This is a genomic window from Leeuwenhoekiella aestuarii (genome assembly GCF_004104055.1).
GTDB classification, from domain to species: domain Bacteria; phylum Bacteroidota; class Bacteroidia; order Flavobacteriales; family Flavobacteriaceae; genus Leeuwenhoekiella; species Leeuwenhoekiella aestuarii.
In genome coordinates, this window is the sequence record NZ_QOVJ01000007.1 from 1 (window position 1) to 57,671 (window position 57,671).

The window sequence follows — 57,671 nt, forward strand, 5'->3', positions numbered from 1 at the left end:
TTGGTCAAAATAGTTTTCCAAACTGATTGAGGTTTCTTCGTGTAAGTACATACGTGATATTTTAAATAGAACCTTTGATCCTAAAAATGCAGCTGTATTGAGTTGATTAAAAAAAGAGAGCCCAAATCTGATGATTCAAGCTCACTTCAAATTAAAGTCAACATACATTAAAAGTCTTTATTTAAAGACTAATTCTAATAAATAAACCTATTCAAATGCTGCTTTTACGAGAATGAATGGGGTTAATTTCATCTCGTTTTTCTCCAGATATTTAATTTGAAACTTCATAAATGATAAGATTCTATTTATTTTAATTTGAACTATTTGTTTTGTTGGGTTTCTGGAGCTAAAATTCCCTCTACAATACGAGGGTTATCATTTATTTTTTTCGCAACTTTTATAATATCTGCTGCCGTAAGACTTTCAACTCTATCAATATCATTCTCATAACTAGAAATTGCAGTATTCGTTTCTATACTGCTGATGATCTTTTCAAGATGATTCATACTATTATCTTTTCTATCTCCCATTTCTTTGATAAGATTGGTCTTGACTTCCAGAAGTTTCGCGCTGTCTACCTCATTGGAAAGCGCATGAAGTTCTTCATAAACGATTTCCACTAATCGATCAGTCTTTGAGGGATTACAATTGAAATTCACAGAAAGGGTGAAATGATCCTCGGGGATGTAAAGGAGGTTTCCCTTAACTCTCACACCATAGGTACCGCCTTCTTCCTCTCGTATTCTTTCCATATAACGTTTCTCCAGTAATTCAGCGATAATAGCAATCGCCAGTTTATTTTCTTGATTATATGGAAGACCATCAGTAATATAAAGGCTTACTGTGGTTTGGGGTGTTTCCATTGCCTGTGAAATATGAACTTTTGTGATTCCCTTTGTGGGTTTCATTCCATGATCTACGATATGTTCAGTAGCTGTAGTATCTCCAGGAAGGCTTCCTATGTATTCTTCTATAAGTGGAATAAAAACCTCTTTTTCAATATCTCCCATAAAAATGAAACGGAAATCTGCTGCATTTTTTATTCGGTCCTTATAAACAGTTTCCATCTTTTCCATCGAAAGGGAATTAAGCAATTTTTCACCTAAATACACCTCACGTGGATTACCATTAGCAATCGCGAGTTTTAAAGAATCTGAAAAATCACCCCGATTATTGGCATGCAGCATTTTGTTCAGGTTTTTGAGGTTTTGTCTGGCCCCATCAAACGCTGATTCATCAAATCTGGGCTCGGTAAAAGCCAGAAAAATTCCTTTTAATACATTTTCCAGATTACTGGCATAAGAATACCGGTCCATCGTTTCTTCATATTCACCTATTTTTACGGAAGGGACAATAACCTCATTAGATTTAGCCAGTTCTTTCTTGGTAAGATTTGCAATTCCGGAAGCTTCAGCAAACATATAGGCAAAAAGGGAATTATCGAGCAATTCTTTATCCAACTGCGAACGGCCGCCAGGACTAATCGCCCTGAAATAAACCATTTTATCATCCTTATCTAATATGGGATAAAGAAAAACTTCTGCTCCATTAGAAAGAAGGAATTTTGTTCCTTCGGAATCTTTTAGGTGTTCTTCAAGGATTACTTTGCCACCTCTAAGCTCAAGATCCATCAACTTTTTAGCCTTAACTTCTACTTCCTTATAAGGCTCAAGTTTTGCATTGTTCGCATCCTTTATGGTGTTGAAAATCTCTTTTTTTGAAGGATATTTAATTTCATCAGAACCCAAAATCGCTACGACATTACCTTTAACAGTATAATATTGTTTGAAGAAATTCAATATATCTTCCTTCTTTAAGCCTTCTAAATAATCGAGTTCATACTGGTGCAAACTTGTATAATCTATAACCGGAAAATTTCTGAAAAAAGCTTCTGAAATTTCTATAGCGTGATAAATATTGCTGCTTCCACCGCGGCCAATTTTACTTTTCAGTCCGCCTGCTATATAGGATTTCACGCGATCAAATTCGTCCTGGTTAGCACCATGAAGCCAGAATCTTTGCAATTCTGTACCTGCCATTTTCAATGCCGGCAGTAGACTGTCTTTTTTAGGCTGAAGGCTGGACTTTAGAATACCAATATTTTTTGGAAGCGTATAATCGCGATCTGTAAACCTTGCGGAATATACCGGACTTGACGGCAGATCTGCTGTCTTGATAAAGCGACGGTCAATAATCGAAGTAAGTAAATCTAATTTCACCTCATTCTGGATCATTTCTATTTCGGTAAGTGTGGGATCCACTTCATATCTTAAAAAATACTCTATAGAAGTGGTACCGAGTTCCTTATTTTTGAGATTGAGATACGTGAAGTCATCTCCCACCTTAACGCTGTATTTTTTACGTTTTGGCCGGTCTTTTTCCAGGGGAATGCCTGAAAACAGTTTTTTTACCTTTTCTTCCATCTTCTTCTCATCAATATCCCCAACGATAATTACAGCCTGCAGATCTGGGCGATACCATTTCTGGTAATAATCTCGAAGTTCTTCATATTTAAAATTATCAATCACATCCATGGTTCCTATCACTCCTCTTTTGGCATACCTCGAATCTTTAAGCAAACCCCGATTTAGAATGCTGTCGGCAGCGCGGCGTTGTGCAGTATACCTGGAGCGCCATTCTTCCCTAACCACCCCTCTTTCATTATCAATTTCGGCTGCCGTAAGTGTTAAACCGTCAGACCAGTCATGAAGTATGAGTAATATGGAATCGAGCAAATGTTCATTTTCCACTGGAACATTCTGAATTCTATAGATAGTTTCATCATAGTGTGTTGCTGCATTTATTTCATTCCCGAACTTTATACTGTTTTTCTCCAAATACTCCAGCATTCTTTTATTCGGAAAATGCTCGGTCCCATTGAATGCCATATGTTCCAAAAAATGTGCAAGTCCTCGCTGACTTTCTTCTTCCAAAATAGAACCCACCTTTTGCGCAAAATAGAAGGATACCCGATCTTTAGGTTCTTTATTGTGCATAATATAATAATGCAACCCGTTGTCCATCTGGCCTGTAGTTATATCCGCTGGTTTGAGTTCTGGGTTATCTTTATGTTGCCCCATACTCATCTGAAAGCAACCAATCAATAACAGGATTAAAAAAATTTTAATGTGAACTTTCATTTTCTATTAATTATAATTTTCAATTCCATCTTTCAACCAGTACAGATAAGAGTCAATATCGGGATCATAGGCTGTGGGATCATTTAGGTTTTTTCCTTCAGTATCGATTATTACGTAATAAGGCTGTGCATTAGCTTTATAGTGGGTTATCTGAAAATCACTCCATTTATTGCCGATAGTCCTGATTTTCTTACCGGTGGTTTTTGAAACGTACTGCTCTGTTTCCGGTAGTTCTTTCTTGTCATCTACGTAAAGAGAGATCAGAACAACATCATTTTGCAAAAGCTGTAATACCTGAGGATCAGACCATACACGTTCTTCCATTTTGCGGCAGTTTACGCAGGCATATCCGGTAAAATCAAGCAGTACTGGTTTGTTTATTTTTTCAGCGTATGCCATACCGGTTTCATAGTCCTTAAAAGCGGGAATGTCATGAGGGCCAAGTTCGGCTCCTTCAGGAAGGATAACTTCAGAAGCCATGCCCCCTTTCGTACTGCCAACACCATAAGGCGATTCGCTATATTGTTGTGGGGGTGGAAAACCGCTAATCCACTGCAGGGGTGCTCCCCATAGTCCAGGAATCAGGTAAACGGTAAACGCTAAGGTAAGCATTGCCAAAGACAGTCGTCCTACTGAAATAGAAGGTAGTGGACTATCGTGCGGGAGCTTTATTTTTCCGAAGAGATATAAGGTAAGCGATCCTAAAATTGCAATCCAAATTGCCAAGAACGTCTCGCGTTCGAGTAGATGCAATTGTAAAACAAGGTCTGCATTGCTTAAAAACTTAAAGGCCAAGGCCAGTTCCAAAAATCCGAGTACTGCCTTTACTGTATTGAGCCAGCCACCAGACTTAGGAAGCGAATTCAACCAACCTGGAAAGGCCGCAAACAGGGCAAACGGAATCGCGATTGCTGCAGAAAAACCTAGCATCCCAAAAATTGGTGCCAAACCTCCCTTGGAGGCAGCTTGAACCAACAAGGTTCCAACTATTGGACCCGTACATGAGAAAGATACAATGGCCAGCGCTAAAGCCATAAAAAATATCCCAATCATACCTCCTTTATCAGCCCGAGCATCCATTTTTGTGCCCCAGCTGCTGGGAAGCACAATATCGAAAGCGCCAAGAAAAGAAACTGCAAAAATAACAAGAATGACAAAAAATATGAGATTAAACCAGATATTGGTAGAAAGTGCATTGAGTGCATCAGCTCCAAATATGAGGGTTACTAAGCTGCCTAGCAGTACATAAATAACGATGATACTGAGTCCATAAATAATCGCATTGCGAATGCCTACGCCCCTATTCTTACTTTGTTTGGTAAAGAAACTTACCGTTAGCGGGATCATAGGGAAAACACATGGCGTCAATAACGCGGCAAAACCGGATAGAAAAGACACTATAAAAATTCCCCAGAGACTCTTATTATCTGTATCCGAAACGTTATTGCTATCTTTGTTTTCTTGAGAACTCTTTATTTCTCGTTTCGAACTATTCTTTTTATACGTTTTTTCATCAATTTCTAAACCGATTTCCTTTTGGTCATTTGTGTTTTCTTCAAGATCACGTTTCTCTTCTATAGCATCTTGTTCATCAACTGAAGCCTTAGATTTAACGTTATGCTCTTTGGATTCTGAGGTTTCAGGTTTTGAAGAAATTGGGATTTTAAAATGAAGCTCTTCCGTAGTTGGCGGCAAACATTGGCTATCGTCGCATACCATAAAGGTGACTTCCGCATTAATATTTTTTAAGGAAGTCTCTTTTACTTGAATAATTTGCGAAAACGTTGCACGATTTTCGTAATAGGAAGTTTCCATTTCAAAAATATCATCAAAAAAAGTATGCGGCTTACTCTGCTCTACCTTCCCCATAATTTTATAAGAACTTTCAAAAGGAAATGAAAAAGAGGTTGGCACCGGTCCTCCTTCAGGTAGATTCTGAGCATATAGATGCCAGCCCGGTTCAATAGTTGCCAAGATCTGGAGTTCATAGTTATTTTCTCCAAGTTCCTTTACCGAAGTTTCCCAAGTTACCGGATCATAAATTTGAGAAAATACAGTATTCCCCGTAAAAAAAAGGCTGCTGGCTAAAAAGAGTTTTAAAAAAAATGTTCGTAAGGTATTTTCTTGCACTTTATATGATCTTAAAAGAGTTAAATGATGATTATCAGCTTAAAATTTAGCTGTCAACACCATGTAAAAAGACACTCCGGACATAAACATATCCGGAAGGTCTGTTTCAAAAAATAGTAGAAAGATCTATTCTTTCTATAGTAGTTATGAGTAGCTTAACTGGGGTTTTAAGTCTTTTAAAACAGTTGAGAAAGATATTCGTTCAAAGCTTCACCTCTTAGGTTTTTGGCAATAATAATTCCTTGAGGATCAATAAGAATATTTGCTGGTACCGAATTGATATCATACTGTATGGCTACTTCATTTTTCCAGTATTGAAGGTCGCTCACGTGTATCCAGGGAAGCCCGTCTTTTTCAATTGCATTCTTCCATTGTTCTTTACTCGCATCAAGCGATACACCAACAATTTCAAAGTTCTGATCTTTATATGTATTATAGGCCTTAACCAAATTTGGATTCTCTGCTCGACATGGTTTACACCAAGCCGCCCAGAAGTCGATAAGAACATATTTACCCCGTAACGAACTCAGTTTAAAATCTTCTCCATCCAAATTTTTCTGAGTAAAATCCATTGCTTCCTGACCAATCGCAGTTTTTTTACCTATCGCTATCTTATCTAAGATAAATTTACCGGTTGCAGTATTCTGAAGATCTTCATCAAATTTATAGAAAAGCACTTCGGCCTCCCTTGCATCAAATCCTTTTCGCAATTCAACAGACGTAAATTCCTCTAAGGCCTTATAAGAATGCGGATGCGCCACAATAAAGTCGTGCCTTATTTTTCTGATACTATCCACATAAATTTGAATGGTATCATAGGTGACCATTATCTGCTCTTTAGTTCTTCCTTTCATACGATTTTGCAGCGCGATAATTTCATCTGTTAACGGCGAAACTTGTTGAGATAACTTAAAGGATTCTTCGTTGAGCATGGAACCTTCAATGTTAGCATGTTTTATTGAATCTGTGGCAACCATCCTTATATCACTATTTTCAATATAGAAATGAAAGATATCCCCCTTCCATTCCGGTTCTGGAGAGCTATCCCCATGGCGCAAGAAGATCATGGCATTTACCGGGTGCTCTACTTTACCCTGAAAGCTAAATTTACCCTGATTTACAACCGAAGAGTCTCTGAACGTTGAATCGTTTTGTTTATAGGAAAGTATGGCCAGGGTAGCATCAGGAGATTCTTGTAGGGTTCCAGTTATTGAGTAACCATCAAGATTTGCGTCTTCTTTTTTCTCTTCCTTGCAAGCCCCTATCGTCATCAGGATTATAGCAAGAAGCAAAAAAGGTCTGGGAAATGCCCCTTGGGCATTTAAAATTTCTGATAAGTTATGATCTATTCTTTTCATCGTAGAATTTTTAATACTTGAACTCTTCATAAAGCGTTCTTTAATGTATGTTTAGAGCTTCTGTAAACCCGTAATTAGGATTGATCGTATCAATTAATACTTCTTTCTATATATCCCTTGACGTCTTCATTAGATACCAGAGTTAATAGGTATTGCGTATCGCTTTCTGAAAGTAGTTTCTTAAGACCTGGAATAATTTGGTAGAGCATAATATCCTTTTCATTATCGGTAAGGCTTGGAATCGTTTGATCTACCGTTTTGAGAAACTGTTCCTTTCCTTCTTGCGTGAGTTGTACTTTTGCTCCTGCAACCATAACTGGCAAGCTTTTCAACTCCTTTATTCCTAAACTATAGACGTGTTTTTCTGTTTGTTGAATTTCATCTATAGTCACGTCTTGAGAATAGCCTTTTGTTATAGTACCTAAATAGTTTTCATATTTGCTCCTAAGAATAGAATCTACTTTTTGGGTGTTTGAAATCTGGCGGAATTGAGCTCGATTTTCTTCAAAAAATTTCGCTTTTTCAGAGCCAAAAGGAGCAAAAAATTCATAGATAAATAAGGTTTGATCACTTATTTTTTCTTCCTTACTCAACGAATTATAAAATGACTCTACCTGTGGTTCTGGATTTTCGGTGTGCGTATTCATCAAAGCCTGCAAGTAATTAGCTTGTAAAGCTATACTCTTCTCCCCACCCTCTATACGTCGCTTTAAGCTCCCAAAGGCCTTTTGGGGATCAAAGGTATTTTCTACCTTACCAATAAATTTATCTCCATCAAGAATACCACCTGCAAACATATGTTTCAAATCCCCGCTTTTATCGAGAACTACAAAAGTGGGATAGGCTTTAATCCCGTACTTTTTAGCAAGTTCAATTCCCTCTTTTTCGGCATTTATTTTTAGGCTTATAAATTTTGAATTAAAATATTCTCCTACGTTTTGTTGGGGAAATACCTGTTTATCCATCATCTTACAGGGCGCACACCAGTTGGTATAAAAATCGATGAATACGTATTTGTTTTGCTCCTGGGCCTGTACCAAAGCTCCTTCTAAATCCGTTTCAGCAAATTGCACCCCCTGACCAAAGCTTATAATACCGGTGTGTACAATGAGTATTAATAAAATTATTTTTTTCATATTTTTTTATTTGAAAAAAGGAGGTTCTACTAAGAATTTTACTTCATTTCAAAGCTCATTTTTAAATCACTTAATCATTATTTATTAGGCTAGGATTTTGATCCATAACAGTTGGGGAAAATTTAACTACTAAACGATCTTGTGTGAGTTGGTACTCGTCTTGTAGCGAACCATCTGCATTATAAATCTTGTGGGTATAGCTTGAAACAGGCGTTGGAATGTCAGGATCTACTGTTAATCTTCTCATATCGAACCAGTGGTAACCTTCTAGCGCAAACTCGCGTAAACGTTCATCAAATATAAAGCGTAGTAACTCCTCCCGATTGGATGCAATCTCGGCAGGGACATCAGAAAAACCAGGCATCAACCTTTTTTCACGTAAGAACTCAAGATCATCCACAGCACCCGAAAGATCATTGAGGCGACATTTTACCTCTGCACTAAGTAAATATAACTCTGGGACGCGCACACCAATCTGACTTTGAGAAGTTCCAACATTCTTTTTGTAAGCACCGTCTATAGGTATGGGATCACCAGATTGGAGTGAAGGTGTATACAGCAATTGAAAACGTAAATCATTATCATTATATAATGCCATTACTTCAGGTTTAACCACCATTTCATATTGTCTATTAGCTATAGCAGCGATAACAACTTGCTTTCCATAAAGATTTTGAGGATCAAGTTGTGCATTCGGTCTTTCATACTGCTCGTTATAATCAATTAGTCCAACTTCTATACCTATATTGTATTGTTCTACTAATGCTTCATCTAGTAACGGGCGTGCCTCGGCAAATTTTCCCATAAACGTATAAACCTTTCCTAACAGTCCCTTGGCAGCTGCCCTAGTAAATCTAAACCTACTGTCTGTACGGGTAGGCAAAGCTGATATGGCCTCTGTGAGATCCTTTATTATCAGATCGTAATTTTCCTGAACCGTTGCTCTCTTAAAATCAGTAGCAGCCAGATCGGCTACAGTAACTATTGGAAAGCCAAGATCAGTTGAAGATGTCTGGGCATTGTATGGCATACCAAAATAGTTTACCATGAGAAAATAGACCCAGGCACGCCCTGCCTTCGCCTCGGCTTGCAGGACACGTTTTTGCTCTTCAGTACCATCTGTAGCGATCAGTATCTCGTTAATAATCTTATTGTAGATATACAGATTCTCCATGGTAACCTCCAGCTCGCCCATATTCTCATCATTGTCATAGACGTCAGCCTCCCACTTGAAAAATCGCTGTCTGCGAAGTTCACTATTGCTAAAATCAGGTTCAAAAGCAGTTGATTCTGCACCCAAATATGCTTGACCATTAGCAGATCTAAGATTTACCAGATCAAGATTGTAAAACAGCTTATCATAGTCTACCACTTTTTCACCAATGAGCTGTCCTTTAGGAACTATTTCCAGAAATTCATTTGAGCACGAACCAAATACCAGGATACTTAAACAAATAAGTATTTTATAATATGTTTTATATATATTCTTCATTATGCGATTTTTTAGAATTTTACGTTTAGACCTAAAGTCACTCTTTGTCCCCTGCTGAGCACTCTGGAACCTTCATAAAAATGGTATTCAGGATCGATGCCATAATCATTATCTGCCCATAATAATATATTAGAAACCTGACCTCTTAAGGTAACTTGATCAATACCCGAATTTCCAAATATGTTATTGGGTAAGCGATAGAGCAAGTTGATATCCCTTATTTTGATATAGGAAGCACTTATAATATTACTGTCCCCATCAACGTAGTAATCAGTATCTCTATTTACAGTACTTTCTCTATCTACAAACCTAGGGATGTCAGTAAACTCTTCATCTCCAGGCTCCATCCAACGATCTAAGAAATCTTCATTAATATTTCCTGAGGTAAAGTTGTAATTAGCTGCATCCAATCGTGTACCTGAATAGCGGTTATTCACATCTCTGCGCATTACATGACCCAAACTAAACACCGTGTTTACATTTAAGGAAAGATTTTTATAACTGAATGTATTTCCAAAACCACCATTCCATTTCGGTTGTGTGGTTCCCATGTGTTTGATATCTTCTGGAGTAGTTACGTTAGGTTCAGTGGTAATGGTTCCATCTGCCAATCGTACCTGAGGATCTCCATTTTCATCCAGACCGGCATAATCAAATGCAAAAAGAGAAAATGCAGGATATCCTACTACAAACTGTTCATCGACTCTTACATCACCTGTAGTGGTCTCTGTGATGAATCTTAAATTTGTAATTTTATTTTCATTAAAAGCCATATTCAACTGGGAAGACCAGGTAAAATCTTTTAATGCAATATTTATCGTATTCAATCCTATTTCGAAACCATCGTTTTCTAAATCACCGAGGTTTCCCCGTACAGAACTGTATCCGGTAAATACATTTGTAGGTATAGTTCCCAATAGATCTGAGGTCTTTCTTTTATAATAATCGAGTGAACCTGTAATGCGACCGTTGATATTATAATCGATACCTAAGTTTGTAGTAGCTGTTCTTTCCCAACTTAATTTACGGTTACCTGGTGTAGATATGCGAAGACCGGTTTCAGGAAAAAAGGCCGATGATATAGGAACTAAAATATCAAATGATGCTGCATCTCCCGGTTTAGGGGCATTCCCTGTGATACCATATGTTGTTCTTAATGCCAAAGAATTTAACCAATCTGCACTTTGAAAGAAAGATTCCCTTCCTATATTCCATTTACCACCAACACTCCATACGGGTCTATTTTGAGCAGATTTGTCTAGCCCGAAAAGATTACTTTGGTCAGCTCTTATACTTGCATTTAAGGTGTATTTACGATTAAATGTATATGCCGCATTTCCATAATAGGAAATGAATCGCGTTGTGGTTTCACTTCTACCGAAATAGCGCTCGGCGATCAAAGGTTGAAGATTACTCAGGCCACCATAACCAGGGAAGAACTCAAAGAAATTAGGTTTTACTACATTGCCCAGGAAATTCCCTATGGGAATTGCGTAGGTTCCATATTCTCTTTGTTCATAGCTTTGTAGCCTATCATCATACCCCCTTACTTGACTAAGTTTGGTAGTACTCATCTGCTGTTGTGCTTCGTGTCCAGCAATTATGTTTAGCTGATGCATTCTATCGTTCCAATCTTTTCCGAAGGACAACTGATTTCTTACGGTCCAGGCTTCTACATCTGAACTTCTCGCGGCATATTTCCCTCCTGTATTGGGTATTATATATTGTGGTGTCGCTCCCGGGGAAGAAACGACAGTGTATTCAACGAGTTCTTGTCTTTCTGCAATGGCTAAATGATCAGTGTACTCTTCATTATCCACTGCATTGAGCGTGTAGCTGTATGTCCCCTGAAACTTTAAACCCTCAAAGATATCTAAATCAACACCCAGAATATTTCTCATGGATTTTGTTATGTTTTTGGTATATGCCAAATCCAATTCATCCAAAGGGGTATAACTCAAGTCTACAAGACTTGCCTGCTCAAATTCACTCCTTACCTCATCATTTAACTCGGTCATATAAGACGTTTCAATATTATTCCCGTTAGCATCTCTAAAAAGCTGATAGGGTAAAAAGCGACTGTTAATATTAATGTTATTCGGGCTGAATCTATTCTGATATGTGAGATCAGTAATGATGTCAATATTGATACGATTACCAACATCAAAATTCTGTCTAAGGTTTAATTTATACCTGTTATCTTTCTCACCAGGTGTGTTACTCTGCCTTCCGGTATAATTACCAGAGGCATAAAAAGAATATCCTTTTTTTCCTCCAGATGCAGAAAGGGTGTGGGTGGTAAGGATGGAAGGTCTATAAAATAAATTATTGATTTGACTCCTATTGTTTATAGCAGCTAAACTATCTAATCTTTGTCTTGCAATCCCTTCAGATATTACGCCTCTATTGCGGTCGTATAAAATTTGTTCATGAGGAGAGATGCCATTTCCTGATGTACCGTAACCTACCACATTTTCATAGGGATATATTTCAGGATTGAAAATCTGCTCAGCAACCGCTATAAAGTCGGCACTTTTAAGCGTACGCAAATAATCCTGATCTGGTCTGCCATCCATAGTAATGAACGTGTCATACTGAAAACTTACAGTTCCGCTGGAAGATCCTCTTTTTGTATTGATCACAATAACACCGTTAGCGGCTCGTGAGCCCCATATAGAAGCTGCTGTAGCATCCTTTAATACGGTAATATCTCTAATATCCTGTGGATTAATATTAGCAAGACCAGAAATTGCTGCCGAACTATTAGTTTGAGTAGAAATATCTGGAATAGGAACACCATCTACAACAATTAAAGGACTGCTGTTTAAAAGTTGAACTGTGGCCAACCCTCTAACCAATAATGGATTAAATAGTTCTGCTCCAGGACTACTATTTACCGTAAGCCCAGGGATTAGACCATCAAGACGTTCTGCAACATTCATCGTGCTGCTTCGATTTTGAAAAACTTCCATATCTGGTTTAGCAAAAGAACCTGCGCTGCGTTCTTTAGCTATAGTCTGATATCCGGTAGAAACAAGTACTACTTCATCTAAAGAACTCACGTCTTCTTTTAAAACCACTATCAGGTTCTTTGCGTTATCTGCCGTAATGATAATCTCCTGATCCAGAAACCCGATGTAGGTGATTAACAGCGTCGTTCCTGTAGCCGCATTGGCAAATTTAAATTCACCTTCCATATTTGTTGAAACAGCACGTGTGCTATCTTTTAATTGTACAGTAGCACCAGCGAGGGGTACGCCCAATGAGTCTCTAACCACACCGCTTACGGTAACTTGTTGCTGAGCGTTTAAGATGGGTGTTTGTGCTTTTTTTCTACTTACAATAACCACATTGTTTTCAAAAGAATACTGATAGCCGATGCGATCAAGACCCTCATTAAGCAATTCTGAAGTCTTATAAATTCCACTACTAACTTCAAAAGTAGGTGCTTTAGTAAGTTCATTGGACCGGTATACAAAATTGTAATCGGTTTGTGCTTTGATTAAGTTAAAGACCTCTTCTAAGGACAATGTTTGATCTTTTGAAATTGCAATAGAAGCATCTTGTGAGAATCCGCTGTTGGGGCTCAGTGCAAATGTAGTTGCGCAGAGCATAAAAATAAGTGTTCTCATGATGATGTGTTGAGCTACACGGCTTAAAAAACCATGGTTGGGAGTCAAATTAATTTTCATAAATTTGTTGAGGATTATTTAAACATTAAGTTGTTTTAGGTAATTAAACTAGAGGAATTTTAGTCTGATGCTGTGGAAGGTGCTGACTTCAATTCCTTTTTTCTTGCCATTATTTTATCATAATTTTCTTATCTTTTATTTCGAAGGTTACTTCTCCGGTTTTTTCTAAATTTTGAAGAAGCGTTTGAATATCATCTTCCCGTTTTAAAGTACCTGAAAACAAATAATTCTTCTTTACATCATTTTCAAAATCCACTTCAGCATCATACCATCTGGAAAGTTGATGCATCATGGCTTGCAACGGCTCATCGCGAAATAGGAATATTCCATCTTTCCAAGCTATAGCATAATTCACATCGACCTTTGTAATAACCAGATCATTATCAGAACCCATATTAACTGCCTGTTCACCCGGCTTTAAAACTTTACTAGAGTGTTTATTATGAATAGCAACACTACCTTCAACCAATGTGGTATAAAGGGCCTTATCATTTTTATAGGCACTTATATTAAATTCGGTTCCTAAAACTTCAAGCTCCTGTTCTTTTTGTTTTACGATGAAAGAATCTCCATCATGTTGTGTACTGTGTGAGACATTAAAATAGGCTTCCCCATAAACCAATTCAACTGTTCTGGGCTGACCCGCAATAAACTGTACCGGATATTTTAATTTTGATTCTGAATTGAGCCAAACTTGAGTACCATCTGAAAGTTCTACAAAAAATTTCCCCCCTCTAGGTATTGTTAAGTAATTATAAACAAGCTCTCCAGTATTTTTATCCTTAGTATATAAAAGGTGATTGCTTACAAAGCTTGAATTTTTGCCTTTATAAACGGTTTCTTTAGAAAGTTCGATTTCTTCTCCATTTTCAAGGCCTAAAATAGCCTTATCTGAACCGGAAACTATATTATTTCCTAATGCTGAAGGATCCTCAGTAGTTTTAAAAGTATCAGGTAAATTATAAAAAACGCCCAATCCAAAACCTATTAAAAGAATGGCGGCAGCAGCATATTTTAAAAAATTTTGCTTTTTAGATTTTGAAAAATAAATCTTGCTTTTCAAAGCTTTCCAGTCTTCTACAACATCAATATCCCCCAAAATCTTCTCTCGTTCAGCCCAATAGTTGCGATCGTTAAAATCTCTAAAGAGTTTATCCTGATCCTCTTTAGTTATCAAATCGGTATGAGGATTAGCTGTATTTTCTTTACCCTTCAAAATAAAATTTGAAAGGCTTTTACAATACGCTATTATCTCTTTAAAATCTAACATACTTGACAGTTCTACTGTTAAGACGATCAAATATTAAAGTAGGGTTAAAAAAAAGTTATTTTTTTTTTAAAATTAAAAACATATAAATAAAACTACCCGAAAATAATTTAAGAAAATATGGATTACATTGATTAGAAATTGCTACTTGCCATAACTAAGAGAAGGAAGTGATAGTGCTCTTTTAATAAGGGGCGCATTTTTTTATAAGCAATCTTTTTCTGAGCTTTAACGGTATTTATGGAAAGTGATAGACTGTCTGCAATTTCTTGATTAGAATAATTTTTAAGGCTCAATTTTATTATTTGTGCACATCTATATGGTAAACTATTCGTTGCTTTTTCAATAAGAGTACTTGTTTCTACATGTATGATTTCCTTATAAAAAAAACGGTCTGATTCCAACCATTCAAATTCTTCAATGGTAGATTGCGAATCCATTACACGAACATACTTAGACTTTAAGACATCTAAACATTTATTTTTCACAGCTGTGTACAGGTAGCTTTTTGCAGCATTCATTTCTATGAAATGAATTTCTTTTTCCCAGACTTTAACAAAAACCTCCTGCACAGCATCTTTAGATGCTTGTAGATCAGATAAATAACTTTTTGCAAAAAGACATAAAGATGGATAAAGTGCCTTATAAAGCAACTTGAATTCGTTTATATCCAAATTTGAGTCATTCAAAACATAAAATTTTGCTAAATATATAATCTTTAAAATAAAGATATTACATAGTCTAAATAATTATGGATTTACTATTATTTAATTCTAAAATTTCTAATCTTGAAATTTAAAAAACAATTTTTCAGATTATCTCATTTTATACGAAATAAAACTGACCTCCTCACATATTTAGGTACTGGTCGTAACTAGAGAATCTGGGCTATTTTTATTGATTTCAATGTACTCATCTCTGAAGGATTCATTGAAGCTTTCTATAAATGGGTTTTCCGGGTCATAAGAAGTCTAATTCCACCTTGTTTTTATAAGCCCATTTATCCAATACTTTACTGATAAATTCACTTCCATTATCGACTTTTATGCGTTTAGGATAAAGTCTTGTGCCAGTAACTAAATTATCTATCACCCCAACAACATCACTTTCTTTAGGGGTATAATAAAACACACTTTTCTGTAGCTATATTAGGCGTACACAACGGTTGATGGAACTATTATATTCCATACGAATATTGCTGACCATCTCCCGTTTTCGAGATGGCCTCAGAACTTTTTTTTAAGTAAGTCATGAAGAATCTGTTTGTCAAGACTTAAATCAGCTACAAGCTTTTTAAGCTGAGCATTCTCCTCTTCCATGTTCTTGAGTCTTTTCAGTTCGGAGACACCTAGACCCCGTATTTTTTCTTCCAATTGTAAAAGGTAGCCTCGCTGATTCCCATCTAGCTACAGACCTCAGAAAGACGCGTTCCCGTCTCAACCTTCTTGATCGCAAATACTATCTGTGACGCGGTAAATTTGATCGTTTCATAAGCAAATAATCTATTTGAAGTTAAACATTTATTTGCCCAGAATCCTCTAGTTTTTATCAGTCCGATTTAATGGGAGGAGGTCACATTAAAATATCCCCATAAACAGGGAGTAAATAAAGCCATAAGCTAGGTATCTTGCAGAAAATTAAACGCGATTCTAAAGATCATCGATTATGATACCTACCGAACAAGCTCATAAATACATTTCCAGATTTAAAAAAGCTGATCTAAAAAAAGAAGATTTCCATCAATTTTCAGCACCGTATCAAAAACTGGGTTGGGTACTTACTCAACTCAAAAAAGACCAATACAATTACTATACGGCTTCTGATTTAACAGCCAGTTTTGCGGCACCAGAAACGATGAATCCTTGGTCTAGCAAAGAAGGAATGCAATTGGGTGTGTTTTTGTTTGGAGAAATTCAAGCACCCTATTTAGGTATGATGTGGCAGCTTATCGACTCCCTTCCCTATCAGGAAGGTTATGCTAGAAAAGCATTTAGGTCGAAAGCCAGCTTCCAGCTGCTCACTAAAAAAATCAACATCTTTAGACGCTTTTTAAGCCTGAGCCGTTTAGGAATGGGCAGCTTACCACTTCAAGAGCAATTGCAATACAGCACCTATTACGATCGCGGAAACAGCTACTTCTTTGCTTCTATCTTCACCCAAAAACCAGAACTGGTAGCTGAAGTGGTAGTTGATATCATTCAGGGCGAAGACGAGATAGGTGGTGTTAGTCACGATCTTATCAAGGGCCTATTGCTTACCCCAGCACAAAAAAACTGGGAACTGGTAGGCAACTTACTCCTTGCAGCGCAACGGCAAGAAGGCTTGCGACAAACTATTTTAGAAAGCTTAGATGAGACCCATTTAGGAGCGCTTAAATACATTATCAATCTTATTTTAGAAAATGACCTGGCCCGTTTTAGTAGTGTGGTAAGAGCTGTAAATGTATGGTTTGGTTTTAATTGGGAAGCACCTAAAAAAGCTACGGTGAATCGAATCCTACAGCTTGCCCAAAGCTTAATTCATAATAGCGATAAAGTTGACGAACTCCTTAACAGCAGAGATAATATAGAAGTGTATGTAGCACTTTGGGCTGTAGGGATTATAGATGTAGATTTGGCCAATCAAAAAGCTTTAAATCGGGTATATCAAACAGAAAATAGAGACACCAAACTAGCAGCGCTTTATTTTGTATCGCAAACCGGCAGGACCAACACCTCTATTGTTGACTATTTTAAAAAAGAGCTGGGTAAAGATCCGGCTATCGATCATTGGGTGATTTTAAATTTACCCCAAATCGAATTGGATACCGACCTTTTTCAACGCGTATATGAAGTCGCTCAAGCTATTGAAAACGGAAAAGCACAAAAATCAGGAAAAATATTTTCGTGGTTTGACTTTCAGCCTACTTCAGAATCGTTTTTCAATTTTCTTATCAATCAGGCTAACCAAGAACAATTAGCCCTGCTCGCTGATGATATTGATCAACTTCCCTCGGTATATAGAGAAAATTACATTCGTAAAGTGTTTCCCAACAGTCATCGCTATTATTGGGGCAAAAAAAGTGCACCACAACCGCAAGCCGATTACGATTACGAACGCGGTTCCTGGAAACGAAACTTAGCGCATCAAGCCATTAAAAACCGAAATGAAACCGTAATGGCTACCGGTATTCAACTCTTTTATGTGATGCCGCTCTATGAAGAAGACCTACTGCTTGCTGAAGAATTACTAAGTCGTAAAAGTAAAACCTTACGTTCGGCTTTAATAGAATTGGTGGTCCATCAACCTGAACCCATTTTACAGACCACTACCCTTCATTTAATAGAAGCTAAAAATGTAAATCAGCGTTTAGCGGGACTCGAAATTTTATCGATTTTAGATAACGAGGATCAATATCCCGAGTTTATCAACCAACAAATAGAACGCTACAAAGCCCGTCCCAAACACTCCAAAAATGAACAAGTCTTCCTGGACAAATTCACCAAGTCTGAACACGCAAATACCTTTAGTACTGGTTTTGGAGCTGTAGACTACAGCAATCTGAGTCCGCTGTATATACCCCAACCCAAATTTCAAACCAAGACCAACTTTTTCGATAAGCTGGGTATTGTAAGTTCCGCAGGAAAAAGCAATAAGTTAAGCGCTTTTATCAACCCTAAAAAAATTAGTGAAGCCGTAAATAATTTGATTAAACGCATCCATGAGCAGCGCAATTATGAATACGAGCGAGAAGGCTATCAGGGAGAAACCACTACCCAATTATTAGGACAGGGCATTCACGATATTAAAGAATTAGAAGACCCTACCCCTTTAGAAGAATTGCATAACCTCCCCTTAGCCAAGCTTTGGATAGAATGGTATGAACATAGCCAACTAAACGATTATGAAATGTATATGGCTATTCGTTTTATAGCCAATGCCAATAACCCGTACAGTTACTACAGCACGCTTATTCCGTTTGGCAAACAATACATTCCCAATCTCGAAGCATTAGCCATAGAGCATAATCCACGTTCGTATTATGGAAAAAATCAAGTGTACTTAAAAGTTCTAAAAAGGCTCTTCAAAGTTTACCAAGACCAGGCTAATTTCATCAATTTCAAATTAGATCTCTTAGAAGATATAATTGCTAATTTTCCCGAAAAGCATAAAAAAACAGGCTTTAAGCAAAATGACTATTCCATACAATCTTCCAATTGGACGAGTATAGCTTCGCAATTTATAGGAGGCCTGGATGAAGATGAACTAGAGAATGCCAGCCTGGATCAACTAAAAAAGCTTTGGGATTTGCACCTGTACTTAACCGCTCAATACCTGGGGCATCCTAACCCGGTTTCGCAACTTCAGGAAGTCGCAGCAGAAAAAGTTAAAAATGCCAGGGACATGCCTGCTCCCAAGATCGAGGTAACCATTAAGTTGTATCAAAACAAGCTGATCAATGAGGATGATCTCTTGTTTCAGGCGCTATATTCCGGAGAATTGATGTCCATTATAGACGGTGGCTTCAATTACCGCATCCGCAGCGGTAGAATTCCTAAAAATCCAATTCCGCCACACGTATTTGCTCCCCTTAAAACCAATCTCCTGCAAATCGAATTGGAACGCGGTGATTTAGCCACAGAAGCTTCAGATTATATCGGGCATATACAAACAGTACCGGGCACCCATTACGTATTTGAAATTTTACAACGCTTAGGCAAAGAATCTTTTGAACGCGGGTATAGCTATTATAACGACAGTAAAAAATCAAAATTCAGTGCCATACTTAGAAAAAGCATTCCCGGTGAATCAGAGAGTTATGCCGATTTTGTAGCGCTTGCTGACGAAGCCAAAATTCCCAAAAAACGCTTAATCGAACTGGCGTGCTATGCCACACAATGGGCAGGTTATGTAGGTGCATATCTGGGGTTAGAAAAGTTAGAAGATGCCGTTTGGTGGTTTCAGGCGCACGTTTCAGACTATATGAGCAGTGAAAAAGAAACCCTCATTTCCCGGTATTCCAACATTCCAAAATCAGATTTTGCCATCGGCGCTATTGATATCGATTGGTTCAATAAAGTCTATAAAAATCTAGGAAAATCAAATTGGAAAATTTTACACGATGCGGCCAAATATATTTCTGATGGAAACGGTCACCGTCAGGTAAAATTATATTCCAGTGTGATGTTGGGCGAAGTAAAAATCACCGAAACCCTTAAAAAAATCAAAGAAAAACGCGATAAAGATTACGTTCGGGCTCTGGGCTTAATTCCGCTTAGTAAAACCGTCCCCGAAAAAGATTTATTAAAGCGCTACAACCTCTTGCAGCAGTTTTTAAAAGAAAGCAAACAATTTGGAGCCCAGCGTCAAGAAAGTGAAAATCTAGCTGTGACAATTGCTTTAGACAACCTATCCAGAAACGCAGGCTATCAAGACCGCGTACGTTTCAGTTGGGCGATGGAAGCCAAAGCAACCCAGGAAATTATGGAAAATGCTACCCTAACCCTTGATGAAACCCAATTAAAACTGGTCATTAACACCTTAGGTAAAGCAAGTATTCAGGTAACCAAAGCCGGAAAACCCTTAAAATCAATCCCAGTAAAGTACCGCAAAGAAAAATCGGTTATTCAACTAAAAGAGCATAAAGCGTATTTAACGCAACAATACAAAAGAACGCGTTTGTCCTTAGAAAACGCGATGCTTAATGAAGACCCGTTTACCGCTGCAGAAATACAGAAGCTTATGCTGCATCCTATTGTAAAAGCAATGCTTCACCAATTGGTCTTGTTTGCTCCAGAAAAAGAAATCAGCGGTTTTTATAAAAACGGCACCTTAACCAACGTAGCCGGAAAAACACACCCGTTAGCCAAAGAAGAGGTCTTGGTTATTGCCCACCCTGCTCATCTTTTTCAAACTGTAGCATGGGATTTATACCAGAAACACCTTTTTGCCGAGCGCATCGTACAGCCTTTTAAACAAGTATTTAGGGAGTTGTATGTGATCACCCAAGAAGAACGGGAAACCGGATACCGATCTAAACGCTACGAAGGGCATCAAATACAGCCTAACAAAACCGCAGCTTTATTGCGCAGCCGGGGCTGGACGGTTAACCGAGACGAAGGCTTGCAAAAAGTCTATCATCAACGCGGATTTATGGCTACGATGTATGCTATGGCCGATTGGTTTTCTCCTTCAGATGTAGAAGCACCTACACTAGAAGAAGTGTGTTTTCATACGTTAACCGACTATAAGCCCATTCCGCTTAGCGAAATCCCACCGGTAGTCTTTAGCGAAATTATGCGCGATATAGACTTAGTGGTGAGCGTCGCCCACGTAGGTGGTGTAGATCCTGAAGCCAGCCACAGTACGATGCAAATGCGTGCAGCACTGGCCCAAGAATCTGCGAGACTCTTTAAGCTTGACAATATTGAAGTTAAAAACCGCCATATTTTAATCCAGGGAAAACTCGGTGAATACAGCATTCACTTAGGCAGTGCACAGGTAAGTAAAAACGGATTGGCACTTTCTATCCTGCCCGTACACAGTCAGCATCGGGGCCGTCTATTTTTACCCTTTGTAGATGATGATCCTAAAACCGCCGAGCTTATTTCTAAAATGAAACTCCTGGCCGAAGATCATAAAATACAAGACCCTACCATTTTGGCACAAATCAATAATTAACAGTAACATGAGGGCGTTCCCCACTCCCGTGGGGCGCGCTTTCTGTTACAAGTCCGCGTGCTCGCGCACTGTGGGCTTTTCACGACAATCGCTAACGCAAAAGTCACGTTCACTATGCAACTCACGTTACATTTAAAAAGATTGGGGAAGAAAAAGGTAAAAAAGGTACCCTTCACCCTGGCAGAACCCCCACAAACCTTAGAAGACCTACTTATCGCTTGTGTAAAAAATCAAGTAGCAGCCTTTAATAACAAACGCTTAGCAGTAAATGTAATTGGCTTTTTAAGTCCGTCAGAAATTCAAGACCAGGCTACAAGCGGAAAAGTAGATTTTGGCGTCTTAGGCAATAAAAATTTAGCTAACGAGCAAGAAGCCATCGATAATGTACGCATTGCCTTTAAAGACGGTTTATTCCTGGTGTTTATCGATGATGAAGAAGTTACCCAGCTGCAAGCACCGCTACAGCTTACTTCCCAAAGTGTTGTGACCTTTATACGAATGACCTTTTTGGTAGGTACCTATTGGTAAACTACAACGTGTTGAATCCCTAAAAATTCCTGATCATAAAGATTGATGATGCCAAGCACAACTAAAACTTTTAGATCAAATCTATCTTCCACTAAAATGCAAAAAGAATTAGCTCACTTAATATGCAATATGCACAGCTGCTGGTCTAAATTGCTCGTAGAAAAAGAGCTGGGGAATTATGCGCCAAGTATTTGGCAAGTAAAACTGGCTGCGGAAGCGATTACCATCAATGCGGCGAACAAAACCTTTGCGTTTAAAAATGCCGAATTCTCTTTTGATGTACATCTGGAAGAACCCCATAATACCGGAATAAATTATATAAATACCATTCCGGTTTATGGGAAAGGAACCTATGCTTTAGATGAAAAAAATCAAGTACTGAGAATTTTGAATTTGGTGTTGGATCACTAGTAAACTACTTCGGGGCAAGCCCGCGAAGCATTAAGCTGAACAATATATTTTTAGAACGAGACAAGTCTCGGAGCATTTAAATCTCGATTATCGAGTAAATACATTCCAAATCTGTAACTAACTTTATTCTTTCGGGAGTTTAAAAAGCTGTTCCCGATTTATTGGGAAGTAGCGGGTTCCTTTAAATCGAGGATTAGAAGGTATCATGGGTAGCGATGGATACATACGCGCTCGTGCAGCGCGTTTTAAACGCATTCCCCCATCAAAAAGTGAATGGATTTCATCTTCATCGTTGATGTAAATCGGTTTTTCAACCCAAGTTATTACCTGACCATAATTGGGTTGTACTAATAGCTGATTGTAAGGGGTATCCTGAAGCGAAAAGCTATAGCTATGCCCTTCTTGTTCACCAATAGCTATAGCTATCCACAAAGTATCACCTTTCTTTACCTGCAAAGAATAAACACTATCGCTTTCTGTTTTAAACTTTTCAGAGGCAATAAAAGTAGAGGCATCAAAATCTTTACCCGTTTTTACGCATATGCGTTTAGGGTCAAGCTTTCTAAAGTAAATCAACAGCTGTTCATCAGCAACAGCATCAGCATGGCTTCCGTAAAGCTTTATTGCATCCTGATCTGCAGTTGTGGTTGCATAAGCCGTATCGTTTTTCACCGTAAATGTTCCCTGAAAATAATTGACCGCGTCTGTTTCAGCAGCTGGCTTTTTAACTACAAATTGCTTTCTTTTAGCATTCATTCCTAAGATCACAGGAGCATCTGTATCAGCACTCTTAAAGAAACCGTGGTATTTATCTAATTGGTTATCCTCTGTAGTTTGCGCATGAGTAAAGCCACTGTAGCAAATTAGAGAAATGAGTATGGTACGTTTAAGCTGTTTAACTAGCATGTTTTAGTCGTTTTAGTTTAGGGTAATTGATACGGCCAAAGAACTCAATTTTTGGCCTAAAAAACCACCCTGTTTTCAGTGATTTTAGGTCTTTTAAGGTGAAAATCTTTAGAAACGGCAAGCTTCTTTGTGGGTATAGAACATTCAAAACAAGCAGCGTTTTAAGCAGTATTTCTATTGAAACAATATCAAATCCTGGGCTTTTATAGGTACTTTGGTTCCGTCTTCCCTCATAAACTGCCAGACGCCTTCGCGTTCAAAAGGTACCGGAAACTTAAAGCTCATTTCTTGGGTACGACTATTGAAACGGTCGTAAATCCCAATGACATACAAGGGCTTTAATAGCTCTCTTCCATCAGCAGTAATAACGCCGTAGCGGTTATTCTTGATGGTTAAAAAGCCATTTCCGCTTTCTTCAGGATACACCTTATCAAAATGAGGAGGAACTAGAATTTTTCCTTCAAGAGATGCAAACCCCTCTAGCATTTTTCCGGTAGCTTTATCTTCTTTTAACAACAGGAGATAGCGCTCAAATTCAAGAATTGGGTAAAACAGGGTTGCTTTGGTATCGTAAATTACCGGAACCATAAGTTCTCCTGCTGCATTGGCATACCCAAATTTCAATTGATCGGTGCTGTCTTTTTGAAATAGGATAAAATTTCCATTTTTCAATTGTTGAATTTCCGAATATCCCTCGTTAAGCAAAAGCTGTTTTCGCTTATAATCATAAAGATACATTTTCCCGTTTTTTTGAACGCTCAATAAAGAAGTGCTGTCATTTAAAAGCACGTTTGTAAACGGAAGTTTTTCTTTTTTATGAGCTTTTACCGAATAGCTGTAATACAAGCTGTCTCTCTCGTGCAGTAAAAACGTAGCGGCATCCAATGCTTCGATTTCCGCATAATGTACCGGAAGTATTTCTTTACCTTCCTCATGCATAAGACCTGCCTGGGTTTGATAATTCCCTACTTCTTTTACCACTTTTATAAGCTGGGGTTGCGCTTCAAAAACCTGAATAGATTTATAGTTTATCGGTAGGATTAACGTATCTTCTTTTAAATCATAAAGGCCTTGATCACCATAATCCTCTTTACTTACAAGCATTTTTTGATGTGGCAGAAATTTAAGATCAACATAATTATCAGCAATCATAGTATGGGTATTTAGATTGTAAAGTTTAGTCTTTCCGTCTTTCTCTAAGCTGATTAACCCTTTACTTTCTGCTCTGGAAACATAAGGCGTACGCTGCCCATTGCTTAAAAAATAGATCTTATCATAGGTTGGGCGAATACGTTTACCAGTTTTTGGAATGTAAAACCCATATTTTTCATTGGCGGTTAGTTTAAAAATAGATTCCGTTTTATTCTCGGCAGTTTTCATTTCAGTCATGATAATCTCATCATAACCAGGAGGCAATACTTCTGTATTCTCCCGATCAAGCACGCCAACTTTTCGGTTTTTTCTACTGATAAAATAATCACCTTGCACGCGTAATTGGCTTTTATAACTTGGCGGAATTATAGCCTTGCCCAACGTATCTATAATTCCAAATTTTTCATCTTTTTTAATCGAAAAATAAGGCCCCGATTGAAAGCTTGAATACGAATTATAAATTCCTGAATATTCAAAAGGAATGACTTCTTCTCCCTTGCGGTTAATCACCCCATAATAACGGTGATCATCTATGGTTTTTGCGGCGATTAAATGTCCGTTTTCAATCTGAAAGCTATCATACTCAGGGGCGGCAAATTCTTTTTGCTGCGGAATATTTATAATAACGTTTTTCCCTTCTTTTCTAAATGCGGCAACCCACTCATCATTTCGCATATTTGAATGGATGTGTTGATAGTTAAAAGGTACCAACACTTCATTCTTGAGATTGATAACGCCCCATTTTCCATTTTTTTCAGCATAAAAATAATCGGGCTTTTTGCCACAACCGCTGCAGTAATCAAAATCATCGTATTCAAAAGGGATGATCACCTTGTTGTGTTCAGCATCATAAACACCCCATTTTTCATCCTTTTTTACATTAAAATAGCGGGGACCTAGTATTTGAACACGATCAAATTCAAAGGGAACTATTAGGTTGCCCCAGGTATCGGCATAGGTTGTTTTTCCTTCTTTTTCCAGTTTTAAATAACGATCATACAGCAATGCGATGGTATCATACTCCGGTTGCAATACCCATTCAGCTGAATCATTCAGCATGCCATAGTTTCCGTTATCAAGCTGTACAATGCGCATGAGTTTTTTCTCATTCTTATATACGCTTAGCATTCCGTTATTCGTAGGAGAAACGCTGTCTATTGGCTGAAATTCGTGTATCAAATTTTTAAACACGCGTTTTCCATTGGTGTTGATAAAAAAGGTGCTGCTGTCTTTTTCTACCCGTGCTATGCCTTGAAAAAAACGAGAGCTTTTATCGAAGCTTACCGTATCAATAGGCGTTTTAGCAGCACTCATCGATTGACGGGGTACGCTTTTGGCACTATCACACGCATTTAAAAACAATAGGGCAGCAAGTCCTAAAATGGAGTAATTAAGATTGGGGATGATTTTCATTTGTTTATTCTTTTTCTTTCTAGCATGGGTACTACAATTCGTACACAAAACAAGCAATCAAGCGTTTAGCATCATCGCGATGGTACCTTGTTGCTTTTGGTCGATTTTAATAGTTACGGCCAACACAGTGTTTTTTTTTCAAGTGCAACTCGAGCCCAAAAGAACTGATTTTCTAAAACTAAATGCACCCGGTTTTCAGGGTTTGTGAATTTTTTAAGAAGCGCGTGTATTCAAAAATCCCCAAGCGTGAATCTTAAATTTCACGGAATACAGGTATAAAATCCTGCTCATTAACCTCCAAATTTGTAATCAAATTAAAACGATAAAATGATGAATTTTAAGACCATGTTGCAGTTACCTGTTTTAGAGACGAATGAAGTTTTAAAAATACTTCAGGAAGTTGCAGACCATGAGCGCAAACAGGAGAACCCAAATATGCCAAAGATTAGCTTTAGCAATACAGAGGGTACCATTTCGGGTTACTTTATAAATTACGATCGCGATAAAGGGGTGGTGTTAATTGGAAATTGGTACGACAATGAGGCCGATTTGCAATATGTAAGTTTTCATAGTATTTCGTGTATTATGTTGCAAAACGTAAAAGATTACGTACATCTGCTATCTGATGGGAAAATACCGTTTACGCCCAGACCAGAAGAGGTGCCCACACAGCTTCAGCTTAAAAAAGAACTAAAAGCTGCTGGTGTAGCACTTCAGGAACCGCTGGGAAAAGCATTGAGCATCGTGTTTAATGCGGGAGAAAACCCAAGCGATACCCAAAAATACTACGCTAAAAAAGCGATTGATTTACTACAAGAAACGCTCGTTATCCTTGCCGAAAACAACCTGGCAAAAGAAGCCTTCTCTGAAACTGTTGATGCTATTGAGTTTGAATTTGCAAAGGCTAATACGATTGAATTAAGCGATAGCGTGCTTCGCATTTCTTTCAATCTGGAAAAAGGATGGAAAAGCGTGTTGAGTAAAACCGAACTTCAAAACGCAATCGAAAAGAATTTATAACCTTAACCCTACTGATGATGTCACCTAATACCGTTATAGACCGTATCGAACTTCTTTTAAACAAAGATGAACATACCCAACATCAATACCTCTTGCAGCAATTTGATTATAGCATTTCTGCTGCTTACCCTATAGCTGATGAATCTGAAAAACGAATAGATGTGCACGCCTCGGGCTGCAATCGGGAAGAACCAGACGAACTGTTTTTAGAATGGATCGCCAACCACCCCGGTACATGGTCTGGTGTGGTACACATTTTCTTTAAAAATGAAAAAGCTCCCGGTTTAAGCATTCATTTTAAACAGTCTATTCTAAATAGCTATAGCCAATCGTTTACCGAAAATAGTGGCTATCAACAAAACGGCTATTTTGCCGCACAGCTAAAAGAGGTTACCATCAATCAATTACAGATGAACTAGTTACTTCTCTATACTTCCAAAAAACCAACAGAGACTGGCTAAAAAGTGACTAAACCGTCATTCTGAATTTAATTCAGAATCTCATCAAACTCATTATATCAGTAGGAGAACCTGGAACCTGCCGTCTCCTAGTCGGGCTTGTTTCAGGTTCGCATCCTCAAGACTTTGTTTTTTATCACAGTATAATATTCCAGATCAAGCCTTACTCACCAGCTCTCGCCCGGACTGACCCGCATAGCAATTATTACAAATTAGAGGTCACGAATCTTACTTTTAATCATAAAAAAACGGAAAGCTGGATGCAGCTTTCCGTTTTTTATATAAACTCCTAACTTCAGGCGATTATAGATTATTTTCTAAGTATTCTTTAATAGCAATATCAGGAAAATAACCGCTGTGGTGACCACCCCAACAGGCAGTAAGCGAAAATACACCGTCTGCTATTTTCAATTCTTTCTTCTCTTCTGCGCCTTCATTAGGTATACAATAAACCGCAACAGAATTGATGGTTTCCTGCACCGCTTCTTTCCCCATATCATCTGCACACACTTCTTTAAAAGCATCGGTAAGACGTTGCAAACACACGCTAGGTACAAACTTCATAAAGTCCAGTTCAAAAGTGTCCCAGTTGATCGTTACCGGAACTTCTTTCCCTACAATCTCGTTAATTTCTTTTTGGTACTCTGCTACATATTGATCTTCAATTGCTTTCGCAGTTTTCTTTTCTTGTAATCCCATAATTTTTTAATTGTAATTAATACTTCAAATGTATAGGTTAAGCTAATGGGAAAAATGACCTGTTTTAATGAATGTAAAATCTCACGGAATTCCGTGATGGTGTTCCCTGAATTATGCTTTAGATTAGTTTATCTAAACATGATTTGATACACTGTCTATTACCGGAAGTTGCAAGCCAACCGATAGGATGATTTAGACAATGCCTACCTGCACTAGGCTTAGTCGAAGTGTAGCTTATACAATCAAAAACGAGTAACAGATGAAAACGATTATCTATATCGGTATGCTAATCCTTGTGATCCTGGGTGGTCTCAGCTCGTGTGCGCGCCTGTTTGGCGGGATGAGTAAAGACAAAGCTGCAAAAACACTTGACCGCTATTTAAAAAAACATACCCAACAAGCATTAGGCTTTTCCAATCTAACCCGGTTTTGGAATGAAGGGAATATGAATCCCAATATGTTTAGTGTGGAAATTTTTGATGAGCAAACGCCCGAAATTCGGTTTGGTTTGCATTTTGACGCTAAATTGATGAACGAAAAAGATTCGCTTAAGCAGGGGGGCTTTCAAACACAATCCATTCAGGAACAGTACAACGAAGTGGAAGCCGATTTCCGCATCAAACAACGTATGATTGCTGCTTTAAAAAAGCAAGGCATAGCATTAGACTTTGACTACTATAACGCGCAACTTCAGTTTAAAAACACGCCTACTCCAGAGCTTCTTAAAGAAACGCTTACCGCCTTAATCGCAAGGATGAACACCAACAAAAGTGATTTATTGAGTTCTCATTATTTTGAATTCAACCTACAAACACCTCCCTACTCTACTGCTGTTTTACAAGCCAAAACCACTTCTGAAGAACATGAGGATTGGAAACTGACTTCTTTTAGTCTGAATACGCAAGCAGAAGATTATAAATTGATCGAAAAAAGCATTGAACAAGAAACGACCCATTATTTAAAGCAACTCGATCATCAATACCAAATGCACCCGGCAAGTAAGGTGTATGTAAATACAGACACTTTTAAAGAAGCTGTTTGGATTCAGTTTTTAAGTGATGCATCTGAAGCCGATGATACGCTTGTTAAGCGTTCGATGGCACCGGTAACAGCAGTTATTTTTCAGTATTTCAATCCTGAAACGCATCACATTATCCTTACTGAACTGACTCCTATACCCCATCCAGACTCTTTTGAGGCCTATTGGGAAGGTATAGAAACGCAGCTGCCGTTTCCTACCCATTGGTAGTTCAATTAACCAACTTAAACGTCTGATGCAGCACGTACAACGCCTACTAAAAACTAAACAGTACTAGATAATACTGGAAATTAATAGAGTAACTAATCATCAAACAAGCCCGATTCGATAGCATATTTTACCGCTCCGGTGGTGGTTTTTGCGCCCGTTTTTAAAAGGATGTTTTTACGGTGTGTTTCTACCGTGTTGACAGAAATAAAAAGCTGTTCTGAAATTTCTTTAGAAGTGAGCTCCTCTCCCAACAGCTTTAATACTTCTTTTTCCCGCGGAGAAAGCTCGATGTTTTTATACTTTTTACGTTCAAAAACACTCTCCATATACCGTTGTTTAATGAGGTCTGAAAAGTATTGCTCCCCACCCAGCACCTTGCGCACCGCTTTTTGCAGTTCTTCTTTACTGGTAAACTTGGGTACAAATCCGTGTGCACCTTTTTGAATCACTTTATGCACCGTACGGTGATTGTCGAGCATACTCAACATAATTATTTTGATCTCGCTATGGTTCTTTTTAATTGCTTTAAGCAGTTCTATACCATCCATTTTGGGCATACTGATGTCACTGATAATCAAATCAATTTCAAACTGCTTCAGCAAACGCAAGACTTGTTTACCCTCTGTAGCCAAATGTATTTCATCAATTTCAGGCATATCCTGTAAAATGGTATTGATGCCTTCTAAAAACATGAGGTGATCGTCTGCGATAATGATGTTTATCTTTTTCAATAGTTTTAATTTAGAGGTATATCAAGGGTTATAGACGTTCCGCTTCCCGAGCCGCTGTCTATATCTAAACTTCCGTTTACTTTTTGTAAGCGCTCGCGGATGTTGCGGAGTCCAATTCCTTGTTTTTTGGTTTTCTGAAAGCCTTTCCCGTTATCGTTAATCACAATATTAAGATGGTCTTCGTGTTTGGTGAGCTGTACTTCTGCCTGGGTAGCTTCGGCGTGTTTCAGGATATTGTTGATCAATTCCTGTACAATACGATACGCATCGGCCAGTAGCGCATCGGGCAATTCATCAATTTCTTCTTCCGGAAATAAAAAAGTTTGGATAGTCAATTCGGTTTTTTGAGTGATCTGTTCAATAAAATCATTGAGAAAACTACTAAAGCCTATTTTTGAAAACGGCAACGGATGCAGTTGATGCGACAGTCCGCGTACATCCATACAGGCATTGCTAATCGCTTCTAATAAACGTTTTGCCTTGGGTTGTTCTGCAGCTCCTTCTAAATAATGCTCCAAGGCGATTTTTATACCGGCCAGATCGCTACCTATACCGTCGTGGATCTCACGTGCCAACCGGGCACGTTCTTCCTCCTGCCCTTCCTGGTACCGCTCTATCACAGATAGCTTATGATCTTTGATCATTTGGTTGATGCGCTGTCTCGCATTTTCTTCCTGCTGTGAGTTCAACTCTTTTTGAACTCGCAGCCGCTGGATGTAAAAGAGGCGCAACAGGATCAAGGTAATCAAGACCAAAACAAAACCGGCAATAAATGCATTACGTACAATACGCTGGCGTTTTAACTTCAGTGCGGTCTTTTGTAATTCGGCCTCGCTAAGCTTCTGCTCATTTTCCAGAAGTTTAATGCGGGTTTCTTTTAACTGCGTTTCGTAGCGTTCCTGCAGTTTGGCCACGTACTTTTCCTTATCCAGTGAGTTTTGTGTTGTGGTAAGTTGTACCCCTTTGTCGTAATTCTCAAGGGCTTGTTTATAAGCACCCTGATCCTGATACAGCTGGGACAGGTTTTTATAAATTTCAGCATTATACTGAAGTAATGATTGCGCTTCCCCGATTTTTAATGCCTGCTCAAAATAATCAATGGCTTCCTGCGTGTTGCCCAGTTTGCTTTCAGAAAGTCCCAAGTCGTTCAATACGATAGCGGTATCTGACTGAAATTGAAGTTCTTTTAAAAGCCGCAGTGTTTTTTTTAAGGAAACCACCGCTTCGGCATAGCGTTTTTCTTCCACAAGCATCTGCGAAAGGTTCATATGAACATAGGCTATAACCGCTTTATTTCCCTCCTGCTCCCGGTAATTTAATACCGTCTGGTAATGCTTTCTGGCTTCTTCAAATTTCCCTTTTTCTTTTAAAATATTGGCAAAATTGAACAAAGTGGTAAGCACCCCATCATCGTCCTTTAATTCCCGATACAAATGAGCTGCCCGGTCTAAACTTTCTGAAGCTTTTATATAATCGTTTTGCAATACGTAAAGGGTAGCTATATTTTGGTATGCGTTGGCTTCCTGTTGCTCATCGTTTTGAGCTTCAGCATAGCTTAAGCATTTGACAAAGCCATCCATGGCCTTAGGGTAGTCACCCAGGTTTTTATACCCCAAAGCCAGCAGGTTGTAACACGCTGCGAGTCCATTTTCTACCTTATTCTTCGTTAAGAGCTTAATAGTTTGCTGTGCGTGAAATACCGTGCTCTTGTAATCTCCCGTGATGTTTCCCAGGTTCCCCAATGCATAATGTGCCCGTGCCTCTTGAAGGCTTAACTGCTTGGCCTGAGCAAGCTTAAGCCATTGGGTAGCGGCTTTTTGGGCCCGCTCGGGTTGGGTATTTAAATGTTCCCGATAAAGAGTAGCCAGGGAATCTATTTTAGGAGTAGGGACTTCTTGCCCTAAAATTCCCTGAGTGAGTACCAGACAACCAAGCACAAGGACAAACCGGTATGTTAGAATTTTTAGCATTACAACAGGTTGGGCATCAGGAGAAATAGGTGGCTATTAAACGGGATTTTAAATGCGCTAAATCCTGAGCCTCTACTGCTTCTAAAGGCTGTTCAAAACGAGAGGCAGCTTCCAGAAGGTTGTGTCTTAAAAAGAGTTCGTCTTTATAAAAGTCTTTCACCATTTGATGCTGCTCTTTTAAATGGTTTTCCTCTGGATTTTCTGTGCTTAAGAGCATCGCACTATATCTTATAAAATCGGTCATATTTTCTGCTCCTTGGGCACTTTTTTTAAGAGCTTGCGCAAGGTAATTAATATCTCGAGGATAATCGAAAAAAGCGCGGTAAGGATAAGAAGCTATTAAATTTAAACAGGCTTCTGTTGCTTGTTTATGATGCGTGGCGGCACTCAGTAACGCGGGATAGGGATGATCTACTTCCCAGATTCGGGCTTCGGGAACCTGTGCTTTTATTTCCTCATAAATGTCCAGACTCAGTTGGTGATCATCTAAAGCTTCTCGTGAAGCGCTAAACGCCAACTTATAATAGACGCTTGCATCGGGTGAATTTTGCGCTGCAGCTACCAGAGACTTTGCTGCTGCAGTCTCGTTTCCTATGATCCAATACACCAAGCCATTGTTTCGGTAATCAATATACGTCTCGGGATCGGGAACCAAATCACCTTCTGAGGCGGGACGAAGCCCCTCGGGATTTTCTTTAAAATCATAAAAACACAACCACTGAAATACGGGATAAAGTTCTGGATCTAATCGACCTTGCTCGTGGCAATAACAGGCATACTGGTAGCATTTTTCATAATCGCCCATTTCAAAAAGCACTTCCATACTCAGGTTCATGGAATTGCAGTAATCGCTGCTTCCCAATTCGTAAAATTGCACTTCGCGTTCGATGTCCTGAAAGAAAAGCTCGTAGTTCTTATTTTTACGATGAATCACCGCACGCCAGTAGTACATCCAGGCGTGAAATGCTGACTGCTGATAATCTTCAATCCCTTCATTAAAAACGCTTAAGGCTTCTGCTACCAGCCCCATTTTGAGCAATGCTATTCCTCTAAAACACGTGCTTTTAGCATTGGGAAAATGCCGCTGATGAAATTGATTGACCACGTGTAAAATACCCTTAGGGTCATTTACCCGATCATTCAAATCCATTAAAGTTTGTAAATAATCGGTGGCCGAAAGGCCTTGTCTAAAGGCCTCATTAAAGGCTTCTGCCGCTTGTGGATATTCGGCTTGAAAGAAGAAGAATTTTCCCTTCAATTCTAACAGTAACGGATTTTTAGGATGCAGTTCTAAGCCTTGTTGCAGGCAATATGCCATTTTCTTCAAGTCTTTAGAATAGAAATAACAGGACTTCCCTATGAGTAAATAGTGGTGCTGTGCCCGTTGCCAACCTGCATGGGTAAGGGCTTGCATATAGGCGCTATAGTCTGAAAAGTCGTTAAAATCTTCGGCCGGAAACTCGGGAGCTTCCGGAAATGACAACACTTCTGCAACCATATCATACATCATAAAGGCTTTGGCATAATCGGCCAGTAGGTTGCGGGTTTTAGTTGCCAATTCTACAAACTTCCACTCCGCTCGCCATTGGTCCCGAACCGCTACCGATCTGTTTTGCCAGATCGCCAATTGAATTTGAACGTGGTAGCCTTCGGCTTTTGATAATCGTGGGTCCAGCTCCAAGCCTTTTAATACCGATGTATTGTGTGTCGCTGAAGCCAAATCAAGTAGCGCTGTTGCGTCAACCTCTTGTTCAGTATGGCATAATTCATCTAAATATTCCTGTTCGATTTCCCATAACAAGAAACGCAATTCGGTAGCGCCCGGATAACATTCTAAAACGTATTTAAGCACTTGTACAGCTTCATCATAACGCTGCTCGTGCTTCAATTTTAAGGCATAATGAAGGTGTAAGGTTTCGTTATACGAATACGCCATCAGTGCTTTTTCATACAATTCTTGCGGACATTTATGGTAAAAACTGCAGATCAGTTCATAATCTGAAGCTTCTACCACGCCTTCATTTTCCAAGGCTTCCAGGTAGGTTTGCATCGTGGCTACATCTACCGCTTCAAAAAGCGTTAGAAAGCGCATATACAACCGATAAAACCGAATACAAACTTCTTGATCCTGTGCTCCTAACGCATCAAAATTCTCTTGAATCACCACAATGTGCGATTCTAATTGATGATGGAGTCGCTGGGTATAGGCTTCTTCGGCCGCTGTAATATGTTTAAGTACTTCTTCTCGTGTCAATTCCATAATTACCATTCTTTAAACCAGTGGGGATAGTTGATGTGCATACGCTGGTAACATTCCCAAAGGGTTAATATTCCGGGATAGGAGCTTAAGTCCTGCTCGCCGCGTCCGTTCATAAATTCATCTCCAATACACACATTGCGGTGAAAAGCTCCCCAGCTATCAAATGTGTTTTTAAGAAGCACTTCTACATCACTTAAGCGTAAAGTAATCTCCTCGAATTCCATATAATTTAAAATCCCTCCTAAACGCATCAAGAACACGTATTTCGCAAGTTCGTAGCCTTTTAGTTTTTGATCTTTTAGGCTGAATCTATATTTCCATGCGAGCGTGTATTGATGCTCTTGGGTTACATTGTTCAGTGCGTTGTATTTGGTTTCAAAACTGCTGGTGGTATCCAGACGCAAGCTCGCTGCTAACTTTTCAAAAGGAGCAGAAACTCTCATCCCCGTTTCATATTCAAACAGTGCACTGCGCAGGTGCAAGCCTGAATGGATGCCGTAATACTTGAGCAGGCGTTTTGCAGATTTAATGTGCCACTCGTTAATCAGGTTGAAGCCAAACCAACTTTCAAGATCTACTTCATCGGAATGTTTTTTTAAAAGCAAAGCCGAAAAGTTCAATTGCTTCTGGATTTGGGTTGTGATTTCTTCTGTATTCATCGGTTATGCGTTTAAATCGGTCACTACGTGTTGTAAAGCCTGGGTGAGTTTTTCGGGATATGCGCCAGAGGCCGCCATCATTTCCAGCCCTTGTGTATAGCTTAACGCCATAGAAGAACCTTTGACCAGCGTCACAAAAAGGCTTCTACCCAGATTTCCATAAGCTTCATAAGTACTACCGGGAGCGGCTTCCAGGTCGATAATCAATAGGTACAATACCTGATGCATGTTCATTTTAAGTGCGGTATCTTCTTCTAACAAGGCTTTTAGTTCAGCCTCATTTTTCGCTAGAAATGTCTGGTAAACACTGCTCGCTATTCCGGAGTTTTGGTAGTTGGAAAGCCCTATAATCACCTGCTCTAAAATCTCTTTACTCAGTGGCGCTTCAGAATCGAATGCTATAGCTGCTGGTTCTATTGCCGCTTCTTCTTCTTCGCCGTCATCATCAATTCGTTCTTCTTCTATTGCTGCGTCCTCCTCCTCACTTAGTGTTTTGGTGGTTTTTTCTTTTTGAAAATAATAGGCGTAGAACGGAAGAATCTCATTTTCTAATTGCATTTGATGGAAGGCATTAATCTCTGGACCGTTGATGTAGTCGTATAAAATTGTCACTACATTTTTAGATAACTTCTCGGGTTTTAAGTCGTGTAGCACATGACTGATATGCGTCGCGATGGCTGAACCTATGCTGCCCAATTCAGAATAAGAATCAGAACCTTTACTGCACATTTTTAAAAATTTATACAGTCTATACAGTATCTCATCAGGAAAACTTCCCTTCTCTTCTGCATTAAAATAAGCTGCTAAACGCGCTCCCTGAGATTTCAATACCGCATCTACCCATAAAAACTCTTTCCCCAGGCTGTAGTAATACTCATTTAAAAACAAATACCAATTTTGGATGATTTGTGGCGTCAAGTCGGTTTTTTCATTTACGTAGTGAAATTTTGCAAAATCCTCGCATTGGGCTACAACGCTGCTTTGAAGATTCTTTAATGATGCAATCTCATTCACTTGGGCAAAGGTTTGGGTATGCCTGTAAACTGTCGTTAAAATTTCAACACAAAGCTGTACTCCGGTTTCTCGTAAATAGGGTTTTGTTTCTCTTGCAGAATAAGCTATGCTTATTAGATAATCGTATAAAACAGCGTTACGTTCTTCACTGATCTGTTCTTTTAAATTGCTGCGGAAATCGTAAAGACAAAGCAGTAAAAACTGATTTAATGGATCTGCCAAGCCTGAAGCTTGATAGGCAGGCAACCCATCTTTAAGGGAAGTAAGCTCACCCAACACATGAGTAAGCACATACATCCCGGTGACTTGAAACGCATTCCCGTCTTTGCTCATTACGGGCAATTTTTTGGCTTGCCAGTCTGTAAGCAAATGCGAAAACACCTCATTGAAATAGGCTTTTTGTCGCAAATTCTTTTGAGCAGCATTACACATCTCAAACCAGAGTGAAATTGACTTTACCGGCAATTCACGGGCACTATTTACTGCGAAAACGGCTTTCCCGTAATTATCAAAAGCCTCCCGGTTAAAATTGGTTCCCTTATTGGCCAATAACCAATCTTGCAGTTTGTAAAAGCCCGCTTCTGTTTGTGCTAAAGGAATGTTTTTATCTTTTAAACTGAACAGCAACACGTCACTCTCGTCCCATTCTTTCTCGGCAAATGCAGTAATCAAGGGGTATTTCCCCGCTGCGGTGTGAAGATTCAGGTACTCAAGACTTTCATCTTCTGTAAAAAGTACGCGCTCTACCAAGCGTTGATGGGCGTGTATGGCCCAATCCTCATTTGCTGCATAAAACGACGCCAACTCTTCGCTTAACCAAGGTTTTAAAACTTCGAAAGCTCCCGGTTTACCTGGTATACTTACCGGTAAAACCTGATGCATACTTTCCAGGAGCAACTCCCAACTGCCTTTATAAAAATGTTCAACAAAAATGGCGTTTAATCTAAATGGGAATTCCTGTAAAACCTCGTTCTCGTCTTTGGCAAAATAGGTTTCGGCTAATAATTTGAAGCTTAAACACTGCTGCACCAAAAAATGCGACGTCTGGTAATCGCGAAGATCAAAAGCGCGATGGAGTAAAAAACGCGCTACCAGTAAGGAAGCTTCAGATTGACTATGAATCAATACCGACAAGACTTCAAAAACCTGTGCTTGCCTTTCTTCTGAGATTTTTTCTGACTGTAAAAATGCTAATCCAAAATAAAGAAATTCAAGGAGTTTTTCGGTATGCTGTTCATCCGGAAAAAATCCGTTTTTCAGTAAAGGAAGCCAAGAAGCTACCCAATCAAATCCCTGAGCTTCATCGGCATAAATTTCAGGATGCTGATAAATCTGTTGGGATAAAGCTGCTGAAAAGTCAGGAGTCACAGCTTGATTTCCCAGATTTTCTTTTAGTTCTAAATAAGAAGGGGAATCTTCAGCATTCATCAATTGCAGCACCTGCAGCAAAGCTTGCTGCTCGGCAGTTTCTAAATCTGAAAGATCCAGCTTGGGTAAAAGTCGATCGTTAAAGAGTGCTGAAGCACTCGCGTTATTCAAATTATCATCCACGATTTTAAGTTTGTTTTATTTAGAGTTCACACCGGCTAAGTTGCGAAAGTCGATACCTGTTTTTTATTGAATTTGATCGGTTAAGCAAGCTTAGTACTCGTCTTCAAACTCTTCAAATTCCTCAGAATGCAATAGTTCTTCTAAAAAAGCATTTAAACTTTCGGCTTCCTGATATCCAATTTCCTGATCGGCACCAAAACGTATGACCTGTCCAGGAATTCCCTTTTCTGTAGGTGCAAAATCTAAAGCGATAAAATTACCGTTGTACAAATCGAAAAACGGAATCCAATAAGGTGTGGTGTACATCAACAAGGTCTTCCCTTCATTGGTGCTGTAGGTATCTAACAATTCTTCTTGCGTCCATTCGGTATATACGCTTTGCCAGTCTCTCCACTCTTTTAGCATAGATGCTGCGCTTAAAAAACGGGTGTTTTCAATGCCGTTGTGCAGGCTTAAAAAATCTTTAAGCAGCTGCGGAACTGCAAAACCCGCTTCTGCTTCAAATTCGGCATAAAGCTTTTGATTATCGGTTGGGGGAATCACCTTCCACGCATTTTTGGCTACCAGTTTTTCAAAATTTGCTTTTATCGCTTCAAAATCATAATCGGCCGCTAACTGAATAAAAGGTTGTATAAAATCGGCTTTTTCTTGGGCTAATTGTTCTGCAATAAATGCATTCGGAATCGCATCGGCGATAAATTCTCCCGTAGCTTCAAAAATCTGCCCGTGCTTTTGAGTAGTAATTGGGCTGTAACTGTAGCTATTGCTTGAAAAGTTGAATAATTTTGGCTTGGCCAGATCTTCCTCATCATCGTTGATACAAGCATACCACTGCTTAAAAATTGCCGTCTTCTGAATGGTTGCGGTGTGTATTTCTTTACCTTCTAAATAAGCAACACCGTAAAAATGAGCATTGGTGTTCAGATCGGGCGTAATTAGCAACAGTTTTAAAACTTTTTTGCCGGAGAGCTTTTCAAAGGCCGTTAACAGGGCATCTCTAAAGGTAAAACTGTTCTTATAACTTTCAGGATCTGTAAGCTCCGGAAGCGTGGTTATACTAATGGGTTCAAAATAAAAATCCTCCCATTTCTTGTGATATATGTCCTCGTTATAGGCAATTGTACTGTTCATAATAGCTTCATTTTTTAAGAAAACGAAGGTATTGGAGAATGGCTTGCCATGTATCCCTGAAAAGGGTGATTTTGGAAATTAGGAAGTACCAAAAGCGTTTGAAGAAATACTACTTGAGTATTTTTATATGTTCCAGACGAGGTCCAAAACTGCCGTAGACTTTGGTAAACGAAATGGAAAGTTGCTCCAGTAATTGTTCTACAGAAAAATCTGGCAACTGATCTAAACAGGTGACGACTAAATTTTTGGTGAGGGATAGGTCTTGCTGATGAATGGCATCGCAACTCAATGCATAATTGAGCAAGTCAGGATCTAAAGCGCGCGTTCTAAACTCCCCCTGAAACTCATTGGTTACATTGGCTTCATGAGCGTTATTTATTAAGGTTACGGGAGTTTTACTGCTCATCGGGCCATTGCCGTGACGGGTTTGGTAACAACGGGTCACGTAATACATAGTGATCTGTGCATCGCTCAGTTCAGTTAAAATAAGCTCAATAGCGTTTTTAGAAGTGGTTGCACTCCATGTGGTATGCGGATGAAAACCGTGTTGGGTATCTAGCAAAATACCCTGACTGCCTTCAAAAATAAAATGTTGATAGGTGTCTGCTAGCTGCGCTAATTGTGAGATCTCGTAAAAAGACTTGATGTTAAGGCAGCTTTCTATAAAATACGCTTCGTCATAGTGCTGCAATTCGTCTGTATAATACTCTTGAACGGCTTGAGGTTGCTGCGCTATTTTGCTTTGGTAAAAGTTCTGAATACTCTGTAAACGCTGCTGAATTACCCAGGGAAATTGTAAATCGTTCGCATAGAAATAAACCTCATCCCGATCCCGGGCTATAGTCGCCCCAAAACCTAAACCGCAAGAGCCATGACCTTGCTGTTTTTCTACAGCACGATTATAGGCAATATCATAGATGGTGGTGATCTTAGCCAATGGATGCACATACAACTTGGGCTGGTAGGCTTTTAGGTAATTCCCTTCTTGCAAAATGGCCGGTGGAAAAAGCGTCGTATGCGCGCTATAATAAGTAGGAACACCCTGCACGGTTCCTGATCCAAAATTACTAAAGGTATGTTCAAGCTCCCTGGTAGTTACGGTATGCCCCACCTGATGTCCTCCTGAAAAGCGAACCACCAAACTTTCTTCAGGTTGTTGTGATGCCAGAAAATGGGTGGTCGCCCCTTTTCCGGCATCGCCAAAACCTAAATCTATAACTATGCTGCACTTTGGCATTTATAGCATATTTTCTACGTCAATACCTGAATGCGACGAACTGGTGTTTCCTGAAGATGTTGTAGTAGGCAAATGATTTTGAATCACCACTTCAGCAATACGCTTGGCTACGCGTTTATAATAGGATAATTCGATAAAGTTTTCCCCCAGCAATTCTTTCCAGTTTCCTTTTCGCATATCCTTTTTAGACCATTCGTTATGTTCTAAATGAATGTGATAGACGTTGTATTTTTCTTGTGCTTCTTTAATAATCGCTTCCGTACTAATACTTGCAGCTTCATTGGTACAGGTGTATTTACGAATAATTTCTCCCGGAAGCTCTTTAAATACAGGCTCGTCTCCTATCGTAAATAAAAAGCCTTTTTGTTTTCTTTTTTCCCAACAATCTATTGTGGTATGTCGGGCAGCAAAGAGATGTGCCAGGTTATAGCCTTCCTGATTGTTACCGCCACCGCCGCCTTCTAAGTATACGCGGGTTAACCAGCGGTCTAACAATTCTGCCGAAGATTCAAATTGACCTACTTGCAACGGGGCACTATCGTACACAAAATCGCCAAGCCCCATAAACAGTACTTGGGGATGTTCTATACCGGCTTCCATAAGTGAACCGATAAGATCTGGCAGAGCTTCTTTTACTATGAGCTCAGGCACAAAGCCCATACTGCCAGTCACATCTAAACCTACGATAATAGAAAGGGACTCCGGATGCTCTTCAGAATCTCTAGATTCGCGTACAAGTGCTTTTGCTGGATCCATTTCGGGATCGATGTTTCTTGCGGTAAATATCTCTTCGCGAGATTTGTTTTGATATCCTTTAGATCTTCTTAACTGTTCGTAAGCTTCGTTACTAAATCTTCCTCCTCCCATAATTATAGTTTTTCTATTTTACCACCAAATAAATACGCGTAGCGCTTCTTGGCAAGTTCTAATTTGATTTCTAAGTTTCTTATTTTGACCGCCATTTCTAAGTCTTTAGCGACATAATTCTTAGCATCAAAATCTGAAGCTAATACCAGACTATTGGCATCTGTAGGACTCATATCCAGCATATTTTCTTGTTCGCGCTTTAAACGTTTTAAAGACAGGGCCAAATCTTCGGTTTCCCGTTTGTACATCAACTGCGCATCTTCTGCAATAGCATGAGCACGGTCGTCTCGTATTTTATCGTTGTTACGCTTTAATGAGTCTAAAAAAGCGGCTTGGTGTTTATGATCTTCCATAGTTGTGATTTCTTACAAAGTTAACTATTCAATTTGCGTATTATTATCCCTGAATTCGGGGAATTTTCAGTTAAGGGTTGATTTTTGGTTTTCCTTGAATACAACTTCTCCTAAAATTCAATATCCCTGAAAACGGTTAGCTTATTCCCTTAAAATGTGTGCAATTTTGTAACCGAACTTTTAAATACTCTATGATACTATGTCATTAGCTTTTAGCGAAACCTTTCAGCAAGAATTACCCAGTAGCTACCTTCAATTTCTCGATGAAAATCCTGAAGGCACTCAAATTGAAACTAGCGAACACGATGATGCACGTACCTGGACGATGATGGGACAAGCAGCCTTGTTAAAACGCTGGCCGATGAAGGGAGTTGGTGAAGCTGCGAATTATGAATGTTTAAAGCTTTACACGTACGTAGCGGGCGAAAATATAGCAGAGCTTTATGCGCATTCGGCACATTGTGGTCCGGTAAAGCTAGATCGGGTGGCCAGAGGTTTTGTAATTGGTCACGAAAACGGAGACTACCTCTATCTGGATCCGGAAGCTGATTTTTCGGTATGGGCGTATGATCACGATGGCGGCGAAGTGACTAAAATCTCAGCATCGTTTGATCAATTCTTAAACCATCAAAATCCATTATAAAACCTTTAAAACTTTATTATGATCGATATACAGCTGACTTCAACTGGTTTTACCATCAATAACCAGCCCGTATCATTCCCCATCTCTTTAGCTGCGTTGGAAAATGTATTTGCAGAGAAACCGCGTCATTTTAAAGGCAAAAAAGGCGGGGTATACACCTGGGACAAACTGGGTATCTTAGGTTATTCTAAAGAAGCGCATCTAATCTATGCCTTAAGCATCATCTTTGAAGCAGAGAATTATCAATTTAGTCCTTCCCAAACCTTCACCGGAAGCTTTAGTTTTGAAGATGAAGCTATTGCCAGCTACTATCATCAACACCCGGAAAAACGGGTCAAACTCTTTGACGGAGATACTTCGGGCGCCTTGGTTTTAAATACGATAAGTGCCTGGTTTGATGCAGATGCTGATGCTATTAAAGCCATTGAAGTGAGTCAGTACGAAGCTTACGATCGTTCGGCAGGCATACCCATAGATAAATATGTAATTCCCATTCCTGATGAAGCGCTTATCACATTTACAGATTTTGGATTTAAACTTTCGGTAATTGAAGAATTGATGTATACGCAAGGGCTCTTGACTCCTAAGTTTGATGTACACGAATTTGCAAAATGGTACCCCCAAAGAGCTATTGATATAGATGAAGAAGGCTATGAACCCATTGCAGAAGTGACGCAATACTTTAAAGATTTCCCGGTTCCTCAACGTTTAGCCCCTAAACTTACGGAGCTCTACCAAGATGGCGGTAACGATATCTATATGAATTTAATACCGTTCTCGGGTGGCGATGTAGCGTATTGGGATATCGAAAGCGTAGCAGATGCTCATCACTTTCCCAACTTGAAAAAAGTAACCTTGTGTTACGCCAAAGATCATATTGTAGATGATTTTGAAAAATTAGGTATTGAAGCGGAATGGCTTTGAGTAGCCTAAAAAGAAAGTCTATTTATCGAGCTTTTTAGGTTACACGTACCGTTTAAAACTAGAAAACCGCTCATCCCTAGCTATCGGCACAGTTTAAATGAATGTATTTTTTAATTGTTAAGGGCTTATGCAACGACTACCATCTTATTGGCGGTAGATATTCATTTTTATACGCTGTAAGTTTTAACCAAATTGCATTCAGTTACTCTTCAGCTTTAATTCTAAATTTTTTAATTACCATTTTGTTTAATTTGTCTTCCTCCATTTCAATATTCTCATCAGCCATTATGGAATTATAAATGTCTGATTCCAGTTTTGTTGGTAAGTGAGTTTTCTTAATATTACCAACTTTATCTTTTATAGCTCTTCAAATTTATACGAATCTCTAATATTTCTTTCGGCAATTTCGGACGTAACAGTACCTGTTTTATTTGGTCCCCAAAAGAGTTTTCCAAAAGTGTAAAATCCGCCACCATTTGTTAAATCCTTTTTATCATCATAAGCGAAAATCATAATTTCATCAATATCATTTTTCTCTTTTGATTTTTCGCTTGTTATGTATTTTAATGTATTTATTAGAATTTCTTTACTAATTAAGGTATTGAATATTAAGTATTTATTTTTTTTAAATTTTAATCATTCAATTTATTTTTTTTAAATTTTCTACTGTCGTCAACTCAAGAAATTAAAAGGTTTTTCAAGTGTGGGAAACTATCGACAACTCGTTATATGAACGTTAAATATATACATATCCCCTTAAAATTTACGGGATATAAACACTTTTGAGTTACGTATATAAATCTAATCATTTATTTTATAATCACTTTACGGAAATCCATAATCACACGAAAAAGGGTATCATTATTTAAAAATTACGGAGTGTAAATTTCTAGAAATTGCATTTTTTGGAAGGATAGCCTTGCATCTACAACTATTGGATGAGAACCTCAGTCTAATACCTCCCATAGCGTTAGGGTACCGTTACCCTGCTTTTGCTATGCTCTATCCACGGGTGAACCTCGGGTGAAACGTGGGTGAACTGCGGGTGAACCTTGGGTAAACAGAGTGCTGGGAGTGTTCAAAAAGGTATACTTACAGCACAGGTTGTTTAGGGCAGATAATTTAGTATGCTCGTCTTGAAGTACCAAATTGCCTCTATGCAAGAGTCTTTACTTTACCCTAGCTTATACTGTGTGCCGTCTAAAGGAAAGCATTACCTTACATTAGTATACTACCTTAATAAAAGCATGTGTACTGACAAAGGCAGTCCTTCAAGACATTAAAACAATTGCCTTTAATGTAAACCGCTATCTGGATTATCAAGTAAATATAAGGGATTTGTAAGGCCTTGTCAATAGGTAAGGATAATGAGACTTTGCTCAGCGGCTTTGACTCCTATTCTGCAGATGGTAAATCGTTATCGATAGACCATCTTCCTTATCTAACACTGGCGCATTTGCTTGTTCTACCATGAACTGAAGTCCACCCTATAAAGCGGACAGTTTAAATATACGCCCCATCCCTATCCATTTTTCGCCGGGATTAGCAAACGGAAGAGCTTGTTGGTATTTCCACATTAAATTTTCCCATTCCTGTACTTTGGGATTATTTAAATCCATCTGCTTTTTACGTTCAGGATCGTAGTCAGCGGTAGTTTCCATAATCATAAAGAGTCGGTTACCGCATCGGTAAATTTCCATATCGCTTATTCCGGCATCTTTAATACTCTTTAGAACTTCGGGCCAGACCTCTTTATGGTACTTTTCATATTCAGCAATCAAATCCGCATCATCTTTAAGATCACACGCAAAGTAGTGTCGGGTTGTTTTCATTCTCAAAGATTGATATTATACTTCTTGTACACGTCTCTTCCGTAGATGCCAATTATTACAAAACAGACAAAAGGCAGGATAAATGAAAAATTAACCTCCGGAACTCCCAGAATACTAATATCAGTATAGCCCGAACCTCCTAAATCTAATATTAAGCCCTGCAGTGTTGGCATCAAAGCACCTCCCACGATAGCCATCACCAGGAATGCGGCACCAAATTTGGCATCTTCACCCTGACCCTCGAGAGCAATCCCATAAATGGTTGGGAACATAATTGACATAAAAAACGAAATGCTTACCAATGCAATTAAACCAATCATTCCCGGCACCATAATGGTAATTAGAGTTGCAAGCGCGGCGCCAATTGCGAAGAACAGCAATAATTTTCCAGAATCTACATACTTGAGCAATGCGGTCCCAACCCATCTGCCAATAAGAAACACCACCAAAGCAGCAATGCCGTAGTTTACCGCTTCGGTATTCTCAATACCAAAAGATTCTGCATATTGATACAGATAGGTCCAACACATAATCTGAGCACCCACATAAAAAGCCTGAGCGATAACGCCACCGGTAAATTTACGGGATTTAAAAAGCCGCTTGATCGATCCGCCAATACTTACTTTATTTTCCTGATGTTCATTTTGTGGCATATTAACCAGACTAATTACAACCAAAAAGCCAATAACCACGATACCCAGCAACACATACGGATCGCGGATCACTGCTAAATCTGCGGTGCGCACCACAGCCTTGGCTTCCTCACCGAGTGTGGAGTAGACCGTGGTTCCGTCAGGTAGTAAATCGTCTGATTGCAGCGAAGCCAAAATGAATTTTTGTGCTACGATCAAGCCCAACAAAGCTCCCATTGGGTTAAAGGCCTGAGCCAGGTTAAGACGCTGAGTTGCGGTTTTTTCTGCACCCATAGACAGGATGTAGGGATTTGCCGTAGTTTCTAAAAAAGCAAGACCGAAAGTCAAAATGTAAAGCGCAGCCAGAAAGAACCCAAACTCTTCATAAGCTGCTGCCGGATAAAATAATAAGGCACCCAAAGCATATAGGCCCAAACCAAGCAGAACTCCTTTTTTATACGAAAAACGATTAACAAAAATCGCCGCCGGTAGCGCCATCGTAAAATAGCCGCCGTAAAACGCTAGCTGCACCAGCGAAGCCTGAAAATTGTCAAGCTCCAGTACCTTTTTAAATGCCGAAACCATTGGGTTTGTGATATCGTTTGCGAAACCCCACAGTGCAAATAAAGAAGTTATTAATATGAATGGCAGCAATACCGACTTGGCTACTACTGGTACTTTTGATTGATTATCCATAGTTTAGTTTTTAGCCGGAAGCAACGCGCGATCCAGATGTACATAACCGCCGTCAACAAATATAAACTGCCCGGTGGTATGCGATGATTTTTCAGAAATGGTAAACAATATCGTATCTGCGATTTCCTGAGTGCTAGTCATTCGGTTTTCTAACGGAATGGTATTCCGGATCGCCTGGAGTTTTTCCGCACCATTCTCCAATGTTTCTATCCAGTTTTCGTATGCCGGTGTATAGCTTTCGGCAATAATAAGCGCATTGCTGCGAATGCCATATTTGATTAGATCTACTGCCCATTCCCGTGTAAGTCCCAACACGCCACCCTTGGCCGCTGCATAACCTGAAGTTCCGCCTTGACCGGTGATCGCTACTTTTGAACCTACGTTGAGAATGTTTCCTTTACTTGCTTTGAGCAAGGGCAAAGCATACTTTACAGTGGCATAAAAACTCACCAAGTTGAGCTTTAACGAATACATAAAATCGTCCAATGAACCTTCTAACGAAACGCCGTCGTTTACGCCCACATTATTGATAATCGCATCGATACGGCCATATTTGGCTGAAAGTTTTTCAACTGACTTTTTAATTTGATCTGCATCAGACAAGTCGGTTTGATAGAATGTGCTGTCAAGACCTTGCTCGCGCAGTTGACTTTCATATTCAAAACCGCGGGCGTTTCGGTCTAACAAAACCGGAATTGCCCCTTCTGCCGCCAGGGCAAAAATAATCGTATGCCCTATGCTACCGGGCATTCCTGCGGAACCGGTTACTAAAACAATTTTATCTTTTAAGTTTAAATCCATGAGTTAAATAGTATAAATGCGCTGGGCATTTTTATAGAAAAAAAGTTCGCGCTCGTCTTTAGAGAGTTGTCCGGCAAAAGCCTTGGCTACATTAAGAACCTGAGAATAGCTTCCGGCAGCCAGGCATACCGGCCAGTCTGAACCGTAAATAATTCGATCGGGCCCAAAAGCTTCAAACACTACATTCATATACGGCATCAAATCGATAGTTTTCCAGGTTTTATAATCGGCTTCGGTAATCATACCCGATACTTTACAGCTCACATTTTCATAGCTGGCGATGGCACGCATCAATAAAGCCCAGGAATCGATATAGCCTTCCTTGATATTGGGCTTCGCAATATGATCAATCACAAATTGTTGTTCGGGAAATAGTTTTACGAATTCAAGCACTGCCGGAAGTTGATGTGCAAACACCAAGATTTCATATACCGCCCCGGTATCTTTCAGTTTTGAAATTCCGCTTAAAAACGATTTTCGAAGTAAAAAAGAAGGATCAGTTTCAGCCTGTACTACGTGGCGATAGCCTTTCATCAAAGGCATTTCAGCATAATAATCCAAATCCTGCTGCACCGAGTCGCTTTGAAAATCAACCCAACCAATAACTCCCTTTATAAAATTGTATTCATCAGCGAGATTCAGTAAAAAGGTGTTTTCGTCCAGCGTTTGATCGGCCTGCACCGCAATGCAACCTGTAACATCATGCTCCTCGTAAACCGGTTGTAAATCCTGAGGCATAAAGTCATGGCGTATCACGGCCATCTCCTCGTCTATCCAGTCGTGCTTAACGGGATTGTACTGCCAAAAATGCTGATGCGTGTCTATAATCATCTTTAAGTTTATTGAATCTCCACCAAAGCTTTAATCACGTTATTTTCAGGTGCCAGTAAATTCTCAAAACCCGCAGGTAAATCCTTAAAATCAATGCGATGCGTGATATGGGTTTTAGGTGTTATTTTCCCGCTCTTGATGCTATCTATCACGTATTGAAAATCTTCTCGCGTCGCATTACGACTGCTCATCAATGTAGATTCTCGTTTATGAAATTCAGGATGGCTAAACACCAGTTCGCCTTTTTGCAAGCCTACCAGCACATAACGGCCACCGTGAGCAAGATACTGAAATGCACTGTTCATCACATTACGGTTACCGGTAGCATCTATAACCACTGTGGGCATATCGCCATCGGTAAGTGCAGCCAGATGTTCCATCACATCCACGTTCATTGGGTTTACCGCTTCCCACACGCCGAGTTCTTTTTTACAAAAATCAAGGCGGTGCGCATTGACATCAAGCGCAATCACTTTTGCTCCTGCCTGTTGTGCAAACTGAATCAGACCAATGCCTATAGGACCCGCTCCCATAACCAGAACCGTTTCTCCAGATTTTACGCCTGCTCTACGCACGCCGTGAGCGGCAATAGCTAAAGGTTCTACCAGAGCCAGTTCATCAAAATCAAGGCCTTCGCCGTGTAGTAAATAGGAATCCGGAACGACCACATACTCTGCCATCCCGCCATCGATGTGAACGCCAAAAACCTGAATAGACGTACAGCAATTGCTCAAACCATTGCGACAAGCCACACAGCTACCACAATTGAAATACGGAATAAAACTTACCGCATCTCCTTTCTCAAAACCTTTTGCATCACCTTGTACATATTCTGCAGCCAGCTCATGACCTAAAACTCGTGGATAATTGAAATACGGCTGTGTCCCGCCGAAAGCATGAATATCGGTACCACAAATACCTATTTTGCGAATGCGCAACAGCGACTCTCCGGCTTTAGGCTGCGGAATATCTTGTTCTTTTAATAAAAAGGTGCCAGGTTCCTGACAAACAATATAGTTCATAGTAGTTTTTACTGTTAACTGATTTCCAAAGCATTTGCATACGAAACAGCAGGTTTTTCCTTCGAAAAATACACTTCAAGTCCCTGAGCTGTTTGCTGAAACTTTAATTTTTTACCCGTACTTACCAGTTTTACTTTTTTGATAGGTTTACTTCGATAAGCAGCATCTGAAGCTAATGATTTTATAACTACTTTCCCGTTTTCGGGCCAGCTCATAACCGTAGCGTAGAGCTTCTTGCCTTTGGTCACAAATCTAAAATCATGCGAGGTGAAAGGCTTGCCCTTGCCTTCGTTGAATCCCTGAGCAGTCAAGGCAGCAGCACTTTCCTGTTGGGGTCCTTCACCAAAAATTTTCCAGGGTCGGGTACCGTAAATGCTTGCTCCATTGAGACGCATCCACTCTCCTATTTCTTCGACAATTGCACGCTCTAACTCGTCAATGCTTCCATCTCCCTTAACCGGAATATTGAGCATCAGATTTCCATTTTTGCTTACTACGTCAATAAGACTGTGTATGACTTGTTTGGCTGATTTATAGCGTTTATCCCGATAAACATCTATATCGTAGTGCCAACTCCCGATACAGGTATCGGTCTGCCAGGGCAAAGGTTCGATCTCATTACTTTGGCCTTTTTCAATATCCCAAACCAAAGCTTTGCGTTGCTGTTCATCCAGAATTTTACCGGTTACCACAGCTTGTGGATTTCCGTCTTTGTCGAGGCTTTTGTTATATAAATAAGCGGCTATTTCGAGGCCTACATTACTTACCGGCCAAAGCGGCAATGCCGTATCATCAAAATAAAGTAAATCTGGATTGAATTTGTCTATCAATTCAATCGTGCGATTGTAAAATTTCTTGCAATATTCTTTTGAGGGCGGAGTAACACCATTGCCCCAGTTCCACTGACTGTGAATCTTACCATTATCGTAGCTATCTTCACTCAACTCGTGGTTTTGAGCATACAACTCCTGCGGATCAATACCTTCCCACCAGGTACCTTCCCCATCTTCAACAGTCAAATTTCCATCATAGGGCACTCCCGCCAGCGGACCGTTTTTATCTGCACGTTGAGAAGGCTCATACCAGCTCCACGCATGAGCAGCGTGTACACTGAGTGCAAAAGGCAAATCGGCCTTGCGTGCCGCATTTTCCCAACCGGCAATAATATCTTTTTTAGGTCCCATTTGAACTGAATTCCAATTGGGTTGATAGGTACTGTCCCAAAGATCCAGATTGTCATGATGATTGGCCATGGCCATAAAATATTTAGCACCGGCTTTTTTATAGAGACTAACCAGTTCTTCAGGATCCCATTTATCGGCTTTCCAAACATTGATCACATCTTTAAAACCAAATTCTGAAGGATGCCCGTAATGCTCAATATGGGATTTGTACTGCCACGAACCTTCCTGATACATTCCGCGAGCGTACCAATCTCCAGATTCGGGCTCACACTGAGGACCCCAATGCGCCCACATACCAAACTTGGCATCGCGAAACCACTCTGGAACCTGATATTTAGAAAGTGAATCCCAGCTAGGTTTAAATGGTCCTCTTTGCTCAGGATTGAAGAAATTTGCGCGTGCCAGCAGTGGGTTTAAATACAAACCCGCAGCTGCAGCTGCGCTTAATTTTATAAGATCCCTGCGTTTCATAATCTATACTTCTGTTTATATATTTCCGTCTATACTCCTATCTGATTTCTTTTAAATTATAAAAGAAATTCACTTTCAAACGATTTCGTCTCGGTAAATAGTAATCAATTTTCCAAATATATTTAGGCTAAAGAATTCTTTCATTATACAAAAACGACTTATTTTTATTCTTTTAAGAACCTCTTTAACCTAAACAACCTATTTTGAATCGCAATCATTTTCCGGTTTCATTCTCAATGCTCAATGTAGATCATGTGCTCCTTGATGATCGGTGGAACTATGAAAGCATCATCAGCCCCTATTATCGTATTTACTATATAGACGATGGAGAAGGCAAATTATCAAGTCCCTCAAAACAACTCATCTTACGGCCGGGTTATCTCTACCTAATTCCCAGTTTTACACTGTGTGATTTGCATTGCGACCAGTACCTCAGTCAATATTTTGTACAGTTTTTTGAAGAACTGCATTCCGGTATCTCCCTTTTTGAAAACTACCGCAATATCATGGAGCTGAAAGCATCTGCACTGGATATTGAACTTTTTAAAAAGCTTGTCAAAATTAACCCAGGCAGGGGACTCAATCGCTCTGACAATCCTGAAGTATATGAAAAGGAAGCGTTCTACAAGGAGTATCAGGACCTAAACCGAAAAATGAAAACTTCAGTACAATTTGAAAGCCAGGGTGTTCTATTAATTCTGATGTCTCGTTTTATTGAATCTGCCCGTTTTCAGCATGAAGAAAATCGTAACATACCCTCTGTGATTTTAAGCGCAATCAATTACATTCAGCTTCATTTAGACAAAGCACTTACGGTTTTAGAACTAGCAGATAATGCCAATCAAAATCGCGATTATTTTTCCCGGCAATTTTTAGAACACACGGGTCTGCGCCCGCTGGCATACATTCACGAAAAACGCATTGAACGCGCACAATATCTAATGGTAACCACGCATAAAACCCTACACGACATTGCCCTGGAAACCGGTTTCAACAATCTGCCTCATTTCATCAAAATTTTTAAAAAACACCTCAACATCACACCGGGGGCGTATCGCAAACAAAGCCTTCAAATCAACTGAATATGAAACTCATCAAGATAGACCGCAAGAGTCCCAATGCTTCGTCATTTAGCCTGAACACCACGCAGGACGCTCATTTTTTGAAGATTTGGCATTACCATCCCGAACTCGAACTGGTGCTTATTTTAGAGAGCACGGGTACAAGGTTCATTGGGGATTCCATTTCAAAATTTGCTCCCGGCGAACTGGTTTTATTGGGTTCAAACCTGCCGCACATGTGGCTTAATGATCCTGAATATTTTGAACCCCATACCGCACTAAAAGCTGAAGCTATTGCCATACACTTTAGAAAGGAATTTCTGGGGACCGACTTTTTAAACACTCCTGAAATGGCTTCAATAGCTTCTCTTTTGAACCGCGCTGCACGAGGTATCGTATTTGAAAAAGTAAGCTCAGAAATCAAACAAAAAATCTTGCAACTTAACGCCTTAAGTCCGTTTGAGCGCACTATGCAATTTTTGGCTCTGCTTCACGAACTGAGCACAACTCCCGGTCGGGCGATAAGCAGCACGGGGTACCAGAATAGCGCACTTGCTTCAAACTCCAAAAATTTTGATGCGGTTTATGAATACCTTTTTAAAAATTTCAGGAAGCCCATTATGCTTGGGGAAGTGGCCGCTTTAATCCCAATGAACCCATCAGCATTTAGTCGTCTGTTTAGCAAATTTCACAAGAAGAGTTTTACACGCTATCTCAATGAGATTCGCATCGGTTATGCCTGCAGGTTACTTATTGAAAAGCGCTATGATGTAAGCGAAATTTGCTACGCCTGTGGTTTTAACAGCCTGTCTAATTTCAACAGACAGTTTAAAACCATAACCGGAAAGACGCCTCTGGAATATGCAGAATATCACCAAAAAAGAATGTGAATTGAATTAAAAGCAAAAAAAGAGTAAGTATCAGCAAAAAATCATTCAGTAAAACGGAAGCAAGCGTATTAATTTTGAAGTGTTTCACTCTAATTTTCACTATAAATTATGCAAACCGAAGTCACAATCACCGGCTATGAAGTTGTAGATGTACGCTTCCCTACCAGCCAATTTCTGGACGGTTCAGACGCTATGAATCCCGATCCCGATTATTCTGCTGCTTATGTCATTCTCAAAACTTCGCAGGAAGGTCTGGAAGGTCACGGTCTCACCTTCACGATAGGTCGTGGCAACGAGCTGTGTGTGGCCGCGATTGACTCGATAATGCCATTGATTCTCAATAAAACACTGGCATCCTTTACCGAAAATATGGGTGCTTTTTGGAAAATGATCACCGGTGACAGTCAACTGCGCTGGTTAGGTCCCGAAAAAGGAGTGATTCATCTGGCGACGGGAGCGGTGGTAAATGCCGTTTGGGATTTATACGCCAAGGCGGAAGAAAAACCGCTTTGGAAACTACTGGCAGGTATGAGTCCGGAAGAACTGGTCTCTTGCGTGGATTTCACTTACGTTACCGATGCGATTACCCCTGCTGAAGCGATAACCATGCTTAAAAAGCTCGAAGCCACTAAGCAGGAACGTATAGATCACCTGCTCCAAAATGGGTATCCCGCGTATACAACCTCTGCAGGCTGGTTAGGTTACAGCGATGAGAAAATGCGAAAACTATGTCGTGAGGCTAAAGCCGAAGGTTTTAAGCATATGAAAATCAAAGTAGGCAAAGACCTTAAAGATGATATGCGCCGGGCACAAATCATTCGTGAAGAAATAGGTGACGACCTCAAGCTGATGATGGATGCCAATCAAAAATGGGATGTGACCGAAGCTATCGCAAATATGGCCGAACTCAAAAAATTCAACCCCTGGTGGATTGAAGAACCTACGAGCCCGGATGATGTTTTGGGACACGCAGCCATCGCAAAAGCGGTTGCTCCTATAAAAGTAGCGACCGGAGAACATTGTCAAAATCGGGTTATTTTTAAACAACTTATGCAGGCAGGCGCCATCGAGATTTGTCAGATAGACAGCTGCAGATTAGCCGGTGTTAACGAGGTGCTTGCAGTATTGCTTATGGCTGCCAAATTTGAAATTCCGGTATGTCCGCACGCCGGTGGTGTAGGCCTGTGCGAATATGTTCAACACTTATCTATGATTGATTATATTGCCATTAGCGGTTCGCTTGAAAATCGTATTATAGAGTATGTAGATCACCTGCACGAGCATTTCTTTGATCCTGTAGTGATTAAAAACGGTGCCTATATGCCGCCGCAAATGCCGGGTTACAGCATAACTATGAAACCGGAATCACTTAAAGAGTATACGTTTCCAACCGGAAAAATCTGGCAGGAAATCGCCAAAACCAAATAAAACTATGAAAAAGCGCATATGTATTACTGCCCTACTCTTACTAAATCTATATTTGGCTTTAGGTCAGACCGACTATACGCCTTCACCTGAAAATCTGGAAAACAGAGCCTGGTTTCAGGATGCGAAATTTGGCCTGTTTATTCATTGGGGTGTATATACTACGCTGGGAGACGGAGAATGGGTTATGCAACAGCAAAAGATTAAAACAGACCGGTATGAATTGCTACCGGATTTTTTCAATCCGCAGCAGTTTAATGCCAAAGCCTGGGTTAAACTGGCTAAGGCGGCAGGTATGAAATACATCACGATCACGACCAAGCATCACGACGGTTTTGCGATGTATGATTCAAAATTTTCCGATTATAACATTGTAGACGATACACCCTATGGCAAAGATATTTTTAGACTGCTTGAGGAAGCCTGTAAAAAAGAGGGTATTAAGCTTTTTGCCTATTACTCGCAGTTAGACTGGCATCATCCTGATTACTATCCCAGAGGGAAAACCGGTCAGGATTTAGGTCGGCCAGAATCTGGTAACTGGCAAGATTATATAAGGTATCAAAATGCGCAAATCAAAGAACTAGCCGAAAATTATGACATCGCAGGGTTTTGGTTTGATGGATATTGGGATCAAAACGATTTAAAAAAAGCCGGCAAACCCTATGAGGATTTTGATTTGGAAGCAACGTATAAAATCATTCACGGCGTGAATTCCGGTTTGCTCATTGGTAACAACCACCATCTTGCACCTATTGCAGGCGAAGATTTTCAGATGTTTGAAAAAGACCTTCCGGGGAAAAATACTGCTGGCTTTAGTGAAGGTTCTCAAATAGGCAATTTACCCTTAGAAACTTGTGAAACCATAAATCATTCGTGGGGTTTCAATCTACAGGACGGCAATCATAAATCGTTCAGCGAATTGATTCAGTATTTGATTAAGGCTGCGGGCAATAATGCTAATTTTTTGCTTAATGTAGGTCCTATGCCTAACGGAAAAATACAGCAGGAGCATCAGGATTTGCTAATGCAAATGGGTTCTTGGCTGCAAGAAAACGGAGAAAGTATTTATGACACACGTGGCGGCATGTTTCAGGGTGCCGATTATGTTTCGACTGAAAAAAACCAAACTACATACCTGCATGTTCTTAATACTGATCTGAATACCCTGAGTATCCCTTTCGCCAAAAAACGCATTAAAACATTAAGTTGGTTTGATGATGGTAAGCCGGTAAAATACAAGATTAAGAAAAACGTATTGACGATCTATCTGAATGAAGCGCATCGCGATGCGGTAGATACTATTATTAAACTCACTTTAAAATAATTTGACATGACCCCTTTTAATATATCTGGAAAAACAGCACTAATTACCGGTGGAGCCAGCGGTATAGGACGTGCCATCGCCGAAGTTTTTGCTAAAAACGGAGCTCAGGTTTACATTCTTGACTATAATGAAACGCAGGCTGAAGAAGTTGCTGAAGCCTTTAGAGCTGATAACTTGGAGCTTCACTATAAAATATGCGATGTTTCTAAAGAAGATGAAGTACAGCAGGTGATTGATGAGATCGCCGATGAAAATTCGCTCGATATATTGGTTAATAATGCCGGGGTTGCCCACGTGGGAAACATTGAAAATACCACCGAAGCAGATCTTGACCGTATTTACGCTATAAACATCAAGGGTGTCTTTAACTGCGCAAAAGCCGTTATCAAGCACATGAAAGGCAAAAGCGGAGTCATTATCAATATGGCTTCCATTGCATCTTCGGTTGGGATCTCAGACCGTTTTGCGTACTCCATGTCAAAAGGCGCCGTACTCACGATGACCTATTCCATCGCAAAAGACTATGTTGATGAGGGCATCAGATGCAACAGCATCTCCCCTGCTCGCGTTCACACGCCATTTGTAGATGGTTTTATTGCAAAAAATTACCCCGACAATCAGGAAGAGATGTTTGAGAAACTATCAAAAACCCAACCTTTGGGCCGTATGGGCAAACCTGTAGAAATTGCCCATCTCGCCCTGTATCTGGTCTCTGATGAAGCATCTTTTATCACCGGGACAGACTTCCCCATCGATGGCGGATTTATAAAACTAAATGGATAACTTTTTAACTAGAAGATTATGAAATTAATACGTTTCGGCGAAGCCGGAAATGAAAAACCGGGAGTGCTTTTAGACTCCGGAAAACGCATAGATGTATCAGGCTTTGGTGAAGATTATACCGAAGCATTTTTTGAAACAGATGGTCTTGACCGACTCAAAACGTGGTTAAGCAAAGAACAGGACAATTGTCCGGAAGTTTCCGCAGTAACCCGTCTGGGCGCACCTCTGGTACGTCCTTCAAAAATTGTATGCATCGGTCTTAATTACGTTTCGCATGCTAAAGAAACCGGAATGGAAGTTCCTAAAGAACCCATTTTGTTCTTTAAAGCGACCTCGGCAATTGTGGGACCTAATGACGATGTGATCATTCCCAAGGGAAGTGAAAAGACAGACTGGGAAGTTGAACTCGCCGTGGTAATCGGCAAAAAAGCCTCTTATGTGAGTGAAGCCGAAGCTTTAGATTATGTAGCTGGTTACACCCTACACAACGATTACAGCGAGCGTGCCTTTCAAATCGAGCGTGCCGGGCAATGGGTTAAGGGAAAAAGCTGTGACACCTTTGCGCCTTTAGGTCCTTTTATCGCGACCAAAGACGAAATCAAAGATCCTAATAAACTCAACCTGTGGCTGAAATTGAATGGTGAGGAATTGCAAAACAGCAATACTTCAGATTTTGTATTTAACGTGCAGCAGGTGGTGAGTTACATCAGTCAGTTTATGACTTTGCTTCCGGGAGATGTCATTTCAACCGGAACTCCTTTTGGTGTGGGAATGGGCTTCAAACCACCACGCTACCTGAAACCGGGCGATGTAGTTGAATTGGGCATCGAAGGTTTAGGGACTTCTAAACAAACTGCAAAGGCCTATTCAGCAATTAAATAATCACAATAAATTTTAGATTGCAGAACATCCTATTTTATACTGAATCCATCCAGTTATTTTTTATGAAAACATGCGCTAAGCATTTCATAGAGTTCTGGATGGTTCTTTTTAAGTAAAATGGGATTTTCGAAAAAATATTCTGAAGCTACCGCAAAAAACTCCGCTTCATTAGTGCTTCCGTAGTTGCGTATATCAGATTTATTATCATTAATGGCCTCCATTTCTCTATGAATTAATTTTAGCCAGGGAATACTATACGAGTGAGCAATAAGTCGCTCGGGGATACCATCTGCGACACCATCTGTCATATCTATCAAGTGTACGAACTCGTGAATGCCGGTATTGTGCAGATCTGATTTTTTATCAAAACCTTCATGAAGTGCTTTTCTTGAGAGGATCATTTGATGATTAAAACGTCCTGAACCAACCATCCCGGCAATATGTTTCTGCTCATCTTTATGTCCAAAATTCAAATCATCATTAAAATGATCTGGATATATAAGCACGGTACTCAGATTAATATAATGCCAGGCGGGAAATCCAAAAACAGGAATAACAGCACTTGCGGCTACTAATAATTTGTCAAGATCTTCTAACTCAAAATTTATGCTTTCGATATAAATTTCACTCAAAAATTGCATCATTCGTTGCTGAAAGCGCTCCTGTTCTGCGACATTCAACTGCTCATAAAAATGTACATTTTGAAGTAATAATGTATGCCAGCCAGATGGAAATGTAGCGACTTTTCGCTTTTGCTGCCTGCTTAGTATAATAATTGCAAATGCCAGCAAAAGCAATGCCACTACTAAAATTATGTAGTTCATAGAAATCTTCTCAAATTGAAAACGGTGGATCAAAAATAGTCATACTTAAACCGTGCAATATATCTGATTTTGAATAATTTTAGAAATAAATTAAAATATTTACTGGCTTAAAGCAGAATGTTCAAAACATTAGAAAAAGTTATTTCACTAAACGAAACATTTGACAATTCTTTAGAATTAATTTATCGACTTCCATACAATTCTAGCCTATTTTTGATTTTCCCTATGCAGCAGATGTTTTCTCATCAATAAAAAGTGCTACTGAATCATTATTTACTTATTTTCAATCAAAATAACCTTTGACAAACCCTGATAGACAGAAAAAGAAATCAACCAAACGCAAGCGTTATTTTGGACTTATTTTGGGTCTTATTATTTTGGTTCCATTAGGTCTATTCACATTAGGTTGGCAAAGTCGAAATTTGATTATAGATGGTTTGCAAGAATGGTATAACGCAAATCATGAAGGAACCTTAAAAATCGGTGATGTAGAGGCTACTTTTTTAACCGGTTTTCCCAATGTTGGTTTTACGATCAACGATATTTTTCAAAGCGAAAAGGATTCTATTACCTTTAAAAGGAAATCAATTTTTATTGATAAAGCCTTAGTGACTATTAGTACTCGTGATCTTATTCGCGGAGACTTTCAATTTAAGCGTATAAATATTGATAGTGTTTCTATTTATTCTGAAGTAGTCTCTGATAAGTCTTATGAATACCACGTAAAGCAAAAATTAAACAATCTACCTAATACTAATTCTCCATTTGTTTTTCCTTCTTGGATAGATCCTAATGCTACAAAATTTAGAGTCAAACAAGTAAAATATGTTGCTAAGGATAGTATGTTTCACAAGAATTTTGATATAGCGTTTCACAATATTAGTGGTGAACTTAAAATGGATAAATCAGTTATAAATGGTTCTTTGAGTTTTGAAGCTGACGTCAATAAGCTGGGGTTT

42 protein-coding genes (1 of these 42 running past the window's edge) are annotated in these 57,671 nt (G+C 39.4%); 15 read left to right on the plus strand and 27 right to left on the minus strand.

What is annotated here, in order from left to right; all coding sequences use genetic code 11:
* Positions 1–320: 320 nt before the first annotated feature.
* From DSM03_RS14970 to DSM03_RS15005, 8 genes are all read right to left on the minus strand, one after another.
* A complete protein-coding gene (locus tag DSM03_RS14970) occupies positions 321–3,140 on the minus strand; it encodes a M16 family metallopeptidase (protein ID WP_128762564.1) in 2,820 nt (939 codons plus the stop codon).
* A gap of 6 nt (positions 3,141–3,146) precedes the next feature.
* Positions 3,147–5,270: a protein-disulfide reductase DsbD family protein gene (locus tag DSM03_RS14975; RefSeq protein WP_128762565.1), complete on the minus strand. Its 2,124-nt coding sequence runs from the start codon at positions 5,268–5,270 to the stop codon at positions 3,147–3,149.
* 176 nt (positions 5,271–5,446) lie between these two features.
* Positions 5,447–6,628 carry a TlpA disulfide reductase family protein gene (locus DSM03_RS14980; RefSeq protein ID WP_201740451.1) on the minus strand — a complete coding sequence of 394 codons (1,182 nt, stop codon included), beginning with the start codon at positions 6,626–6,628 and terminating at the stop codon, positions 5,447–5,449.
* Positions 6,629–6,717: 89 nt separating this feature from the next.
* Entirely contained in the window at positions 6,718–7,764 is a 1,047-nt protein-coding gene (locus tag DSM03_RS14985; protein WP_128762566.1) for a thioredoxin fold domain-containing protein, read from the minus strand.
* A gap of 70 nt (positions 7,765–7,834) precedes the next feature.
* Positions 7,835–9,256 carry a RagB/SusD family nutrient uptake outer membrane protein gene (locus tag DSM03_RS14990; protein WP_128762567.1) on the minus strand — a complete coding sequence of 474 codons (1,422 nt, stop codon included), beginning with the start codon at positions 9,254–9,256 and terminating at the stop codon, positions 7,835–7,837.
* 11 nt (positions 9,257–9,267) lie between these two features.
* Positions 9,268–12,948, minus strand: a complete 3,681-nt coding sequence (locus tag DSM03_RS14995) for a SusC/RagA family TonB-linked outer membrane protein (RefSeq protein ID WP_128762568.1) — start codon at positions 12,946–12,948, stop codon at positions 9,268–9,270.
* A 109-nt stretch (positions 12,949–13,057) separates the two neighbouring features.
* Positions 13,058–14,164 (minus strand): FecR family protein, encoded by a 1,107-nt coding sequence (locus tag DSM03_RS15000; protein WP_161567105.1) that lies wholly within the window; start codon positions 14,162–14,164, stop codon positions 13,058–13,060.
* Positions 14,165–14,349: 185 nt separating this feature from the next.
* Positions 14,350–14,904: an RNA polymerase sigma-70 factor gene (locus tag DSM03_RS15005; RefSeq protein ID WP_236638927.1), complete on the minus strand. Its 555-nt coding sequence runs from the start codon at positions 14,902–14,904 to the stop codon at positions 14,350–14,352.
* A gap of 976 nt (positions 14,905–15,880) precedes the next feature.
* Here DSM03_RS15005 and DSM03_RS15010 point away from each other — a divergent pair.
* From DSM03_RS15010 to DSM03_RS15020, 3 genes are all read left to right on the plus strand, one after another.
* Complete coding sequence (locus DSM03_RS15010; protein ID WP_128762570.1) at positions 15,881–20,875, plus strand: DUF4132 domain-containing protein; 4,995 nt, start codon at positions 15,881–15,883, stop codon at positions 20,873–20,875.
* Between the two features lie 114 nt (positions 20,876–20,989).
* Complete coding sequence (locus DSM03_RS15015; RefSeq protein ID WP_128762571.1) at positions 20,990–21,403, plus strand: hypothetical protein; 414 nt, start codon at positions 20,990–20,992, stop codon at positions 21,401–21,403.
* Positions 21,404–21,499: 96 nt separating this feature from the next.
* Positions 21,500–21,814: a hypothetical protein gene (locus DSM03_RS15020; protein ID WP_128762572.1), complete on the plus strand. Its 315-nt coding sequence runs from the start codon at positions 21,500–21,502 to the stop codon at positions 21,812–21,814.
* 123 nt (positions 21,815–21,937) lie between these two features.
* Here the strand turns inward: DSM03_RS15020 and DSM03_RS15025 are convergent, their stop codons facing one another.
* On the minus strand, positions 21,938–22,720 hold the full coding sequence (locus tag DSM03_RS15025) for a hypothetical protein (protein WP_128762573.1): 783 nt from the start codon (positions 22,718–22,720) through the stop codon (positions 21,938–21,940).
* 174 nt (positions 22,721–22,894) lie between these two features.
* Positions 22,895–25,285: a WG repeat-containing protein gene (locus DSM03_RS15030; protein WP_128762574.1), complete on the minus strand. Its 2,391-nt coding sequence runs from the start codon at positions 25,283–25,285 to the stop codon at positions 22,895–22,897.
* 327 nt (positions 25,286–25,612) lie between these two features.
* Here DSM03_RS15030 and DSM03_RS15035 point away from each other — a divergent pair, with 327 nt between their 5' ends.
* Positions 25,613–26,305 carry a hypothetical protein gene (locus tag DSM03_RS15035; RefSeq protein ID WP_128762575.1) on the plus strand — a complete coding sequence of 231 codons (693 nt, stop codon included), beginning with the start codon at positions 25,613–25,615 and terminating at the stop codon, positions 26,303–26,305.
* 14 nt (positions 26,306–26,319) lie between these two features.
* Positions 26,320–26,724 carry a hypothetical protein gene (locus DSM03_RS15040; protein WP_128762576.1) on the plus strand — a complete coding sequence of 135 codons (405 nt, stop codon included), beginning with the start codon at positions 26,320–26,322 and terminating at the stop codon, positions 26,722–26,724.
* Positions 26,725–27,066: 342 nt separating this feature from the next.
* On the opposite strand, the gene DSM03_RS15045 is transcribed toward DSM03_RS15040, so the two are convergent.
* Positions 27,067–27,462 carry a hypothetical protein gene (locus DSM03_RS15045; protein ID WP_128762577.1) on the minus strand — a complete coding sequence of 132 codons (396 nt, stop codon included), beginning with the start codon at positions 27,460–27,462 and terminating at the stop codon, positions 27,067–27,069.
* A gap of 259 nt (positions 27,463–27,721) precedes the next feature.
* Here DSM03_RS15045 and DSM03_RS15050 point away from each other — a divergent pair, with 259 nt between their 5' ends.
* A complete protein-coding gene (locus tag DSM03_RS15050; protein WP_128762578.1) occupies positions 27,722–28,711 on the plus strand; it encodes a hypothetical protein in 990 nt (329 codons plus the stop codon).
* 92 nt (positions 28,712–28,803) lie between these two features.
* Here the strand turns inward: DSM03_RS15050 and DSM03_RS15055 are convergent, their stop codons facing one another.
* From DSM03_RS15055 to DSM03_RS15095, 9 genes are all read right to left on the minus strand, one after another.
* Positions 28,804–29,442, minus strand: coding sequence for a response regulator transcription factor (locus DSM03_RS15055; RefSeq protein WP_128762579.1), 639 nt, complete (start codon positions 29,440–29,442; stop codon positions 28,804–28,806).
* Between the two features lie 5 nt (positions 29,443–29,447).
* Positions 29,448–31,412 (minus strand): tetratricopeptide repeat-containing sensor histidine kinase, encoded by a 1,965-nt coding sequence (locus DSM03_RS15060; protein WP_128762580.1) that lies wholly within the window; start codon positions 31,410–31,412, stop codon positions 29,448–29,450.
* Between the two features lie 16 nt (positions 31,413–31,428).
* Positions 31,429–33,672 (minus strand): tetratricopeptide repeat protein, encoded by a 2,244-nt coding sequence (locus tag DSM03_RS15065; RefSeq protein WP_128762581.1) that lies wholly within the window; start codon positions 33,670–33,672, stop codon positions 31,429–31,431.
* A gap of 2 nt (positions 33,673–33,674) precedes the next feature.
* On the minus strand, positions 33,675–34,331 hold the full coding sequence (locus DSM03_RS15070; RefSeq protein ID WP_128762582.1) for a DUF1266 domain-containing protein: 657 nt from the start codon (positions 34,329–34,331) through the stop codon (positions 33,675–33,677).
* Between the two features lie 3 nt (positions 34,332–34,334).
* Complete coding sequence (locus tag DSM03_RS15075) at positions 34,335–36,896, minus strand: hypothetical protein (RefSeq protein ID WP_128762583.1); 2,562 nt, start codon at positions 36,894–36,896, stop codon at positions 34,335–34,337.
* Positions 36,897–36,986: 90 nt separating this feature from the next.
* Entirely contained in the window at positions 36,987–38,027 is a 1,041-nt protein-coding gene (locus DSM03_RS15080) for an SMI1/KNR4 family protein (protein ID WP_128762584.1), read from the minus strand.
* A 109-nt stretch (positions 38,028–38,136) separates the two neighbouring features.
* Entirely contained in the window at positions 38,137–39,264 is a 1,128-nt protein-coding gene (locus DSM03_RS15085; protein ID WP_128762585.1) for an adenylosuccinate synthetase, read from the minus strand.
* Positions 39,265–40,131 (minus strand): hypothetical protein, encoded by an 867-nt coding sequence (locus DSM03_RS15090; protein WP_128762586.1) that lies wholly within the window; start codon positions 40,129–40,131, stop codon positions 39,265–39,267.
* Between the two features lie 2 nt (positions 40,132–40,133).
* Complete coding sequence (locus tag DSM03_RS15095) at positions 40,134–40,484, minus strand: hypothetical protein (protein ID WP_128762587.1); 351 nt, start codon at positions 40,482–40,484, stop codon at positions 40,134–40,136.
* A gap of 199 nt (positions 40,485–40,683) precedes the next feature.
* On the opposite strand from DSM03_RS15095, the gene DSM03_RS15100 reads away from it, so the two are divergent.
* Together DSM03_RS15100 and DSM03_RS15105 are read left to right on the plus strand one after the other, a co-directional pair.
* Complete coding sequence (locus DSM03_RS15100) at positions 40,684–41,127, plus strand: SMI1/KNR4 family protein (protein WP_128762588.1); 444 nt, start codon at positions 40,684–40,686, stop codon at positions 41,125–41,127.
* A gap of 18 nt (positions 41,128–41,145) precedes the next feature.
* Positions 41,146–42,051: a DUF6892 domain-containing protein gene (locus tag DSM03_RS15105; protein WP_128762589.1), complete on the plus strand. Its 906-nt coding sequence runs from the start codon at positions 41,146–41,148 to the stop codon at positions 42,049–42,051.
* A 1,487-nt stretch (positions 42,052–43,538) separates the two neighbouring features.
* On the opposite strand, the gene DSM03_RS15110 is transcribed toward DSM03_RS15105, so the two are convergent.
* Genes DSM03_RS15110 through DSM03_RS15135 form a run of 6 tightly spaced genes read right to left on the minus strand, consistent with a single transcriptional unit; the run spans position 43,539 to position 49,520 of the window.
* On the minus strand, positions 43,539–43,883 hold the full coding sequence (locus DSM03_RS15110; RefSeq protein WP_128762590.1) for an L-rhamnose mutarotase: 345 nt from the start codon (positions 43,881–43,883) through the stop codon (positions 43,539–43,541).
* Positions 43,884–43,885: 2 nt separating this feature from the next.
* The gene (gene fucP / locus DSM03_RS15115) at positions 43,886–45,211 is read right to left on the minus strand and encodes an L-fucose:H+ symporter permease (protein ID WP_128762591.1); all 1,326 of its coding nucleotides are present in this window, start codon (positions 45,209–45,211) and stop codon (positions 43,886–43,888) included.
* 3 nt (positions 45,212–45,214) lie between these two features.
* Positions 45,215–46,012 carry an SDR family oxidoreductase gene (locus DSM03_RS15120; RefSeq protein ID WP_128762592.1) on the minus strand — a complete coding sequence of 266 codons (798 nt, stop codon included), beginning with the start codon at positions 46,010–46,012 and terminating at the stop codon, positions 45,215–45,217.
* A 3-nt stretch (positions 46,013–46,015) separates the two neighbouring features.
* Positions 46,016–46,843, minus strand: coding sequence for an amidohydrolase family protein (locus DSM03_RS15125; RefSeq protein WP_128762593.1), 828 nt, complete (start codon positions 46,841–46,843; stop codon positions 46,016–46,018).
* Between the two features lie 8 nt (positions 46,844–46,851).
* Positions 46,852–47,865 (minus strand): zinc-binding alcohol dehydrogenase family protein, encoded by a 1,014-nt coding sequence (locus tag DSM03_RS15130; protein WP_128763301.1) that lies wholly within the window; start codon positions 47,863–47,865, stop codon positions 46,852–46,854.
* Positions 47,866–47,879: 14 nt separating this feature from the next.
* On the minus strand, positions 47,880–49,520 hold the full coding sequence (locus DSM03_RS15135) for an alpha-L-fucosidase (protein WP_128762595.1): 1,641 nt from the start codon (positions 49,518–49,520) through the stop codon (positions 47,880–47,882).
* Positions 49,521–49,723: 203 nt separating this feature from the next.
* Between DSM03_RS15135 and DSM03_RS15140 the strand changes: the two genes are divergently transcribed.
* The 6 genes from DSM03_RS15140 (at position 49,724) to DSM03_RS15165 (ending at position 55,888) form a co-directional block, all read left to right on the plus strand.
* Positions 49,724–50,602, plus strand: a complete 879-nt coding sequence (locus tag DSM03_RS15140) for a helix-turn-helix domain-containing protein (RefSeq protein WP_236638928.1) — start codon at positions 49,724–49,726, stop codon at positions 50,600–50,602.
* Positions 50,603–50,604: 2 nt separating this feature from the next.
* Positions 50,605–51,471: an AraC family transcriptional regulator gene (locus DSM03_RS15145; RefSeq protein ID WP_128762596.1), complete on the plus strand. Its 867-nt coding sequence runs from the start codon at positions 50,605–50,607 to the stop codon at positions 51,469–51,471.
* Between the two features lie 108 nt (positions 51,472–51,579).
* Positions 51,580–52,899, plus strand: coding sequence for an L-fuconate dehydratase (locus tag DSM03_RS15150; RefSeq protein WP_128762597.1), 1,320 nt, complete (start codon positions 51,580–51,582; stop codon positions 52,897–52,899).
* Positions 52,900–52,903: 4 nt separating this feature from the next.
* Positions 52,904–54,223, plus strand: a complete 1,320-nt coding sequence (locus DSM03_RS15155; protein WP_128762598.1) for an alpha-L-fucosidase — start codon at positions 52,904–52,906, stop codon at positions 54,221–54,223.
* Positions 54,224–54,229: 6 nt separating this feature from the next.
* Positions 54,230–55,006 (plus strand): SDR family NAD(P)-dependent oxidoreductase, encoded by a 777-nt coding sequence (locus tag DSM03_RS15160; protein WP_128762599.1) that lies wholly within the window; start codon positions 54,230–54,232, stop codon positions 55,004–55,006.
* 18 nt (positions 55,007–55,024) lie between these two features.
* A complete protein-coding gene (locus DSM03_RS15165; RefSeq protein ID WP_128762600.1) occupies positions 55,025–55,888 on the plus strand; it encodes a fumarylacetoacetate hydrolase family protein in 864 nt (287 codons plus the stop codon).
* A 53-nt stretch (positions 55,889–55,941) separates the two neighbouring features.
* On the opposite strand, the gene DSM03_RS15170 is transcribed toward DSM03_RS15165, so the two are convergent.
* Positions 55,942–56,712, minus strand: coding sequence for a M90 family metallopeptidase (locus DSM03_RS15170; RefSeq protein WP_128762601.1), 771 nt, complete (start codon positions 56,710–56,712; stop codon positions 55,942–55,944).
* Positions 56,713–57,011: 299 nt separating this feature from the next.
* Between DSM03_RS15170 and DSM03_RS15175 the strand changes: the two genes are divergently transcribed.
* Positions 57,012–57,671 carry the start of an AsmA family protein gene (locus DSM03_RS15175; RefSeq protein WP_128762602.1) on the plus strand. 3,285 nt of this gene lie beyond the right edge of the window, so the window shows 660 of its 3,945 coding nt (coding positions 1–660); the start codon lies at positions 57,012–57,014; the stop codon falls past the right edge of the window.

Coding starts and splice junctions, on each gene's coding strand:
- DSM03_RS15030 (WP_128762574.1), bottom strand. CDS start 25,285: ATGAAAATCATCCCCAATCTTAATTACTCCATTTTAGGACTTGCTGCC.
- DSM03_RS15080 (WP_128762584.1), bottom strand. CDS start 38,027: ATGAACAGTACAATTGCCTATAACGAGGACATATATCACAAGAAATGG.
- DSM03_RS15125 (WP_128762593.1), bottom strand. CDS start 46,843: ATGATTATAGACACGCATCAGCATTTTTGGCAGTACAATCCCGTTAAG.
- DSM03_RS15010 (WP_128762570.1), top strand. CDS start 15,881: ATGATACCTACCGAACAAGCTCATAAATACATTTCCAGATTTAAAAAA.
- DSM03_RS15135 (WP_128762595.1), bottom strand. CDS start 49,520: ATGAAACGCAGGGATCTTATAAAATTAAGCGCAGCTGCAGCTGCGGGT.
- DSM03_RS14980 (WP_201740451.1), bottom strand. CDS start 6,628: ATGAAAAGAATAGATCATAACTTATCAGAAATTTTAAATGCCCAAGGG.
- DSM03_RS15120 (WP_128762592.1), bottom strand. CDS start 46,012: ATGGATTTAAACTTAAAAGATAAAATTGTTTTAGTAACCGGTTCCGCA.
- DSM03_RS15060 (WP_128762580.1), bottom strand. CDS start 31,412: ATGCTAAAAATTCTAACATACCGGTTTGTCCTTGTGCTTGGTTGTCTG.
- DSM03_RS15095 (WP_128762587.1), bottom strand. CDS start 40,484: ATGGAAGATCATAAACACCAAGCCGCTTTTTTAGACTCATTAAAGCGT.
- DSM03_RS15155 (WP_128762598.1), top strand. CDS start 52,904: ATGAAAAAGCGCATATGTATTACTGCCCTACTCTTACTAAATCTATAT.
- DSM03_RS15110 (WP_128762590.1), bottom strand. CDS start 43,883: ATGAAAACAACCCGACACTACTTTGCGTGTGATCTTAAAGATGATGCG.
- DSM03_RS15130 (WP_128763301.1), bottom strand. CDS start 47,865: ATGAACTATATTGTTTGTCAGGAACCTGGCACCTTTTTATTAAAAGAA.
- DSM03_RS15090 (WP_128762586.1), bottom strand. CDS start 40,131: ATGGGAGGAGGAAGATTTAGTAACGAAGCTTACGAACAGTTAAGAAGA.
- DSM03_RS15100 (WP_128762588.1), top strand. CDS start 40,684: ATGTCATTAGCTTTTAGCGAAACCTTTCAGCAAGAATTACCCAGTAGC.
- DSM03_RS15040 (WP_128762576.1), top strand. CDS start 26,320: ATGATGTCACCTAATACCGTTATAGACCGTATCGAACTTCTTTTAAAC.
- DSM03_RS14970 (WP_128762564.1), bottom strand. CDS start 3,140: ATGAAAGTTCACATTAAAATTTTTTTAATCCTGTTATTGATTGGTTGC.
- DSM03_RS15085 (WP_128762585.1), bottom strand. CDS start 39,264: ATGCCAAAGTGCAGCATAGTTATAGATTTAGGTTTTGGCGATGCCGGA.
- DSM03_RS15070 (WP_128762582.1), bottom strand. CDS start 34,331: ATGAATACAGAAGAAATCACAACCCAAATCCAGAAGCAATTGAACTTT.
- DSM03_RS15035 (WP_128762575.1), top strand. CDS start 25,613: ATGATGAATTTTAAGACCATGTTGCAGTTACCTGTTTTAGAGACGAAT.
- DSM03_RS15145 (WP_128762596.1), top strand. CDS start 50,605: ATGAAACTCATCAAGATAGACCGCAAGAGTCCCAATGCTTCGTCATTT.
- DSM03_RS15050 (WP_128762578.1), top strand. CDS start 27,722: ATGAAAACGATTATCTATATCGGTATGCTAATCCTTGTGATCCTGGGT.
- DSM03_RS15160 (WP_128762599.1), top strand. CDS start 54,230: ATGACCCCTTTTAATATATCTGGAAAAACAGCACTAATTACCGGTGGA.
- DSM03_RS15170 (WP_128762601.1), bottom strand. CDS start 56,712: ATGAACTACATAATTTTAGTAGTGGCATTGCTTTTGCTGGCATTTGCA.
- DSM03_RS14995 (WP_128762568.1), bottom strand. CDS start 12,948: ATGAAAATTAATTTGACTCCCAACCATGGTTTTTTAAGCCGTGTAGCT.
- DSM03_RS15015 (WP_128762571.1), top strand. CDS start 20,990: ATGCAACTCACGTTACATTTAAAAAGATTGGGGAAGAAAAAGGTAAAA.
- DSM03_RS15020 (WP_128762572.1), top strand. CDS start 21,500: ATGCAAAAAGAATTAGCTCACTTAATATGCAATATGCACAGCTGCTGG.
- fucP (WP_128762591.1), bottom strand. CDS start 45,211: ATGGATAATCAATCAAAAGTACCAGTAGTAGCCAAGTCGGTATTGCTG.
- DSM03_RS15165 (WP_128762600.1), top strand. CDS start 55,025: ATGAAATTAATACGTTTCGGCGAAGCCGGAAATGAAAAACCGGGAGTG.
- DSM03_RS15025 (WP_128762573.1), bottom strand. CDS start 22,720: ATGCTAGTTAAACAGCTTAAACGTACCATACTCATTTCTCTAATTTGC.
- DSM03_RS14990 (WP_128762567.1), bottom strand. CDS start 9,256: ATGAAGAATATATATAAAACATATTATAAAATACTTATTTGTTTAAGT.
- DSM03_RS15045 (WP_128762577.1), bottom strand. CDS start 27,462: ATGGGATTACAAGAAAAGAAAACTGCGAAAGCAATTGAAGATCAATAT.
- DSM03_RS15065 (WP_128762581.1), bottom strand. CDS start 33,672: ATGGAATTGACACGAGAAGAAGTACTTAAACATATTACAGCGGCCGAA.
- DSM03_RS14985 (WP_128762566.1), bottom strand. CDS start 7,764: ATGAAAAAAATAATTTTATTAATACTCATTGTACACACCGGTATTATA.
- DSM03_RS15150 (WP_128762597.1), top strand. CDS start 51,580: ATGCAAACCGAAGTCACAATCACCGGCTATGAAGTTGTAGATGTACGC.
- DSM03_RS15105 (WP_128762589.1), top strand. CDS start 41,146: ATGATCGATATACAGCTGACTTCAACTGGTTTTACCATCAATAACCAG.